The organism is Cupriavidus pauculus, from assembly GCF_002858765.1.
In the GTDB taxonomy this organism is placed as follows: domain Bacteria; phylum Pseudomonadota; class Gammaproteobacteria; order Burkholderiales; family Burkholderiaceae; genus Cupriavidus; species Cupriavidus pauculus_B.
Map to the genome: position 1 here is coordinate 1 of NZ_PJRP01000005.1, position 56,829 is coordinate 56,829.

The 56,829-nt window shown below is 65.6% G+C and carries 52 protein-coding genes and 1 tRNA gene (1 of these 53 only partly in view); 28 read left to right on the plus strand and 25 right to left on the minus strand.

The features are described 5' to 3' along the window. Window positions 1–53 precede the first annotated feature (53 nt). The 5 genes from CYJ10_RS12690 to CYJ10_RS12710 all read right to left on the minus strand — a co-directional run bounded on the left by CYJ10_RS12690 (window position 54) and on the right by CYJ10_RS12710 (window position 4,546). A tRNA-Leu gene (locus tag CYJ10_RS12690) sits at window positions 54–140 on the minus strand. Window positions 141–352: 212 nt separating this feature from the next. Beyond that, entirely contained in the window at window positions 353–1,678 is a 1,326-nt protein-coding gene (locus CYJ10_RS12695; protein WP_101681871.1) for an MFS transporter, read from the minus strand. Between the two features lie 125 nt (window positions 1,679–1,803). Then, window positions 1,804–3,126, minus strand: coding sequence for an amidase (locus CYJ10_RS12700; protein ID WP_101682122.1), 1,323 nt, complete (start codon window positions 3,124–3,126; stop codon window positions 1,804–1,806). A gap of 8 nt (window positions 3,127–3,134) precedes the next feature. Continuing rightward, window positions 3,135–3,812: a DUF2848 domain-containing protein gene (locus CYJ10_RS12705; RefSeq protein WP_101681872.1), complete on the minus strand. Its 678-nt coding sequence runs from the start codon at window positions 3,810–3,812 to the stop codon at window positions 3,135–3,137. 35 nt (window positions 3,813–3,847) lie between these two features. After that, a complete protein-coding gene (locus CYJ10_RS12710; RefSeq protein ID WP_101681873.1) occupies window positions 3,848–4,546 on the minus strand; it encodes a GntR family transcriptional regulator in 699 nt (232 codons plus the stop codon). A 219-nt stretch (window positions 4,547–4,765) separates the two neighbouring features. Between CYJ10_RS12710 and CYJ10_RS12715 the strand changes: the two genes are divergently transcribed. Continuing rightward, the gene (locus tag CYJ10_RS12715; RefSeq protein ID WP_374703262.1) at window positions 4,766–5,578 is read left to right on the plus strand and encodes an IclR family transcriptional regulator; all 813 of its coding nucleotides are present in this window, start codon (window positions 4,766–4,768) and stop codon (window positions 5,576–5,578) included. A 15-nt stretch (window positions 5,579–5,593) separates the two neighbouring features. On the opposite strand, the gene CYJ10_RS12720 is transcribed toward CYJ10_RS12715, so the two are convergent. Then, window positions 5,594–6,841, minus strand: coding sequence for a Zn-dependent hydrolase (locus CYJ10_RS12720; protein WP_101681874.1), 1,248 nt, complete (start codon window positions 6,839–6,841; stop codon window positions 5,594–5,596). A gap of 262 nt (window positions 6,842–7,103) precedes the next feature. Between CYJ10_RS12720 and CYJ10_RS12725 the strand changes: the two genes are divergently transcribed. From CYJ10_RS12725 to CYJ10_RS12755, 7 genes are all read left to right on the plus strand, one after another. Next, window positions 7,104–8,681, plus strand: a complete 1,578-nt coding sequence (locus CYJ10_RS12725) for an ABC transporter substrate-binding protein (RefSeq protein ID WP_257993320.1) — start codon at window positions 7,104–7,106, stop codon at window positions 8,679–8,681. Between the two features lie 105 nt (window positions 8,682–8,786). Next, window positions 8,787–9,737, plus strand: a complete 951-nt coding sequence (locus CYJ10_RS12730; RefSeq protein ID WP_101681875.1) for an ABC transporter permease — start codon at window positions 8,787–8,789, stop codon at window positions 9,735–9,737. Window positions 9,738–9,747: 10 nt separating this feature from the next. Continuing rightward, window positions 9,748–10,641, plus strand: a complete 894-nt coding sequence (locus CYJ10_RS12735; protein WP_101681876.1) for an ABC transporter permease — start codon at window positions 9,748–9,750, stop codon at window positions 10,639–10,641. A gap of 2 nt (window positions 10,642–10,643) precedes the next feature. Next, the gene (locus CYJ10_RS12740; protein WP_101681877.1) at window positions 10,644–11,738 is read left to right on the plus strand and encodes an ABC transporter ATP-binding protein; all 1,095 of its coding nucleotides are present in this window, start codon (window positions 10,644–10,646) and stop codon (window positions 11,736–11,738) included. A gap of 16 nt (window positions 11,739–11,754) precedes the next feature. After that, window positions 11,755–12,804 (plus strand): ABC transporter ATP-binding protein, encoded by a 1,050-nt coding sequence (locus CYJ10_RS12745; protein WP_101681878.1) that lies wholly within the window; start codon window positions 11,755–11,757, stop codon window positions 12,802–12,804. 34 nt (window positions 12,805–12,838) lie between these two features. Continuing rightward, the gene (locus CYJ10_RS12750) at window positions 12,839–14,029 is read left to right on the plus strand and encodes an amidase (protein ID WP_101681879.1); all 1,191 of its coding nucleotides are present in this window, start codon (window positions 12,839–12,841) and stop codon (window positions 14,027–14,029) included. An 82-nt stretch (window positions 14,030–14,111) separates the two neighbouring features. After that, window positions 14,112–14,525 (plus strand): DUF3830 family protein, encoded by a 414-nt coding sequence (locus tag CYJ10_RS12755; protein ID WP_101681880.1) that lies wholly within the window; start codon window positions 14,112–14,114, stop codon window positions 14,523–14,525. A gap of 56 nt (window positions 14,526–14,581) precedes the next feature. On the opposite strand, the gene CYJ10_RS12760 is transcribed toward CYJ10_RS12755, so the two are convergent. Next, on the minus strand, window positions 14,582–15,439 hold the full coding sequence (locus CYJ10_RS12760; RefSeq protein ID WP_101681881.1) for an NmrA family NAD(P)-binding protein: 858 nt from the start codon (window positions 15,437–15,439) through the stop codon (window positions 14,582–14,584). 117 nt (window positions 15,440–15,556) lie between these two features. Here CYJ10_RS12760 and CYJ10_RS12765 point away from each other — a divergent pair, with 117 nt between their 5' ends. Both CYJ10_RS12765 and CYJ10_RS12770 read left to right on the plus strand, forming a co-directional pair. Further along, the gene (locus CYJ10_RS12765) at window positions 15,557–16,474 is read left to right on the plus strand and encodes a LysR family transcriptional regulator (RefSeq protein WP_101681882.1); all 918 of its coding nucleotides are present in this window, start codon (window positions 15,557–15,559) and stop codon (window positions 16,472–16,474) included. Window positions 16,475–16,524: 50 nt separating this feature from the next. Beyond that, on the plus strand, window positions 16,525–16,761 hold the full coding sequence (locus CYJ10_RS12770) for a hypothetical protein (RefSeq protein ID WP_101681883.1): 237 nt from the start codon (window positions 16,525–16,527) through the stop codon (window positions 16,759–16,761). A 49-nt stretch (window positions 16,762–16,810) separates the two neighbouring features. Here CYJ10_RS12770 and CYJ10_RS12775 read toward each other — a convergent pair whose 3' ends face one another. Continuing rightward, a complete protein-coding gene (locus CYJ10_RS12775; protein ID WP_101681884.1) occupies window positions 16,811–19,921 on the minus strand; it encodes an efflux RND transporter permease subunit in 3,111 nt (1,036 codons plus the stop codon). A 9-nt stretch (window positions 19,922–19,930) separates the two neighbouring features. Further along, window positions 19,931–21,073, minus strand: a complete 1,143-nt coding sequence (locus CYJ10_RS12780; protein WP_257993291.1) for an efflux RND transporter periplasmic adaptor subunit — start codon at window positions 21,071–21,073, stop codon at window positions 19,931–19,933. Window positions 21,074–21,211: 138 nt separating this feature from the next. Here CYJ10_RS12780 and CYJ10_RS33745 point away from each other — a divergent pair, with 138 nt between their 5' ends. From CYJ10_RS33745 to CYJ10_RS12790, 3 genes are all read left to right on the plus strand, one after another. After that, window positions 21,212–21,478 carry a hypothetical protein gene (locus CYJ10_RS33745; protein ID WP_146002034.1) on the plus strand — a complete coding sequence of 89 codons (267 nt, stop codon included), beginning with the start codon at window positions 21,212–21,214 and terminating at the stop codon, window positions 21,476–21,478. Window positions 21,479–21,579: 101 nt separating this feature from the next. Beyond that, the gene (gene hpnD / locus CYJ10_RS12785) at window positions 21,580–22,410 is read left to right on the plus strand and encodes a presqualene diphosphate synthase HpnD (protein ID WP_101682125.1); all 831 of its coding nucleotides are present in this window, start codon (window positions 21,580–21,582) and stop codon (window positions 22,408–22,410) included. 99 nt (window positions 22,411–22,509) lie between these two features. Next, window positions 22,510–23,772, plus strand: coding sequence for a Zn-dependent hydrolase (locus CYJ10_RS12790; RefSeq protein ID WP_101681886.1), 1,263 nt, complete (start codon window positions 22,510–22,512; stop codon window positions 23,770–23,772). A 9-nt stretch (window positions 23,773–23,781) separates the two neighbouring features. Here the strand turns inward: CYJ10_RS12790 and CYJ10_RS12795 are convergent, their stop codons facing one another. Together CYJ10_RS12795 and CYJ10_RS33750 are read right to left on the minus strand one after the other, a co-directional pair. Then, the gene (locus CYJ10_RS12795; RefSeq protein WP_257993292.1) at window positions 23,782–24,078 is read right to left on the minus strand and encodes a hypothetical protein; all 297 of its coding nucleotides are present in this window, start codon (window positions 24,076–24,078) and stop codon (window positions 23,782–23,784) included. 71 nt (window positions 24,079–24,149) lie between these two features. Next, window positions 24,150–24,455, minus strand: a complete 306-nt coding sequence (locus CYJ10_RS33750) for a hypothetical protein (RefSeq protein WP_146002035.1) — start codon at window positions 24,453–24,455, stop codon at window positions 24,150–24,152. Here CYJ10_RS33750 and ompR point away from each other — a divergent pair. The 6 genes from ompR (at window position 24,438) to CYJ10_RS12825 (ending at window position 30,446) form a co-directional block, all read left to right on the plus strand. Then, on the plus strand, window positions 24,438–25,160 hold the full coding sequence (gene ompR / locus CYJ10_RS12800; RefSeq protein WP_010810107.1) for an osmolarity response regulator transcription factor OmpR: 723 nt from the start codon (window positions 24,438–24,440) through the stop codon (window positions 25,158–25,160). The genes CYJ10_RS33750 and ompR overlap by 18 nt on opposite strands. A gap of 24 nt (window positions 25,161–25,184) precedes the next feature. After that, window positions 25,185–26,534 (plus strand): ATP-binding protein, encoded by a 1,350-nt coding sequence (locus CYJ10_RS12805; protein WP_101681888.1) that lies wholly within the window; start codon window positions 25,185–25,187, stop codon window positions 26,532–26,534. Between the two features lie 283 nt (window positions 26,535–26,817). Continuing rightward, window positions 26,818–28,110 carry an MFS transporter gene (locus tag CYJ10_RS12810; protein ID WP_101681889.1) on the plus strand — a complete coding sequence of 431 codons (1,293 nt, stop codon included), beginning with the start codon at window positions 26,818–26,820 and terminating at the stop codon, window positions 28,108–28,110. 324 nt (window positions 28,111–28,434) lie between these two features. Beyond that, window positions 28,435–28,983, plus strand: coding sequence for a peroxiredoxin (locus tag CYJ10_RS12815; protein WP_101681890.1), 549 nt, complete (start codon window positions 28,435–28,437; stop codon window positions 28,981–28,983). A gap of 121 nt (window positions 28,984–29,104) precedes the next feature. Beyond that, window positions 29,105–29,626 carry a carboxymuconolactone decarboxylase family protein gene (locus tag CYJ10_RS12820; RefSeq protein WP_101681891.1) on the plus strand — a complete coding sequence of 174 codons (522 nt, stop codon included), beginning with the start codon at window positions 29,105–29,107 and terminating at the stop codon, window positions 29,624–29,626. A 238-nt stretch (window positions 29,627–29,864) separates the two neighbouring features. Next, window positions 29,865–30,446, plus strand: coding sequence for a GNAT family N-acetyltransferase (locus tag CYJ10_RS12825; protein WP_101681892.1), 582 nt, complete (start codon window positions 29,865–29,867; stop codon window positions 30,444–30,446). Window positions 30,447–30,479: 33 nt separating this feature from the next. Here CYJ10_RS12825 and ispF read toward each other — a convergent pair whose 3' ends face one another. Both ispF and ispD read right to left on the minus strand, forming a co-directional pair. Beyond that, window positions 30,480–30,986 (minus strand): 2-C-methyl-D-erythritol 2,4-cyclodiphosphate synthase, encoded by a 507-nt coding sequence (gene ispF / locus CYJ10_RS12830; protein ID WP_101681893.1) that lies wholly within the window; start codon window positions 30,984–30,986, stop codon window positions 30,480–30,482. A 22-nt stretch (window positions 30,987–31,008) separates the two neighbouring features. Further along, complete coding sequence (ispD, locus tag CYJ10_RS12835; protein WP_101681894.1) at window positions 31,009–31,743, minus strand: 2-C-methyl-D-erythritol 4-phosphate cytidylyltransferase; 735 nt, start codon at window positions 31,741–31,743, stop codon at window positions 31,009–31,011. 187 nt (window positions 31,744–31,930) lie between these two features. Between ispD and mfd the strand changes: the two genes are divergently transcribed. The 6 genes from mfd (at window position 31,931) to CYJ10_RS12865 (ending at window position 40,151) form a co-directional block, all read left to right on the plus strand. Continuing rightward, entirely contained in the window at window positions 31,931–35,383 is a 3,453-nt protein-coding gene (mfd, locus tag CYJ10_RS12840; RefSeq protein WP_101681895.1) for a transcription-repair coupling factor, read from the plus strand. Window positions 35,384–35,438: 55 nt separating this feature from the next. Then, window positions 35,439–36,650 carry an acetylornithine deacetylase gene (gene argE, locus CYJ10_RS12845; protein ID WP_101681896.1) on the plus strand — a complete coding sequence of 404 codons (1,212 nt, stop codon included), beginning with the start codon at window positions 35,439–35,441 and terminating at the stop codon, window positions 36,648–36,650. A gap of 156 nt (window positions 36,651–36,806) precedes the next feature. Further along, window positions 36,807–37,661 carry a phosphoserine phosphatase SerB gene (serB, locus tag CYJ10_RS12850; RefSeq protein WP_101681897.1) on the plus strand — a complete coding sequence of 285 codons (855 nt, stop codon included), beginning with the start codon at window positions 36,807–36,809 and terminating at the stop codon, window positions 37,659–37,661. Between the two features lie 229 nt (window positions 37,662–37,890). After that, complete coding sequence (locus CYJ10_RS12855) at window positions 37,891–38,202, plus strand: hypothetical protein (RefSeq protein ID WP_101681898.1); 312 nt, start codon at window positions 37,891–37,893, stop codon at window positions 38,200–38,202. After that, on the plus strand, window positions 38,199–38,498 hold the full coding sequence (locus CYJ10_RS12860) for a hypothetical protein (RefSeq protein WP_101681899.1): 300 nt from the start codon (window positions 38,199–38,201) through the stop codon (window positions 38,496–38,498). The genes CYJ10_RS12855 and CYJ10_RS12860 overlap by 4 nt, the downstream gene beginning before the upstream one ends. A 21-nt stretch (window positions 38,499–38,519) precedes the next feature. Next, window positions 38,520–40,151, plus strand: coding sequence for a PepSY-associated TM helix domain-containing protein (locus CYJ10_RS12865; RefSeq protein WP_101681900.1), 1,632 nt, complete (start codon window positions 38,520–38,522; stop codon window positions 40,149–40,151). Between the two features lie 85 nt (window positions 40,152–40,236). On the opposite strand, the gene CYJ10_RS12870 is transcribed toward CYJ10_RS12865, so the two are convergent. The 9 genes from CYJ10_RS12870 to phaC all read right to left on the minus strand — a co-directional run bounded on the left by CYJ10_RS12870 (window position 40,237) and on the right by phaC (window position 51,011). Continuing rightward, window positions 40,237–41,451: a cystathionine beta-lyase gene (locus CYJ10_RS12870; protein WP_101681901.1), complete on the minus strand. Its 1,215-nt coding sequence runs from the start codon at window positions 41,449–41,451 to the stop codon at window positions 40,237–40,239. Window positions 41,452–41,534: 83 nt separating this feature from the next. Further along, window positions 41,535–42,122, minus strand: a complete 588-nt coding sequence (locus CYJ10_RS12875; protein WP_101681902.1) for a hypothetical protein — start codon at window positions 42,120–42,122, stop codon at window positions 41,535–41,537. Between the two features lie 70 nt (window positions 42,123–42,192). Continuing rightward, entirely contained in the window at window positions 42,193–43,377 is a 1,185-nt protein-coding gene (gene bktB, locus CYJ10_RS12880; RefSeq protein WP_101681903.1) for a beta-ketothiolase BktB, read from the minus strand. Window positions 43,378–43,514: 137 nt separating this feature from the next. After that, on the minus strand, window positions 43,515–44,888 hold the full coding sequence (rimO, locus tag CYJ10_RS12885) for a 30S ribosomal protein S12 methylthiotransferase RimO (RefSeq protein WP_101681904.1): 1,374 nt from the start codon (window positions 44,886–44,888) through the stop codon (window positions 43,515–43,517). Between the two features lie 178 nt (window positions 44,889–45,066). Further along, window positions 45,067–45,774, minus strand: a complete 708-nt coding sequence (locus CYJ10_RS12890; RefSeq protein WP_101681905.1) for a hypothetical protein — start codon at window positions 45,772–45,774, stop codon at window positions 45,067–45,069. Between the two features lie 273 nt (window positions 45,775–46,047). Continuing rightward, window positions 46,048–46,599 (minus strand): polyhydroxyalkanoate synthesis repressor PhaR, encoded by a 552-nt coding sequence (gene phaR, locus CYJ10_RS12895; RefSeq protein WP_101681906.1) that lies wholly within the window; start codon window positions 46,597–46,599, stop codon window positions 46,048–46,050. 426 nt (window positions 46,600–47,025) lie between these two features. Then, window positions 47,026–47,766 carry a 3-ketoacyl-ACP reductase gene (locus CYJ10_RS12900; RefSeq protein ID WP_101682126.1) on the minus strand — a complete coding sequence of 247 codons (741 nt, stop codon included), beginning with the start codon at window positions 47,764–47,766 and terminating at the stop codon, window positions 47,026–47,028. 109 nt (window positions 47,767–47,875) lie between these two features. Next, complete coding sequence (locus CYJ10_RS12905) at window positions 47,876–49,054, minus strand: acetyl-CoA C-acetyltransferase (RefSeq protein ID WP_101681907.1); 1,179 nt, start codon at window positions 49,052–49,054, stop codon at window positions 47,876–47,878. A gap of 76 nt (window positions 49,055–49,130) precedes the next feature. Then, complete coding sequence (gene phaC / locus CYJ10_RS12910; RefSeq protein WP_101681908.1) at window positions 49,131–51,011, minus strand: class I poly(R)-hydroxyalkanoic acid synthase; 1,881 nt, start codon at window positions 51,009–51,011, stop codon at window positions 49,131–49,133. Window positions 51,012–51,332: 321 nt separating this feature from the next. Here phaC and CYJ10_RS12915 point away from each other — a divergent pair, with 321 nt between their 5' ends. Beyond that, the gene (locus CYJ10_RS12915; RefSeq protein WP_101681909.1) at window positions 51,333–51,575 is read left to right on the plus strand and encodes a hypothetical protein; all 243 of its coding nucleotides are present in this window, start codon (window positions 51,333–51,335) and stop codon (window positions 51,573–51,575) included. Here CYJ10_RS12915 and pgeF read toward each other — a convergent pair. After that, entirely contained in the window at window positions 51,572–52,405 is an 834-nt protein-coding gene (gene pgeF, locus CYJ10_RS12920) for a peptidoglycan editing factor PgeF (protein WP_180862923.1), read from the minus strand. The genes CYJ10_RS12915 and pgeF overlap by 4 nt on opposite strands. After that, window positions 52,395–53,621 (minus strand): RluA family pseudouridine synthase, encoded by a 1,227-nt coding sequence (locus CYJ10_RS12925; RefSeq protein ID WP_101682127.1) that lies wholly within the window; start codon window positions 53,619–53,621, stop codon window positions 52,395–52,397. Before CYJ10_RS12925 ends, pgeF begins: the two co-directional genes overlap by 11 nt. A 16-nt stretch (window positions 53,622–53,637) precedes the next feature. On the opposite strand from CYJ10_RS12925, the gene CYJ10_RS12930 reads away from it, so the two are divergent. After that, entirely contained in the window at window positions 53,638–54,468 is an 831-nt protein-coding gene (locus tag CYJ10_RS12930) for an outer membrane protein assembly factor BamD (RefSeq protein ID WP_101681911.1), read from the plus strand. A gap of 135 nt (window positions 54,469–54,603) precedes the next feature. Next, window positions 54,604–55,847, plus strand: a protein-coding gene (locus CYJ10_RS12935) for an IS3 family transposase (RefSeq protein ID WP_219621416.1) whose coding sequence is annotated in 2 segments (ribosomal slippage) — window positions 54,604–54,957 and window positions 54,960–55,847 — 1,242 coding nt in all. Because the reading frame shifts where the segments join, the coding sequence is not laid out codon by codon here. Between the two features lie 89 nt (window positions 55,848–55,936). Here CYJ10_RS12935 and CYJ10_RS12940 read toward each other — a convergent pair. After that, window positions 55,937–56,829: the final stretch of a GNVR domain-containing protein gene (locus CYJ10_RS12940; RefSeq protein WP_257993293.1), read on the minus strand. Its footprint extends 1,318 nt past the window's final position; the window shows 893 of its 2,211 coding nt (coding positions 1,319–2,211); its start codon lies beyond the right edge, outside the window — the gene reads right to left on this strand; the stop codon is at window positions 55,937–55,939.

Here is a 56,829-nt window from a genome sequence, read left to right on the forward strand (position 1 = left end):
CCACCGACTGGCTTGGAGTGTATAAGTTGCGATTACGCAACTTATAGGTAGGTTGGTGCGAGGGAGGGGACTCGAACCCCTACACCATTGCTGGCGTCAGGACCTAAACCTGGTGCGTCTACCAATTTCGCCACCCTCGCAGTCCTGGAACCGGGCATTCACAAAAGCAAAAAAGGCGGCTGGACTGCCCGCCTTTTCCTGCTTGTGGCTTGCTGTGGCGCGTTGCGCGCCGGGATCCGGTTCGTGCCGCCGGCGTAACTTCAGCCTGCGGCGCAATAAGGAAGCGGATTGTATCGCAAGGCGTCAGGGGAATCCAGTCCCCTGCCCGCCCGGCGCGCAACGCCGCGCAGAATCACTGGCGGGCGCGGATGAACGCGATCACCAGGACCGTTGCGCAGGCCTCCAGGGCGGCCACGAAGTACAGGCCGGACGCCAGCTTGCCGGTGGTCGTCTTGAACCAGCCGATCATGTACGGCGCCACAAAGCCGGCCAGGTTGCCGATCGAGTTGATCAGCGCGATGCCGCCGGCGGCGGCCGTGCCGGCCAGGAAGGCCGAGGGCAGCGACCAGAACACCGGGAATGCGGCCAGGATGCCGACGGATGCGACGGTCAGCGCGATCAGGGCCAGCACGGCGCTGTGCAGCCACATGCCCGTCAGGGTCAGGCCCACGGCGGCCAGCAGCGTAGCCAGCGCGCAGTGCATGCGGCGCTCGCCGGTGCGGTCCGAGTGGATGCCGTTGAGCACCATGGCAATGGTGCCGGCCACGAACGGGATGGCTGATACCAGGCCAATCTGCAGGTTGCCCTGTACCCCCAGCTCCTTGATGATCGACGGCGACCAGAACGCGATCGTCGCGTTGCCGCTCACCACGCAGAAGTAGATGGCCGCGCAGATCCAGACGCGTGCATTGGCAAGGGCGTCCTTCAGCGACGAATGCTTGGCCGGGTCGCCTGCCTCCTGGTCGATGTCATGGGTGACGATGGCCTGCTCCTGCTGCGACAGCCACTTGGCGTTGACGGGCTTTTCCGGCAGATACAGCAGCACGGCGATGCCGGCCAGCACCGACGGAATGCCTTCGATCACGAACAGCCATTGCCAGTTGGCCAGGCCGTCCACACCATCCATCGCGCTCATGATGAAGCCAGCCAGCGGGCCGCCGACCACGCCGGCGATGGCGAACGACGTCATGAACAGGCCGTTGATGCGCGCGCGTCGCGCGGCCGGGAACCAGTAGGTCAGATACAGCACCACGCCCGGGAAGAAGCCGGCCTCGAAGATACCCAGCATGAAGCGCAGCGTGTAGAACTGCATCGGCGTCTTCACGAAGATCATCGCCATCGAGGCCAGGCCCCACAGGATGGTGATGCGCGCCAGCGTCTTGCGTGCGCCGATCTTTTCCAGCAGCAGGTTGCTCGGCACCTCGAACAGGAAGTAGCCGATGAAGAAAATCCCCGCGCCCAGCCCGTACACGGCTTCGCTGAACTGCAGGTCCTGCAGCATCTGCAGCTTGGCAAAGCCCACGTTGACGCGGTCGATCCAGGCCAGGATGAACAGGAATACGAGGAAGGGAATCAGGCGCACGGTGATCTTGCGGTACGCCTCGTTGCGTTGCTGCGCCAGTTGTGCTGGCGGCAGGCTCTCCAGGGCGCCGGGGGCGCCGCTCATCACGGAAGACATCGGTGACTACTCCTTGGGTGTGGTTGGCGGGGCGCCGCTACGTTGGCGGCGCCCTCTCGCATTGCGCTGTGCTGGCGCTTGCTGCGGCGGCCGTGGGAATCCGGCCGGTATGACGGGAAAATGCGTCAGGCCAGGGCCTGTTCGATGGCCGCGGCCACCTGCAGCACCCGGGCATCGCTGCCGTGCAGGCCGCAGACGCCCAGACCCATGCCCTCGCCCATCGGCAGCGACGCCGCGCAGCCATCGAGGAAATTGATCACGCTCGGGTTGCGCAGCACCAGGCCGTTGATCGCGAAAAAGTCTTCATCGCGTTGCAGGGCATCCAGGCGCGGCGGGCGCACGGCCACGCTCGGCATCAGCCAGGCATCGGCATCGCGAAGCAGTTCGGTGGCGCGCTGCTGCATGGCGCGGCGTTCGGCCAGCAGGACGATGTAGTCGGTGGCCGTCAGCTTTTCGCCGCGGCGGATGCGCTGGGCCACACGCTGGTCGTACTGGTCGCCCTTCGTTTGCAGCAGTTCGCGATGCCAGGTCCACGCTTCGGCGGCGGTCAGGCCGCCGGCGGCGTTGATCTCGGGCAGGCGGCGCAATTCGGGGAAGCTGAATTCCACGATCTGCGCACCTTGGGCCGACAGCTTTGCCAGCGTGGCCTCGAATGCCTGCGCCACTTCGGCATCGAGGCCGTCGGCCACGAAATCGCGCGTCACGTAGCAGCGCAGGCCGCGCAGGTCGGCGGCGCGCGTGTCCAGCGTTTCGCCGCTGAGCACGGCATCCATCGCCACGCAGCAGGCCACCGAGCGGGCCAGCGGGCCGGCCGAGTCGAGCGACGTGGACAGCGGCACGGCGCCATCCAGCGGCACGCGGCGCGCGGTGGGCTTGAAGCCGGTGAGGCCGCAGAACGCCGACGGAATGCGGATCGAGCCGCCGGTATCGGTGCCCAGCGTGGCCACGGCCATCTGCTCGGCCACGCTCACGGCGCCACCCGATGTGGACCCGCCGCTGATGCGGTCGGGATCGAACGGCGTGCGCGGGGTGCCGTAGTGCGGGTTCAGACCAAGGCCCGAAAACGCAAACTCGCTCATATTGGTGCGACCGATCAACACCGCGCCGGCGGCGCGCAGTCGCGCCACGGCCGGGGCGTCGGCCTGGGCCGGCGCGCGGCCGTCCAGCGCCTTGGAACCGGCGCGCGTCACCTGGCCGCGCACATCGAACAGGTCCTTGATCGAGACCGGCAGCCCGGCCAGCGGCGACGCCACATAGCCGGCTGCGCGCGCCTGGTCGGCGGCATGGGCCTGCGCCAGCGCCCCTTTGGCATCGACGCTCATGAACGCCACGCCGCCGGCCTGCACATGGCGGTCGATGCGCGCCAGCGCGTCTTCGGTCAGCGCGACGCTGGTGGTCTGGCCGGCCGCCAGCGCGGCGGCCAGTTCCGCAATGGTAGGTGCAGTCATGGCATTGCTCACTCGGCGACGGCCAGCGTTTCCACGCGATAGGCGTGGCGCAGGCTGCGGTTGCGCACGGGGTCGTGCAATTCCACCTCGAACGATTCGCCGTGGCCCATCTCGCCGATCACGGCCTGGGTGCCGCAGAACATCGCGGTGCCGGCCGGCAGCTGCGATTCGCCGGTCAGGCGCTCGATCAGGTCGCGCGGGTCCAGCAGGCGCGTGACCTTGCCTTCCTGATACAGCGCGCGCTGGCCGTCGCGCACGCGCCAGCAGCGCATTTCCAGTGCGTCCCAGTGATCGGCCACCTCGTCGAAGCGCCACACGTCACGGCCCATCGGCTTGGCGCACATCTGCTTGGACACGGTCACGTCATACGCCTCGACCTTGCGGTCGGTGTGGTCCGAGCCGATGCCGATATAGAGCGCATCGGCGCCCTGCAGCAGCACGAATTCGGTCTCGCCCGACGAATCGTCGCGCGGCACTTCCAGCACGTCGTCGGTGGTCAGCAGCTGGGCTGCCAGCGGATAGAACGTGGGCACGGTGGCGGGCGGCTTCACGCCAATGGCCTTCAGTTCGTCGATATGGTGCTGAACGGCTTCCATGTCGCGGCCGGTCCAGCCGGCGATGATCAGTCGTTCGATGTCGAGGGCGAGCGCGCCCCCGCCGGCTACCTGGAGTTGCAGTGTCGGCATTGCGTACTACCTTTGTTACGAGGGGAAAGTTTGGGTCAGAGTGTCCGGATGATGTTCTTCCGGAATTCGTCAATGTGTTCGCGGATGGCCTCGCGCACGGCCGGCACGTCGCGGCGTTCCAGCGCGTCGACGATTTCCAGATGCTCCTGGTAGACGTTCTCCAGGTGCTGCGGATCGGACAGCGACAGGAACCAGAAGCGCGCCTGCTTCTCGTGCAGGCCGCGCAGAAGATCGGCCAGCACGCGGTTGCGCGAGGCGGCGGACATCGCCGTGTGGAACTTCAGATCCAGGGCCGCCAGTGACGGGATGTCGCGACGGGCGATCAGTTCGGGCGAGCGGTCGACGATGTCACGCATCGCCTTGAAATCGCTGTCGTGACCGCGCTCGCAGGCCAGCGTGGCGCACAGCACCTCGTTGGTGGCGCGCACTTCGATCATGTCCAGCACTTCGTTGAGCGACAGCGGCGTCACCAGCACGCCCTTGCGCGGCAGGATCGATACCAGCCCTTCCACTTCCAGCCGATGCAGCGCCTGGTGCACGGGCGTGCGGCCCAGGCCCAGCAGCGCAGCCACCTGGGCCTCGTTCAGCGGTTCGCCCGGCCGGAATTCGCACGCGATGATGCGGCGCTTGATTTCGGTATAGGCCTGCTCGCGCATTGCCGCACCGCTCTGGGCGGGGGTGGGCACTGCGGGCGCCGGGTCGGCGGCGCCAACCAGTCGAATGGGATTCACCACGGCAGGATCACGATCTGTGCGTTGAAGTTGTTGTGATACTAGTGTGATATTTCACTGGACACAACCCGGAATTCCCTAGGGGTAAACACCAGACATCGCCCGGCAACGCGCCATGTGACTGTGGTTGCGCCTATTATGAGCCGTTCGCATAGAATCGATAATCGATACATCAATATCTTGGTGCAATACGCAACCATCGTGGTGCAGCGGATCACGACGATGGTGCCGAATCCGGAACCACCTCTCATGGCCATCACCGACGGCGACCGCCCCGACCCGCTTTTCAACCAGTCCCTGGAAAAAGGTCTCGAAGTGCTGCGCGCGTTCAGCGCCGTGCATCGCACGCTGACTCTGGTGGAACTGGCCGCGCTGACCGGCATGACCAAAAGCTCGGCCCAGCGCACCGTCCATACGCTGGAACGGCTCGGTTACGTCGACAAGCACCCGCAGACGCGGCGCTTCCGGCTGACGCCCAAGGTGATGGAGATCGGCTACAACTATCTGGCGGCCGACGCGCTGATCCCGATTGCCAGTCCCTACCTGTCGCAACTGGCCAATACCAGCGGCGAGACGGCCAACCTGACGGAGCCCGTGGGGCTCGACATGGTCTACGTGGCGCAGCTCATGACCGCCAAGCACATGCCCGTGCTGACGCCCGTGGGCATGCGGATTCCGATGTACTGCACGAGTTCGGGCCGGGCCTACCTGAGCCGGCTACCCGACGATCAGGTGCGCGCGATGCTCGAAGCCTCCGCGCGGCAGGCGCGCACGCCGGCCACGCTGACCGATGTGGACGCGATGTTCGAGCAGGTGGTGGCGTGCCGCCGCCTGGGCTATGCGTGCAATGAAGAAGAGCTGTTCCTGGGCGACATGGGGGTGGGCGCGCCCATCGTGAACAGCCGTGGCGAGGCCGTGGGCGCGGTGCATGTGTCCCCGCCGGCCAGCCGCTGGACCATGGCCGACGCGCAGAAAAAGCTGGGGCCGCTGGTGATCGAATGTGCGTGGGCGATCTCGCGCTCGATCGCCCACTGAACCTTCAGGCGATCATTACCGCGCGTGCTCCAGCATCGCCTGCAGCAGCACGTTGGCGCCGGCCTCGATATGCTCGGGCAGCGCGTCTTCCAGCTCGTTATGGCTGATGCCGTCCTTGCACGGCACGAAGATCATGCCCGTGGGCGCGCGCTGGGCCACGTACACGGCATCGTGCCCCGCCCCGCTCACCACATCCATATGCGGCAGGCCCAGTGACGCCGCCGCGCGCCGCACGCTGTCCACGCACGCGGGCGCGAAGATGCAGGGCTCGAACTTGACCACCTGACGCACCTCCACCGTGACGGCGGCCACGTCGGCGATGCCGGCGAACGCCGCGCGCATCGCCGCGTCCATGCGGTCGAGCCCGGCCTGCGACAGGTTGCGGAAGTCCACCGAAAAATCCACGCGCCCCGGAATCACGTTGCGCGAGTTCGGCTTGACCTCGACAAAGCCCACGGTGCCACGGCCATGCGGCGCCTCGTCGCGTGCAATCCGGTTGACGGCCTCGATCATGCGCGCCGATGCCAGCAGCGCGTCGTGGCGCAGCGCCAGCGGCGTGGGGCCCGCGTGGGCGTCCTGCCCGCTCACGGTTACGTCGTACCACTGCTGGCCCAGCGCGCCGCTGACCACGCCAATCGGCAGGCCGGCGGCTTCCAGCACCGGCCCCTGCTCGATATGCGCCTCGAAATAGGCCGCATACATGCCGCCCGGCACCTGGCCGGCAGGCTGCGCGCCCAGGTAGCCGATGGCGTCGAGCGCATCGCCTACGCTGACGCCGTCGCGGTCCTGCTGCGCGCGCGCGAAGTCACCGTCGAACACCCCGGCGAACACGCCCGATCCCATCATCACAGGGGTAAAGCGCGTGCCTTCCTCGTTGGTCCAGAACGCCACCTCCAGCGGCGCGCGCGTGGCCACGCCCAGGTCATTGAGCGTGCGCATGACCTCCAGCCCGGCCAGCACCCCGAAGTTGCCGTCGAACTTGCCGCCCGATGGCTGGGTGTCGATATGGCTGCCGGTGGCCACGGCCGGCGCAGTGGGGTCGGTGCCGGCGCGGCGCGCAAAGACGTTGCCGATCTCGTCCACGCGCACGTCGAGCCCGGCCTCGCGGCACCACTGCACCACCAGGTCGCGACCCTTGCGGTCTTCGTCGGTCAGGGCGATGCGGCACACGCCGCCCAGGGGGGTGGCGCCGATCGCGCCCAGGTCCATCAGCGATTGCCACAAGCGGGCGCCATTGATGCGGGGAGTGAATTGCGAATCCATGTCTGTGTTGTCTGCGGTGGGTGAACGTCGATCGTCGATCCAGCAAGAAGCAGACCACCGGCACCGGAGATCCATCGATGGTGCATGCGCACTGGCACATCACTTGCTAGATCGAGATCGAACACAGCGTTCAACCATCCCCCAATCTGGAGCCCTGCCTGTGACCCTCTCCACGTATCCCCGCGCAAAAGGTTTCTCCGCTGTCATCCGGACGGCTTCGGCTGCCGTCGCCCTGTCGCTGCTGGCCCTGCCCGGCGCGGCCATGGCCGACAAGGTTTTGCGCATCGGCATGACCGCCGCCGATATCCCGCGCACGCTGGGCCAGCCCGACCAGGGTTTTGAAGGCAACCGCTTCACCGGCATTCCGATGTACGACGCCCTGACCGCCTGGGACCTGTCCAAGAGCAACGGCCCAAGCCTGCTGGTGCCGGGCCTGGCCACCGAGTGGAAGGTCGACGACAAGGACAAGACCAGGTGGACGTTCAAGCTGCGGCCCGGCGTGAAGTTCCACGACGGCTCGCCGTTCAACGCCGACGCCGTGGTCTGGAACGTGAACAAGGTGCTCGACAAGACCGCCAGGCAGTTCGATCCGAGCCAGGTGGGGGTCACGGCATCGCGCATGCCCACGCTGCGCAGCGCTAAGAAGATCGACGACCTGACCGTGGAACTGGTGACGTCCGAGCCCGATTCGTTCGTGCCCTACAACGTGTCGAACCTGTTCATGGCATCGCCCACGCAGTGGGAGAAGAAGCTGGCCGCCGTGCCGGCGTCGGTGACCGACCCGGCCGAGCGCAGCAAGCAGGCGTGGGTGGCGTTCGCCGCCGACGCATCGGGCACCGGCCCCTTCAAGATGACGCGCTTCGTGCCGCGCGAGCGCCTGGAACTGGCGAAGAACGCCAGCTACTGGGACCCGAAGCGCACGCCGAAGATCGACAAGGTGGTGATGGTGCCGATGCCCGAGGCCAACGCGCGCACGGCGGCGCTGCTGTCCGGCCAGGTGGACTGGATCGAGGCCCCCGCACCGGACGCCATCGCGCAGATCAAGAGCCGTGGTTTCGAGGTCTACGCCAACGCCCAGCCGCACATGTGGCCTTGGCAGCTGTCGTTCGCGCCGAACTCGCCGTGGCTGGACAAGCGCGTGCGCCAGGCCGCCAACCTCTGCGTGAACCGCGCCGGCCTGAAGACGCTGCTGGGCGGCTACATGGCCGAGGCCAAGGGCATTGTCGAAGCCGGCAACCCTTGGTGGGGCAATCCGAAGTTCGACATCAAGTATGACCCGGCCGCCGCGCGCAAGCTGATGACCGAGGCGGGCTTTTCGGCCGCCAAGCCGGTCAAGGTCAAGGTGCAGGTATCGGCGTCCGGCTCGGGCCAGATGCAGCCGCTGCCGATGAACGAGTACGTGCAGCAGAACCTCAAGGAGTGCTTCTTCGAGGTGGACTTCGATGTGGTCGAGTGGAACACGCTGTTCACGAACTGGCGCATCGGCGCCAAGGATGCGAGCGCGCACGGCACCAACGCCATCAACGTCAGCTTTGCCGCGATGGATCCGTTCTTCGCCATGGTCCGCTTCGTCAGCACCAAGACCCAGCCGCCGGTCTCGAACAACTGGGGCTACTTCGGCAATGCCGAGTTCGACAAGCTGATCGAAACCGCGCGCACGTCGTTCGGCGAGAAGGACCGCGACGCCGCGCTGGCCAAGCTGCACGCGCGCATCGTCGAGGAATCGCCGTTCGTGCTGATCGCCCACGACGTGGGCCCGCGCGCGATCTCGAAGAAGGTCAAGGGCGTGGTGCAGCCGCAAAGCTGGTTCATCGACATCGCGACGATGTCGATGGATTGAGCGTCTGTTCGCCCCCCTCTCCCGTGCAACGGGAGAGGGGGGCCCGCTTCAAACGCATCCGACGCTTCAAACGCTTCCGCAATCCCCACAAGCCGGCCACAGACCATGACTTACCTGCTCCGCCGCATCGTGTATGCGCTGCCGATCCTGCTTGGGGTCGCCCTGCTCTGCTTCTCGCTGGTTCATATCGCGCCCGGTGATCCGCTCGTGTCGGTGCTGCCGCCCGATGCATCCGAAGACCTGCGGCGCCAGCTGACCGCGCTGTACGGCTTCGACAAGCCGTTCCTGGAGCAGTTTCTCCACTGGCTCGTACGCGCGCTGCACGGCGACCTGGGAACGTCCATCGCGACCAACCGGCCCGTGATGGCCGAGGTGTCGAACGCGGTCGTCAACTCGATCCGCCTGGCGGCAGTGGCCACGCTGATCGGCTTCACGCTCGGCAGCCTGTTCGGCTTCGTGGCCGGCTACCTGCGCGATTCGGTCCCGGACCGCGTGGCGTCGTTCCTGTCGGTGCTGGGCGTCAGCATCCCGCACTACTGGCTGGGCATGGTGCTGGTCATTGCGTTTTCGGTGCTGCTGGGCTGGCTGCCGGCCACCGGCGCCGGCCCCGATGGCTCCGGTTCCTGGACGTGGAACTGGGAACACATCCAGTACATGCTGCTGCCGGCCGTCACGATGTCGGTGATCCCGATGGGCATCGTCGCCCGCACGATCCGGGCGCTGGTGGCCGAAATCCTGTCCAACGAGTTCATCGTCGGGCTGCGCGCCCGGGGGCTGTCGGAGTTCGCCGTGTTCCGGCACGTGGTCAAGAACGTGGCGCCCACCGCGCTGTCGGTCATGGGCCTGCAACTCGGCTACCTGCTGGGCGGCTCGATCCTGATCGAGACGGTCTTCTCGTGGCCCGGCACCGGCTTCCTGCTGAACTCGGCAATCTTCCAGCGCGACTTTCCGCTGCTGCAGGGCACGATCCTGGTCCTGGCCGTGTTCTTCGTGCTGCTGAACCTGCTGGTCGACGCGTTGCAGACGCTGTTCGACCCACGGATCCAACGGAACTGAGGAGCCGGCCATGGAAATGACACTGAACAAGGCCAAGGCCATCCAGCCGCTGCCGGTGGAACGCTCGCCCGGCTACTGGACCACCGTGGGCCGGCGCCTGCTGCGCAACAGGCTGGCCATGCTGGCCGCGCTGATCCTGCTGGCGCTGATCGTGATGGCCGTCTTCGCGCCGGTGCTGATGCCGGCCGACCCCTACGCATCGTCGATCCTCAAGCGGCTCAAGCCGATCGGCTTCGAGGGCTATCTGCTGGGCACCGACGAGCTGGGCCGCGACATGCTGTCGCGCCTGATGCTCGGCGCGCGGCTGTCGCTGTTCATGGGCATCACGCCCGTACTGCTGGCGTTCGTGATCGGCAGCGCCATCGGCATCGTGGCCGGCTATGCCGGTGGCTGGACCAACACGATCATCATGCGGCTGACCGACATCCTGTACGCCTTCCCGTCGGTGCTGCTGGCCATCGCGCTGTCCGGCACGCTGGGCGCCGGCGTGGGCAACGCGCTGCTGTCGCTGACCATCGTCTTCGTGCCCCAGATCGTGCGCGTGGCCGAGAGCGTGACCACCCAGGTGCGCAACCGCGAGTTTGTCGATGCGGCGCGGGCATCGGGTGCCTCGTCGCTGACCATCGTCCGGGCGCACGTGCTCAACAACGTGCTGGGGCCGATCTTCGTCTACGCCACCAGCCTGATCTCGGTGTCGATGATCCTGGCGTCCGGCCTGTCTTTCCTGGGCCTTGGCGTCAAGCCGCCCGAGCCCGAATGGGGCCTGATGCTCAACACGCTGCGCACGGCCATCTACACCCAGCCGTGGGTGGCGGCGCTGCCCGGCGCGATGATCTTCCTGACTTCGATCTCGTTCAACCTGCTGGCCGACGGCATCCGCTCGGCCATGGAAATCAAGGAGTGAGCATGGCCGAGACGCTGGCAACCCTCAATCCCGCAGCGCCCGGCGCTGCCGCCGCCGACGTGGGCGGCCCGGCCCAGCCGCTGGTGATCGCACGCGACCTGATCAAGCACTTCCCGCTGAAGTCGGCCGTCCCGTTCCGCCCCGGTGGCGTGGTGCGGGCCGTCGACGGCGTCAGCTTCGACGTGCTCAAGGGCGAAACGCTGGGCGTGGTGGGCGAATCGGGCTGCGGCAAGTCCACCACGGCGCGGCTGCTGATGCAGCTGACGCCGCACGACAGCGGCGAACTGATCTTCGACGCCCAGGGCGTGGGGTCGCCACAGTTGCCGATGATAGCTTTCCGCAGCCAGGTGCAGATGGTGTTCCAGGACAGCTATTCGTCGCTGAACCCGCGCCTGACCATCGAGGAATCGGTGGCCTTTACGCCGCGCGTGCATGGGGTGCCGGCCCGGGAAGCCACCGAGCGCGCGCGCTACCTGCTGGAACGCGTGGGCCTGGAGCCGAAGCGCTTTGCCGGCCGCTATCCGCACGAACTGTCGGGCGGCCAGCGCCAGCGCGTGAATATCGCCCGTGCCCTGGCCCTGCGGCCGCGCCTGGTGATCCTGGACGAAGCGGTGTCCGCGCTGGACAAGTCCGTCGAGGCCCAGGTGCTGAACCTGCTGCTGGAACTCAAGGCCGAGTTCGACCTGACCTACGTCTTCATCAGCCATGACCTCAACGTGATCCGCTACCTGTGCGACCGGGTGATGGTCATGTACCTGGGCAAGGTCGTGGAGATCGGCGACACCGAATCGGTCTATGCCAATCCCGCGCACCCGTACACGCGCGCGCTGCTGGCGTCGATGCCGTCGATGGACCCCGACCACCGCACGCTGGCCGCGCCGCTGGCCGGCGATCCGCCCAACCCGATCAATCCGCCGCCGGGCTGCAGCTTCCATCCGCGCTGCGCCCGCGCCGAGCCAGTCTGCGAACGCCGCGCGCCGGTACTGTCCGATGCGCTGGCCGGCCATCCGGTGTCGTGCCTGATGGCGATGCCCGACGGCGGCCACTCGCTGCCGCTGCGCCGCATGACGCCCGGCCTGCACGCCGCCACGCCCTGAATTGCGGGAGATTTCGATGTCCAAAGACGCAACCGACTTCACAACCTCCACCACCTCCACGACGCCCACGAGCCCCACCCCACCGGCCGTGTCGGTAAGCGACCTGCGCGTGACGTTCTCGGGCGGCGGCAAGACCATCCAGGCCGTGAACGGCGTGTCGCTCGACGTCGCGCCGGGCGAAGCGGTTGCCCTGATCGGCGAATCGGGCTCCGGCAAGAGCGTGACGCTGCGGGCCCTGATGCGCCTGCATCCGCCACGCCGCACGACGATGCAGGGCGACATCCGCGTCGACGGGCAGGACGTGCTCAAGCTCGACAAGCGCGCGCTGGCCCGCCTGCGCGGCGGCACCGTCGCCATGGTGTTCCAGGAGCCGCTGCTGGCGCTCGACCCGGTCTACACCGTGGGCCAGCAGATCGTCGAATGCATCCGCACCCATCGCAAGGTATCGAAGGCCGAAGCCCAGGCGCTGGCGCTCAAGGCGCTGGAATCGGTACGGATTCCCAGCCCCGAGCGCCGCCTGGCCGCCTATCCGCACGAGATGTCCGGCGGCATGCGGCAGCGCGCGATGATCGCCCTGGCGCTGTCCGCGCAGCCGAAAATCCTGCTGGCCGACGAGCCCACCACGGCGCTGGACGCCACGGTGCAGATCCAGGTGCTGATCCTGCTGCGCGAGCTGCAGCGCGAACTGGGCCTGTCGATCGTCTTTGTCACCCACGACATTGGCGCGGCGGTGGAGATTGCCGACCGCGTGGCCGTGATGTACGGCGGCCGCATCGTCGAGGAAGGCCCGATCCGCACGCTGATGCGCGAGGCGCGCCATCCCTACACCATCGCGCTGCTGCAAAGCCGCCAGCACGGCATGGACCGTGGCCAGCGCCTGCAGACGATTGGCGGCGCACCGCCCGACCTGGCCAACCTGCCGCCGGGCTGCACGTTCGCCCCGCGCTGTGCGCAGGCGCGGCCCGAGTGCCTGGCTGCGGTGCCGCCGGCGGTATCGCTGGGCAGCGGCCACCGCGTGAGCTGCGTGCTGGTATCCGAACCCGCGTCCAGCGAATGCGCGGCATGACCTCTTACCTTCTCGACCAAGGAAACCGAACCCCATGAGCCTGGCCACCCATCCCGCCCGCGCGTTCCTGCCCTACCCCGATGCCCCCGTGCCGAACGCGGCCTCCGGCCCGCTGCGTGGCCTGACCTTCGCGGTCAAGGACCTGTTCGACGTGGCCGGCTACCCCACGGGCGGCGGCAATCCGCATGTGCTGGCACGCTCGGGCATCAAGACCGCCACGGCGCCCACCGTGCAGAAGCTGCTCGACGCCGGCGCCACGTTCGTTGGCAAGGTCCACACCGACGAACTGGCGTTTTCGATGAACGGGCAGAACTACCACTACGGCGGCCCGTACAACGGCGCGGCGCCTGATCGCATCACCGGCGGGTCGTCGTCGGGTTCGGCGTCGGCCGTCTCGCACCAGCTCTGCGACTTCGCGCTGGGCACCGACACGGGCGGATCGGTGCGCGCGCCGGCCAGCCATTGCGGGCTGTTCGGCATCCGGCCGTCGCATGGCCGCATTTCGCTGCAGGACTGCCTGCCGCTCTGCGAGTCGCTCGATACCTGCGGTTTCTTCGCCCGCGATATCGCCACGTTCGCCAGGGTGGCCGACGTGCTGTTTGGCGCCGATGGCGATCCGCTGCCGGCCCGGCCCCGCCTGCTGCTGGCGGCCGACCTGTTCGAGCTGCCCACGCCGGCCGCCCGTGCCGCGCTGGCGCCCACCGTGGCGCGCATCGAAGCCATCCTTGGCAAGGCCACCCCGGTGGACGTGGCCGACCGCCCGCTGTCGGACCTGTACTGGGCATTCCGCTATGTGCAGGGCTGGGAAGCCTGGCAGGCCGACGGCGCGCTGATCGAGCACTACGGGCTGCAACTGGGGCCCGATGTGGCCGGCCGCTTTGCCTTCAGCAAGGGCGTGACGCAGGCCCAGTTCGAGCAGTCGAGCGCCGTGCGCCGCGAATTCACCGCGTACCTGGGCCGCCTGCTGGGCCATGACGGCATCCTGGTGCTGCCGACCATGCCGGACATCGCCCCGCTGCGCGCCACGCCGATGGAAGCGCTGGAGGACTACCGCACGGCGGCGGCCCATACGCTGTGCTTGACGCCGCTGTCGGGCTTTCCGCAGTTGAGCCTGCCGCTGTCGGGCCGCGACGGCGCGCCGCTGGGCATCTCGCTGCTGGGCCCGAAGGGCAGCGACCGCAGCCTGATCGCCGTGGCCGAGACGCTGATGACGGCACTGGTCTGACGGGCCGGTATAGGCTAGGCTCAACTGGGCCCCGCCGCCGCGTGCCGGCGGGGACAGACACGCAACAGGACAGGACAATTTCATGACCCGACTCCGCATCACCGCCGCCGGCCACACGTTCATCGCCGAGACAAACCCGGCCGCCCCCGACACCGTGGCCGCCTTCATGAAGCTGCTGCCGTACCGGCAGAAGCTGATCCACGTGCGCTGGAGCGGCGAAGGCTGCTGGATTCCGCTGGGCGAATTCAAGCTCGGCGTGGGCTTCGAGAACCACACGAGCCATCCGTCCGTGGGCGACATCCTGTTCTATCCGGGCGGCTACAGCGAGACCGAAATCATCCTGGCCTACGGCAGTTGCTGCTTTGCCAGCAAGATGGGCCAACTGGCCGGCAACCACTTCCTGACCATCGTCGAAGGCAAGGAAAACCTGCGCGCGCTGGGCACCAAGGTGCTGTGGGACGGCGCGCAGGACGTGGTGTTCGAGCTGGCCGAGTAACGCGGGTAGCGCGAATAACGCGGGTAACGCGAATCAGGCGAAAACGGCCCGCGGCCTCAGCCACCGCGGCCGGTCAGGCCTTCCAGCACCGCCCGCAGGGGCAGGCTGCCCTTGCGCGCCTGCCCTTCAAAGCGGATCCAGCCCGCATTGAACCCGTCCAGCATCTGCGCACGCGGTGCCGGATTGCGCATGCCCTGGGCCCGGAACAGGTCTTCCCAGCGCTGGCGCGGCACCTCGCGCGCCCGCACCGGCTTGCCCAGCAAGGCCGACAGCGCCGCTGCGATATCCAGCGGGCTGACGCGCACGGGGCCTTCCAGTTCCACCACCCGGATGCCCTGCCAGTCCTCCTGCAGCAACGCGGCGGCGGTACGGCCGACATCGGCTGTGGCCACCATCGGCACGGGCTTGTCCAGCGGCTGCAGATAGCTGTCGATCATCCCGGTGACCTGCGCCGGCTCGATATCCCAGAGCGTGTTTTCCATGAACCAGCCCGCGCGCAGGAAGGCCACCGGCATCGGCAGCGAGCCCAGTTCGGCCTCCAGCATCGACAGCTGGCGCAGCAGGTTGGGCTGCTCGGCCTGCGCGCCGATCGTCGACAGGCACACCACCCGGCGCGGCCGGGCCGCCAGCAGCGCCTGCCGGATCGCGGCGATCATTGCGCGCGACTCGGGAAACCCTTCCGAAGGGTCGAAGTTCGGCGGCAGCAGGACAAAGACGCCTTCCGTGTCCGAAAACGCGCGCGTCAATGCCTGGGCGTCATGCATCTCGGCCAGCGCCACGTCGCACCCCTGGCCCGCCCAGGTTTGCGCCTTCTGTTCGCTGCGCACCACCGCACGCACGTCAAGGCCGGCCGCCAGCAGGGCCAAAGCCACCACACCACCCACCTGCCCAGTAATTCCGGTTACCGCGTACATTGCATTCTCCTGTGTGTTGCGGCACGACCGGTGCCGCGGTGACCGAATTCTGGTCAATGGATGGCATTTCCGCGATAACATGCCAGTCACTTGATTGATGACTGCGAGGCATCAACGATGCAATTCGACGCGCGGCTGCTGGACGGAATCGGGGTGGTGATGGCGATCGTGGACAACGGCAGCTTCGTGCGGGCCGCCGAAACGCTGGACATGACGCAATCGGGCGTCAGCCGCGCCGTGGCCCGGCTGGAGGCGCGCCTTGGCGTGCGCCTGTTCGACCGCACCACGCGTTCCGTGACGCTGACCGACGAAGGCCGGCGCTTCTGCGAGGAAGTCACGCCGCTGCTGGCGCAACTGGAGGAAGTCACCAGCGCGGCGTCGCGCGGGGTCAGCGCCGTGCGCGGCAGGCTGCGCGTCAATATCGACCCCTACTTCTCGCGGCTGGTGCTGGGGCCGCGCCTGGGCCAGTTCGTGGAGGATCACCCCAACCTGACGCTCGACCTGGTCACCCGCGACACGCTGGGCGACATGGTGGCCGACGGCTTCGACGTGGCCTTCCGCTTCGGTCATCCGCGCAATTCCACACTGGTCGCCCGCAAGCTGATGGATGTGCGCGTGGTCACGCTGGCCGCGCCGTCCTATCTGAAGCGCCACGGCCGGCCGCGCGTGCCGGCGGACCTGGAATCGCCCGACCACACCTGCATCCATTTCCGCGATCCGGAGACCGGCCGGCCGTTTCCGTGGGAATTCTGGCGAAACGACGAGCACCTGACCGTCCAGGCCCACGGCCGGCTGGTGGTCAATGAAGGCGGCACCATGCACAGCGTGTGCATGGCCGGGCACGGGATATGCCAGACGTTTGAATATGGCGCCGAGACGCTGATCGCCGAGGGCCGGCTTGTCAACATCCTGACCGACTGGGGCGACGAGACGTTTCCACTCTACGCGCTCTACCCGTCGCGCCAGCACCTGCCGGCCAAGGTGCGCGCCTTCGTCGATTTCGTGGTCGGCATCTGCGACGGCCGCCCCAACTGAACGCAAGAAAGCATGGACGCACGGAAGCACGACCGCACGGGAGACATCACATGTACATGATCTACTGGACCGAGGCCACTACCGAAGGCATGGCCCCGCACGCCCAATCGTTCCCGGGCGACGCGCTCCGGGACGCGCTGCAGTTTGCGGAATCGCTGCGCCGGCGGCAGTTCGCGGGCGAGCCGGTGAGCTTTGTCACGCTCTGCTCGGAAAACCCGAACTCGGTGGGCAAGCCCGGGGCGGCAGACCCGCCGCCGGACTACGAATGGAAGAAGCGCCGGCCCTGAGACCGGCGCCGTGAACCAGGTTCGCCCGGTCAGGTTCACCCCGCCAGGTTCAGCCCGCCATCACGCCGCGCTCGTCCTCGGGCGGCTTCACGCGGAACCACGTGGCGTAGAGCGCCGGCAGGAACAGCAGCGTCAGCACCGTGGCCACCACCAGCCCGCCCATGATGGCCACGGCCATCGGCCCCCAGAACGTGGAGCGGGACAGCGGGATCATGGCCAGTACCGCCGCCGCCGCGGTCAGGATGATGGGTCGGAAACGGCGCACAGCCGATTCCACGATGGCGTTCCACGGCGGCAGCCCGGACTGGATGTCCTGCTCGATCTGGTCCACCAGGATCACCGAGTTGCGGATGATCATGCCCAGCAGCGCCGTGATACCCAGCTGCGCGACAAACCCCATTGGCGAATGCAGCAGCAGCAGCGTCGCGGCGGCGCCGATCAGGCCCAGCGGGCCCGTCAGGAACACCATCACCGCGCGCGAGAAGCTGTGCAACTGCAGCATCAGCAGCGTGAAGATCAGGAAGATGCACAGCGGCAGCTGGGCCGCAATCGACGCCCCGGCCTTGCCGCTTTCCTCCTGGGCACCGGCAATCGTGATCCGGTAGCCCGCCGGCAGCGACGCCCGGATCGGGTCGAGCTTCGGGTTGATCTGCGCGGTGACGGTGGGCCCCTGGATGCCATCGACGATATCGGACTGCACGGTGATGCCGAAATCGCGGTTCTCGCGCCAGATCACGCCGGGCTCCGACTTCAGCGTGACGCGGGCGATCTGCGTCAGCGGCACGGCCCGGCCGGTGCTGGTGGGCACCAGCACGTTGTTCAGGTCCGACATCGTGTCGCGCTCGCTGCGCGGCGTGCGCATGATGATGTCGATCAGCTTGTCGGCGTCGCGGTACTGCCCCACCGGCACGCCCGTCAGCACGGCCTGTGTGGCCCGCGCGATGGCGTTGGTCGTCACGCCCAGCGCCCGTGCCTTGTCCTGGTCCAGTTCCAGGCGCAGCATCTTGACGTTCTCGTTCCAGTTGTCATTGACGCCCACCGTATTGGGGTTGGCCGTCATGATCGCGCGCACCTGGTCGGCCACCTTGCGCACGCCGCCGGCATCGGGCCCGATCACGCGGAACTGCACGGGATACTGCACCGGCGGCCCGTTCGGCAGCAGCTTCACGCGGCCACGCAACTGCGGAAACTCCGTCGCCAGCACGCGCTCGATGCGCTTGCGCAGGGCATCGCGCGTTTCCACTGTCACCGGCATCACGATGGCCTGGGCCACGTTCGACTGCGGAAAGATCTGGTCCAGCGGCAGGTAGAAGCGCGGCGCGCCGGTGCCGACGAACGAGGTCACGCTTTCCACGCCCTTGTCGCGGCGCATGGCGGCCTCGAAGCGCTTGGTCATCGCCTCGGTCTCGGCGATGGCGGTGCCTTCCGGCATCCAGAGTTCCACCATCAGCTCCGGGCGGCTCGAATCGGGGAAGAACTGCTTTTCGACGTACTTGAATGCCAGCAAACCCAGCGCGAACGCCACCAGCGTGATCACGATCACCGTCTTGCGCCACGTGACGCACCAGTTCACCAACTGCCGGAAGCGCGCGTAGAACGGCGTGTCGAAGACCTCGTGATGCCCGCCGTCATGCGCGCGGGTCTTGAGAATCAGGTAGCCCAGGTACGGCGTGAAATAGACGGCCGCCAGCCATGACAGCACCAGCGCCAGCGACGTCACCGCAAAGATCGCGAACGTGTATTCACCCACCGTGGAGCGCGCCAGACCCACCGGCAGGAAGCCCGCCGCCGTGATCAGGGTGCCGGTCAGCATCGGCATGGCGGTGGACGTGTAGGCGAAGGTGGCCGCCTCCATCTTCGAGAAGCCTTCCTCCAGCTTGCGGACCATCATCTCCACGGCAATGATGGCGTCATCCACCAGCAGCCCGAGCGCGATGATCAGCGCACCCAGCGATATCTTGTGCAGCCCGATGCCGAAGATGTTCATGAACAGGAACGTCACCGCCAGCACCAGCGGAATGGTCAGCGCCACCACCAGCCCGGGCCGCACGTCCAGGCGCAGCGGCCGGGTATGCAGGCCCAGCGCCACGAAGCTCACGCCCAGCACGATCACCACGGCCTCGATCAGCACGTGCACGAACTCGCCCACGCTGCGCTTGACGGCCTGCGGCTGGTCCTGCACCTGATCCATCTCGATGCCCACCGGCAGTTGCCCCCGCAGGCCATCGGTCACGCGGCGCAGTTCCTGGCCCAGCGCAATGATGTCGCCGCCCTTTTCCATCGAGATGCCCAGCCCGATCACGTCCTTGCCGTTGAAGCGCATCTTGCTGACGGGCGGGTCGACATAGGCGCGGTACACGTGCGCGATGTCGCCCAGGCGGATATTGGCGATGCCGTTGGGCCCGCGCAGCACCAGGTTCTGCAGGTCTTCCACGTCGCCCAGCTGGCCGGTGACCCGCACCTGCAGGTTGTCGGTGGGCGTGACCAGCACACCGCTGCCGGTGGGGTTGTTCTGCTCCGAGATCTGGTTGGCGATGGCATTGATGTCCAGCCCCAGCTGGGCAAAGCGCGCCTGGTTGAACTCGATGAAGATTTTCTCGTCCTGCAGCCCCAGCAGCGTGACCTTGGCCACGGCCGGAATGCGCAGCAGTTCCTGCCGCACCAGGTCGGCGTATTCGCGCAGTTCCTTGTAGTTGAAGCCGTCGGCGGACAACGCGTAGATGGAGCCGTAGACGTCGCCAAACTCGTCATTGAAGAACGGCCCGCGCACGCCTTGCGGCAGCGTCTGCTGGATATCGCCGATCTTCTTGCGCACCGTGTACCAGATCTGCGCGGTGTCCTTGGCCGGCGAATTGTCGGCCAGCTGGAAGATCACCGTGGTTTCGCCGGGCTTGGAGAAACTACGAATCTTGTCGGCATACGGCACTTCCTGCAGCTGCCGTTCGATCTTGTCGGTCACCTGCACGGCAATCTGCTCGGCCGTGGCGCCGGGCCAGAAAGCCTGCACCACCATCACGCGGAAGGTGAACGGCGGGTCTTCGTCCTGGCCAAGCTGGAAGAACGCCAGCAGGCCGCCCAGCAGCAGCACGACCAGCAGGTAACGCGTGAGCGGCTGGTGTTCCAGCGCCCAGCGCGACAGGTTGAAGCGGGAATGTTCCATGCGCCGCCCTCAGCCCAGGCGGCGGTCAAGGGCGCTCAGCTGCGCGCCAGGATTCGACGCCGGCTGGGCCGGCGCCACGCTCTGCATCGGCTTGACCTTCTGCCCCGGCTTGAGCAGATGCACGCCAGCCGTGACGATGGTCTGGCCAGGCGTCAGCCCCTGGCGCACCTCGATCAGGTTGCCCTGGGCCTCGCCCAGCGTCACCGGCACCGGTTTGACCGTGCCGCTGCCGCCGCCCTGGCCCGGCTGGTAGATCCACACCTGGTTGGCGCCCTTGTCCTGCAGAAGCGCGGTCAGCGGCACGCGGATGGTGGCGGCGTCGCCGGTCCGTGTGAACGACACCACGGCCGTCATGCCGATACGCAGGTCCGCCGGCGGGTTGGGAATGCTGACGCGCGTGGGATAGGTTCGCGTGACCGGATCGGCTGCCGCCGAAATCTCGCGCACCCGGCCCGGCAACGTGCGGTCGGGGTCCGACCACGTATGGATCGACACATCGGTGATGCCGCGCAGCATGTCGACCTGATCCTCGGGCAGGCCGATGGCCACTTCCTTTTCGGCGGTCTGCGCCACGCGGATCACCGGCTGGCCCGGCGTGACCACCTGGCCCACTTCGGTATCGATGGCGGTCACGACGCCGTCTGCATCGGCCGTCAGTACCGCGTAGCCGGTCTGGTTCGACTGGTTGCGCAGGCTGGCCTGCGCCTGGTCCAGCCGCGAGGCCGCCGAATCGAAGGTGGCCTGGCGGCGGTTCAGTTCGGCTGCGCTGATGAAGTTCTTGGCGGCCAGTTCCTTGTAGCGTTTCAGGTCGGCGGCGGCCAGGTCGCGGTCGGTCTTCGCTGCATCGTACTGGGCCCGCGCGCCGGACTCGGCCAGCGCCAGATCGGTGGGATCGAGCCGTGCCAGCGGCTGTCCCTTGCGCACGCTGGCCCCGACATCGACGAGACGGGCCGAAATCTTGCCGCCGACCCGGAATCCCAGACGCGACTCGATGCGCGGGCGCACTTCGCCCGAAAACTCGTACTCGGTCTTGCCGGCTGCCGGGCTCAGTTGCATCACACGCACGGGCCGCACGTCTTCCACGGGCTCGGCCTGCTTGCCGCATCCGCCCAGTGCCAGCAGCCCCGCCACGGCCAGCAGCCCGGCGGCCATGCGGGCCGTCCGCGCACGACGCCGCGCCGCGCGCCCGGTCTGACGCGACGTGGAAAGGTCATCAACTTCAGCGGCCGCAACTTCCGGCCTGGCAAAGGGCACTGGCATGGACAAGCGTCTTTGAGTCGGTGGACAAGAATGAAGCAGGTGAAGCTGAAACCGGGGCTGAAACCCGGCGGCGGTACTGCGTGGCACGGTGGCCGGATGGTGTCTCGCTGGCGCCTCGGTTCGGGCGCCTTGCTGCCGCTCTGGCCGATCCTCGGAAATTTCGGAAATCGGCCACGGGGCGTTAATAACTTTGCGGTCAGTAATATAGCGACCGCCCATGAGTGCGTCAAACGCCGGATGACGAACGGCTGTATTTCGCGACAAAACGTCGCGTTGCCGGCGCGGCGGGCGTATTGAGTCTTATAGATCACATGATTGCAAGGGCCTTGCCCCGGTGGCCGATGTTACAATTCGCCGCTTTGGCGCCGCCCCCGCCGCCCCACCAGAAAGAGATTGGCGTGACGCCCGATCAGTATTGCCAGGACAAGGCCGCCAAGAGCGGCTCCAGCTTCTATTACAGCAGCCTGCTCCTTTCCCCCGAACGCCGCCGCGCGCTGACTGCCCTGCAGGCCTGGCGCCTGGAGCTCGATGCCATCGTTCACGAGAACCATGACGCCGGCGTGGCCCTGCAACGGCTGGACTGGTGGCGCGCCGAACTGCGCCGCCTGTATGAAGGCAGCCCGAATCACCCCGTCAGCCATGCGCTGCTGCCGTTTCTGGCCAGCCTGCCCCAGGCAGAGATGACCCAGGTGCTTGATGGCACCGAAATGGATCTGGCCCAGTCGCGCTATTTCGACGAGGGTGCGCTTGGCCGGTATTGCCGGCTGGTGGGCGGCACGCTCGGCAAGCTGTCGGCGCGGCTGCTGGGTGCCACCGATGAACGTACGCTGGAATCGGCCGAAAAGCTCGGCCTGTCGCAGATGCGCATCCGCATCGTGCGCGAGGTGGGCCACGACGCCCGCCAGGGCCGCGTCTATATTCCCGTGGATACCCTGCAGCGCTTCGAGGTGCCGGTGGCCGACGTCATGCAGTCGCGCCATTCGCCGCAGTTTGTCACGATGATGCGCGACCAGGCTGCGCTGGCCCGCACGCTGCGCCAGGAAGCGCTGGCGCTGCTGCCCCGCGCCGACCGCCGCGCCCAGCGCGCCGCGCTGGCGCTGGCGGCCATCCACCATGCCTTGCTCGACGAGATCGAAACCAGCGATTTCCAGGTGCTGACCCAGCGCATTGCGCTGACGCCAATGCGCAAGCTGTGGCTGGCCTGGAAGACCTGGCTCAGGAATGGCTGAAAGCGGGCGCCTTGCCGGATCGGTCCGCCGGTCCGCTACCGCCCTTCCCCGTTAGTTGTTAGTGTTGCGAGTCGTTCGTTGTTCCGACGTGTGAATGCCATGACCACTGCCACGCCCTCTCTTGGCCAATTGATCCTCGATCGCGCCGACGCCCTTGCCCGGCATTCCGACATGGAAGGCGGCCTGACCTGCGCCTTCCTGACGCCCGCCCACACCCAGGCGCAGGCACTGCTGGCGCGCTGGATGGAAGACGCCGGCATGACCGTGCGCATCGACGCCATCGGCAACGTGATCGGCCGCTATGCCGCCGATCCGGCCGAGCCGAACCCCAAGGTGCTGATGACCGGGTCGCACTTCGACACGGTGCGCAACGGCGGCCGCTACGACGGACGGCTGGGCATCCTGCTGCCCGTCGCCGTGGTGGGCGCGCTGCGCGATGCGGGCATCCGCCTGCCCTATCACTTCGAGGTCGTGGCTTTCGCCGAAGAGGAAGGCCTGCGCTTCAAGACCAGCTTCCTGGCCAGCAGCGTGCTGGCGGACCGCTTCGATCCGGCTTTGCTGGACCGCACGGACACCGACGGGGTGTCGATGCGCGACGCGCTGGCGCAGTCCGCCTTCCCCGGCGCGGGCAGTCTGGACGCGCTGCGGGCTGCGGCGGTGGATCCGGCTACCCTGGCCGGCTTTGTCGAGGTCCATATCGAACAGGGGCCCGTGCTGCTGAACCGCGGCCTGCCGCTGGGCATCGTGACCCAGATCGCCGGCAGCAGCCGCTTCCAGGTGCGCGTGGAGGGTCTGGCCAGCCATGCCGGCACCACGCCGATGGATATGCGTCGTGATGCGGCGACCGGCGCCGCGGAGATGATTTTGCTGGTGGAACAGCGCTGCGGCCAGGTGCCGGCGCTGGTCGGCACGGTGGGCCAGTTGCAGGTGCCCAACGGATCTAGCAACGTGATTCCGGCCGCATGCGTGTTCTCGATGGACATCCGCGCGGGCGAGGACGGCATCCGCGAAGCGGCCATCGCGGACATCGTCGCGGGCATCGAGGCCATTGCGGCCCGTCGCGCGCTTCAGGTCACCGTGGAACGGGTCACGCCGGTCAACAACGCGCCGTGCGCGCGCTGGCTGATGGACCAGTTCGCGGCGGTATTGAGAAAGCGGGGGCTGGAGGCGTTCGAGTTGCCCTCAGGCGCAGGGCATGACGCGATGATGATGCAGCGCATCACCGATGTGGCGATGCTGTTCGTGCGCTGCGGCAATGGCGGCATCAGCCACAACCCGGCAGAGACGATCACGGTGGAAGATGCCCAGCAGGCCGCCGAGGTGTTCGTGGACTTCCTGCGGCACTTCCGGACAGCGGGCTGATCGGGCCGATCAGCCGCCCTGGTACATTTCCTTGCCGATGTCGTAAAGATTCTTGCGCAGGGTCTTGCGCTCGTCGGGCGACAGGCGCTGGCTGCCGCCCCGCTGGCCCTGACGCGCCGCGCGCTCGGCCATGTCGCGCTCGGTCTCGGCACGATCATTGCGGCGAGGTTGCTGACGGTTGCGTTCGGGCGCTGACGGGCTGCTGCCCGGTCCGCCGGGCGGCTGGCCCTTGGGGTGAAGCAAATGCGCCATGCCCGCCGACTGGGCGAGTGCCGGGGCGGGTGCCGCGGCCATCAGCAGGGTCATGCCGGCCAGCCAGACCACTCGCGCGCAAATTGTGCGACGCAGGGTTTGCCCGTGCCGGTTATGCTTCACTTTCATTGGATAATGGCGGTTTCGACTGTGGCCTCCGGATCGATTTCAGGATTTCCGAAGGCAACGCACCGGCATCGCCCCGACGACAGCAAGGCGAATGCCAGTGTCGCGGCCGGGAACAGTACGATGCCCGTGGTGACCGTTAATTTCCCCCGGCCAAAAACGGCCTTGGGAAAACGGTTTGCGGAGTGTAAATGCACAAAAGGTGCATGCCGCCATACCACGGGGTAAAGTATGTAACGTTTTGTTAAGCCATTTTGAGCGAAAGCGATAGTCGCTAAGATACCGCCATGGAAAATACCAGCCACAAGATTCTCGTCGTGGATGACGACCCTCGCTTGCGCGACCTGCTGCGCCGCTACCTTGGCGAGCAGGGCTTCACGGTTCTCGTCGCGGAAAACGCCACGGCCATGAACAAGCTCTGGCTGCGCGAGCGTTTCGATCTGCTGGTGCTGGACCTGATGATGCCCGGCGAAGACGGGCTTTCCATCTGCCGTCGCCTGCGCGGCGCCAACGACCAGACCCCGATCATCATGCTCACCGCCAAGGGCGAGGACGTGGATCGTATCGTCGGCCTGGAAATGGGTGCCGACGATTATCTGCCCAAGCCTTTCAATCCGCGCGAACTGATTGCGCGGATTCACGCCGTGCTGCGCCGCAAGGGGCCCGCCGAAGTACCGGGCGCCCCGTCCGAAACGCCTGAAACGTTTGCGTTCGGCGATTTCGTTCTGAACCTGGCCACGCGTACGCTGACCAAGAACGACGAGGAAATCACGCTGACCACGGGCGAATTCTCGGTGCTCAAGGTTTTCGCGCGCCATCCGCGCCAGCCGCTGTCGCGCGAAAAGCTCATGGAAATGGCGCGGGGCCGCGAATACGAAGTCTTCGACCGCAGCCTGGACGTGCAGATCTCGCGCCTGCGCAAGCTCATCGAGCCTGACCCGAGCAACCCGCGCTTCATCCAGACAGTCTGGGGCCTGGGTTACGTCTTCATCCCCGATGGCGTGAAGTAAATCCGGTCGACCGCAGCCAGTATCGTGGCGACTGCCCTCGGCCGTACCGCAACGCGGTTCTTCGGTTCGCTTTTCTGGCGAACCTTCATGCTGATCGCCCTTTTGCTGGCGATCTCGCTGGGTATCTGGTTCCAGAGCTATCGGCTCTTTGAACGCGCGCCGCGCGCCCAGCAGATCGCCATGCAGGTGGTCAGCGTGGTCAAGCTCACCCGCGCAGCCCTGCTCTATTCGGACCCGGCCCGGCGCCGGTTCCTGCTGCTCGACCTCGTCCAGAACGAGGGCATCAAGGTCTATCCGCGCGAAAAGGACGACGACTTTGCCGCGCCCAAGGCCAACCCGTTCCTGACCCAGCTCGTGCAGCAGGAAATCCGCGGCCGCCTGGGCGAAGACACGGTGCTGGCCACCACGGTCAACGATATCCCGGGCGTGTGGGTCAGTTTCGAGATCGAAGGCGATGACTACTGGGTGGCCATCAGCCCCGAACGCTTCGAGCGCGTGCCCGGCATTCAGTGGCTCTGGTGGAGTATTGCCGCGCTGCTGCTGTCGATCATTGGCGCGGCCTTCATCACGGCGCGCGTCAACTACCCGCTCAAGCGGCTGGCCAATGCCGCGCGGCTGATCGGCACCGGGGGCGAGGCCCCGCCGCTGCGCGAACAGGGCGCCAGCGAAGTGGCCCAGGCCAACCGCAGCTTCAACCAGATGGTGCGCGATCTGCGCCAGCTCGACGACGATCGCGTAGTCATGCTGGCCGGCATCTCGCACGACCTGCGCACCCCGCTCACCCGGCTGCGGCTGGAAACCGAGATGTCGCCCGTGGACACCACCACGCGCGACGCCATGATTGCCGACATCGAACAGATGGATGCCATCATCGGCCAGTTCCTGAACTACGCCCGCCCCGGCCAGGAGGTGGTGGAGCCGGTGGACCTGTCCACGCTGGTGCAGGAATCGGTTGGCGTCTATGCCGCGCACGACGACGTGCGCGTGCACGTGCGCTCGAATGGCCCGGTCATGGCCGTGGCCAACCGCATGGAAATCCAGCGCATTCTGGACAACCTCGTCGAGAACGCGCGCCGCTATGCCAAGGACGAGGAATCCGGCATGGCCGACGTGGAGATTTCCACGCGCGTGGAAGACAAGGAAGCCGTGCTGGTGGTGGCCGACAACGGCCCCGGCGTGCCGAACGAACAGCTGTCGCTGCTGACCCGGCCGTTCTACCGGCTCGACAGTGCGCGCAGCGAGGCCAAGGGCGCGGGCCTGGGCATGTCGATCGTCAACCGTATCCTGCAGCGCAACGGCGGCCGCCTGATTCTGGCCAACCGCCCCGCCCCCAAGACGGGCCTCGTGGTCAGCGCGCGTTTCAGGCGCGCCTGATCGATCGCGGGCCTCGCGGAGCCTCGCCTGGCACCGCCGCAGTGCCCGCATGTCCCGCATGCGGCGCATTGACAGGTTTTCTTCAGCATTTGATATGGATTTGAAAGGTCGCTGACAGGCGAATGACAGCGTCATTGCGCACACTTCACGCCATCGACAGGCCGATGCATACAACGGCATCCGCAGTCATGGCGCCGCCTGCCGCAGTACTCCTTTTCCGCCATGGCTGACAACGATCGACAACATGCCGCACGACCCCACGTGCGGCGACCGAGAGACAGCCATGTCAAGCTCCAGCGCCACACCTCAGCACGGTTTTCGTACCGTGTTCCGCGTCGTCAGCGGAAACTTCCTCGAAATGTACGATTTCATGGTGTACGGCTTCTATGCCGCCGCCATCGCACATACGTTCTTTCCCTCCGGCGATGAGTTCGCGTCGCTGATGCTGTCGCTGGCCACGTTCGGCGCGGGCTTCCTGATGCGCCCGCTCGGTGCGATCGTGCTGGGTGCCTACATCGACCACCATGGCCGCCGCAAGGGCCTGATCGTCACGCTGGTGCTGATGGCGCTGGGCACGCTGCTGATCGCCGTGGTGCCCGGCTACGCATCGATCGGCATAGCCGCCCCGCTGCTGGTGCTGTTCGGGCGCCTGCTGCAGGGCTTCTCGGCCGGCGTGGAACTGGGCGGGGTGTCGGTGTACCTGTCCGAGATCGCCAAGCCCGGCCAGAAGGGCTTCTATGTGGCGTGGCAATCGGCCAGCCAGCAGGTGGCCGTGATCTTCGCGGGCCTGCTCGGCGTGATCCTGCACGCCACGCTGGCGCCCGCGCAGATGGATAGCTGGGGCTGGCGCGTGCCGTTCCTGATCGGCTGCCTGATCGTGCCGTTCCTGTTCCTGATCCGCCGCTCGCTGGAGGAAACGGAAGAATTCCGCACGCGCAAGCATCGCCCGTCGATCAACGAGATCTACCGTTCGATGCTCGAAAACTGGCGCATCATCATCGCCGGCTGCCTGCTGGTGGTGATGACCACGGTGTCGTTCTACATGATCACCGCGTACACGCCGACGTTTGGCAAGACCGTGCTCAAGCTCGACGACGTGGACAACCTGATCGTCACGATGTGCGTGGGTCTGTCGAACTTCATCTGGCTGCCGCTGATGGGCGCCGTATCCGACCGTGTCGGCCGCAAGCCGCTGCTGGTGTTCTTCACGATCGCCACGCTGGTCACGGCCTATCCCGCCGTGTCGTGGCTGGTAGCGGCGCCGTCGTTCGAGCGCCTGCTGATGGTGGAACTGTGGCTGTCGTTCCTGTATGGCAGCTATAACGGTGCCATGGTCGTCACCTTGACCGAAGTCATGCCTCCCGCCGTGCGTACCGCTGGCTTCTCGCTGGCCTACAGCCTGGCCACGGCCTTGTTCGGCGGCTTCACTCCGGCCATCTCCACGTACCTGATCCACAGCACCGGCAACAAGGCTGCTCCGGGTCTCTGGCTGATGTTTGCCGCGGCCTGCGGCCTGGCGGCCACCCTGATGATCTTCCGCGCCCGACGCGAGCAGACGACGCTAAGCGCCGCCTGATCCTTCCTGGCCTGCACGCCACGCGCGTGCGGCGTCGCGCCGCCTTCATGTGCCTGACACGTTCGCGTGGCAAGTATGTGATGGCGGCGCGATTGCTTTTCGGACAGCCGTCACAATCTGGTGCACATGGCATACTTGCGGCTCGTTTTTTGTATCGTGCGAGACGCTGCCTATCGGGCCGGTTAAGAAAACCAATTGGCCTTGGTGCGCGCAAATACGCATACTCACAGTTTTCGTGCAAATACGATTGACATCCCCGGCTGCCGAGGGAACCGAATTGTAGATTGCAAGCCTCAATCTGTTCAACCGTATCAGGAGAAGTCAATGAAGACCGTTGGTGACAAGCTCGAAGCCTTCAGCATCGTTGGTGTCAAGCCGGGTTTCAACAACCACGAAGAGAATGGCCAGTCGGCTTTCGAAGACATCACTGAAAAGTCGTTCCAAGGCAAGTGGAAGATCATTTACTTCTACCCGAAGGACTTCACGTTCGTGTGCCCGACCGAAATCGTGGCATTCGCCAAGCTGAACGACGACTTCGCCGACCGCGACGCGATCGTGCTGGGCGGCTCGACCGACAACGAATTCGTGAAGCTGGCATGGCGCCGCGAACACAAGGACCTGAACAAGCTGAACCAGTGGCAATTCGCCGACGTGACCGGCTCGCTGGTCGACCAGCTGGGCGTGCGTGACCAGGCCGCTGGCGTGGCCCTGCGCGCGACGTTCATCGTCGATCCGGACAATGTGATCCAGCACGTTTCGGTGAACAACCTGAACGTCGGCCGCAACCCGGAAGAAGTCCTGCGTATTCTGGACGGTCTGCAAACGGACGAACTGTGCCCGTGCAACCGCGCTGTCGGCGGCGCCACGCTGTAATTGGCCCTGCCTGCCAGGCACCTTGCGTGACCCGGCACATCACATGGAAGGGCCCGGTGCCCTTTCATGTCGAAACCCGCTACGTGCGGGTTTTTTGAGCCCTCGTCGATAGGAGAAATAAATGGAATTCCTTAGTGCGATTAAAAGCGCAATCCCCGACTACGCCAAGGACATCCGTCTGAACGTGGATGGCACCATCGCCCGATCGTCGCTGGAAGGCAACGACGCCGTCGGCGTGGCGCTGGCTGCGTCCTTCGCGGCCAAGAGCAAGCTCATTGTCGATGCGATTCGCAACGCGAACGTGCTGTCGCCCGAGGAAGTCAACGCCGCGCAAACGGCCGCCGCGCTGATGGGCATGAACAACATCTGGTATCCGTACGTCGAGATGGCGGAAGATCCGGACCTGGCCAGCCAGCCGGCAGGCCTGCGCATGAACGCGTACGCTACCCATGGTGGTGTGGACAAGCGCCGCTTCGAGATGTACGCACTGGCCGCCTCGATCATCGGCAAGTGCCACTTCTGCGTGAAGTCGCACTACCAGTTGCTGAAGAACGAACAGGGCATGAGCGCCCAGCAGTTGCGTGACGTCGGCCGCATCGCGGCCGTGATCGGCGCCGCCGCGAACGTGATCGTGGCGGAATAAGCCTCGAAATCACGGCCAAAGCACGCCAATCAGGCGTGGATCGCGGGCAAAACGGCCCTCGACGCATCGCCAGGCATCCACACGGGCGAACACTGAAGCGTGTTCGCCCGTGTGCATTTTTGCCCTTTTGCCATCGGTCAATCGGTATTGTCCGACATTGGGTACAGCCAATCGACCCGATGCATTTGTGCATGGCGCGGCCTACAATCGACGAAAGGTCACGAACTTCGCCGTTGCCATGAGCACCTTGCCTTCACCCAATTCGCCGCGATTCAGGTTCCGCCTGGCCGCCGTACACGACTGGGGCGATATCGCCGCCGTCACGCAGCAGGCCTACGGGCAATATGAGCTGGAAATCATGGAAGATTGCCGCGCATCGTTCCAGCGCGGCATGAAGTCCGTGATGGCCGCCAAGGACAATCCCGACATGGAATGGTGGGTCGCGGAAACCGATCACGGCATCAGCGGTGCCGTGCTGTTCTGCCATCCGGGCGCCACCCTGCCGGCGCTGGACGACTCCACGATCACGCTGACGCTGCCCGAAGCGCGGCTGCTTTCGGTCAGCCCGCAGGCGCGCGGGCTTGGGCTGGGCAAGCGGCTGATGCAGATCTGCATCCAGCGCGCCCGCGACATTGGCGCCAGCGCGCTGATCTGCCGCACCATGCCCGAGATGGACTCGGCCATCAAACTCTGCGAGCAGATGGGCTTCCAGAAGCGTACGGAAGCTGGATCGCGCCACGGTGCCATGGCACGGCTGATCGACTACGTCTACCCGATCACGGCCGAAAACGCGGCGGCGACGCCGGCGCCGCCTGCCTGAGCCGTCGGCGTCGGGTTCCCGCTTCGGCCCGTCTCAGTCCTGCACGTCAGCCGTGCGGCGGTAGATCAGCACCGCCGCCTGCGCGACGATGCCCTCTTCCTTCCCTTCAAACCCGAGCTTCTCGTTGGTCTTGGCCTTCACGTTGCAGTGCGTGACGGCCAGACCCAGGTCTTCGGCCAGGTTGGCCACCATGCCCGCGATATGCGGTGCCAGCTTCGGCTTCTGCGCGATCACCGTGGCGTCGACGTTGCCGATCTCGAATCCGGCGGCACGCACGCGGCGCGCCGCTTCGCGCAGCAGCACGCGGCTGTCGGCGCCCTTGAAGTCGGGATCGGTGTCCGGAAAGTGGCGGCCGATGTCGCCCAGCGCAGCCGCGCCGAACAGCGCGTCGGTCACGGCATGCAGCAGCGCATCGGCATCCGAGTGGCCCAGCAGGCCGCGGTCGTGCGGGATATCGACGCCACCGAGAATCAGCTTGCGGCCCGGCACCAGGGCGTGCACGTCATAGCCCTGTCCTACGCGAAAATCGAACGGATTCAAAACGACTCCTTGCAAAAATGGTTCACGACGCCGATTGGCCCGTGCGCAGCAGCACATCGGCCAGCGCAAAGTCCTCGGGGTAGGTCACCTTGAAGTTGCGCAGCGAGCCGTTGACCAGCCGCGGATGCAGACCCAGCCGCTCGATGGCGCTGGCCTCGTCGGTGACCACGGCACCGGCGGCCATGGCGTCTTCCAGTGCATGGCGCAGTACGCCGATGCGGAACATTTGTGGTGTTTGCGCCTGCCACAGGCCCTCGCGCGGCACGGTACCGCCGATGCGCGCTCCGGCGTCGGCACGCTTGAGGGTGTCAGGCACCGGCACGGCCAGGATGCCGCCAATCGGTTCGCTGGCCGCATCATCGGACTCCACCGCCCGCACCAGCGTGTCGATCATCGCGGCGGTCAGACCCGGCCGCGCGGCATCATGAACCAGTACCCAGTCGGTATCCACCGCCCCCAGCGTGGCCAGGTGGTGCAGACCGGCCAGCACCGAGGCATGGCGCGAATCGCCGCCCACGAACGCGGTATCGAAGCGCAGGCCCGCAAAGGCCTGGGCGCCGAACCGTGACTCCAGCGGCATGTCGTCGGGCGCCAGCACCAGCGCGGTGGCGCTGATGGCTTCGCTGGCGGAAAAGGCCGCCAGCGCGTACCAGAGCATCGGCCGGCCGGCCACGGTCTGGTATTGCTTCTGCACGGCGCCGCCGGCACGGCTGCCGGTACCGGCACAGGGAATCAGGGCGAATCGACGATCGGACACAGGTTTCTGAGGGCCTTTGAATATTTGGCGCGGCCAGCGGGCCGGCCGGTGCGCATTCTATAATACGGCCCTCGCCCGCCGCCATGAGTCTTGGCATGGCACGGCTGGCATGACAGATACCCCTGCCCGTGGCATGCCTTTCGCATGTGCCGGCGGGGTGTTGCCGTTTTTGCGCTCACTGCTGCCAATGCCTGACATCGCTACTGCATTTCCTTTCGCCACCCTGCCGCTGGTCAAGGCTGGTATGCGCCATACCGTGACCGGCCTGACCGGCTCCGCCGACGCCCTGGCGGTTGCCGCCTACGCACGCCAGCATCGCGCCAGCGTGCCGATGGTGGCCGTAGTCTGCGCCAATGCCATGGACGCGCAACGGCTGGCAGAGGAAATCCCGTGGTTCGCACCCGAACTGCGCGTACGGCTGCTGCCGGACTGGGAAACACTGCCGTACGACAGCTTTTCACCGCACCAGGACCTGGTATCGGAGCGCCTGGCCACGCTGCACGACATCCAGGGCGGCCAGTGCGACGTGATGATCGTGCCCGCGTCGACGGCGCTCTACCGCCTGGCGCCCCCCTCCTTCCTGGCCGCCTACACGTTCTTCTTCAAGCAGGGCGAAAAGCTGGACGAAGCCGCGCTCAAGGCCCAGTTCACGCTGGCCGGCTACGAGCACGTGAGCGCGGTCATGCGGCCGGGCGAATACAGCGTGCGCGGCGGCCTGATCGATTTGTATCCAATGGGCTCGGCGCTGCCGTACCGGATCGACCTGTTCGGCGACGAAATCGAGACCATCCGTGCGTTCGACCCAGATTCGCAGCGCAGCCTCTATCCGGTCAAGGAAGTGCGCCTGCTGCCGGGCCGCGAGTTTCCGCTGGACGAAGCCGCCCGCACCGCCTTCCGCGGCCGCTGGCGCGAAGTCTTCGAGGGTGACCCGACCAAGTCCCCGATCTACAAGGACATCGGCAACGGCGTGCCGTCCGCGGGCATCGAGTACTACCTGCCGCTGTTCTTCGAGCAGAGCGCCACGCTGTTCGACTACCTGCCCGCCGGCACGCAACTGGCATTCGCAGGCCAGGTCGATGAAGCCATCCGCCGCTTCTGGGCCGACACCACGCAGCGCTACACGTTCATGCGCCACGACCGCGAACGCCCTCTGCTGCCGCCCGCAGACCTGTTCCTGTCCGAGGAGCAGTTCTTCATCGGCGCCAAGCCGCTGGCCCGGCTGGTGCTGCAGCGTGAAGGGGCCGCGGGCGAGCTGCCGGCTTTCGCGGCCAGCCTGCCCGATGTATCGGTCAACCGCCGCGCCGAAGACCCGCTGGTCAATCTGGAAGCACTGCTGCTGAACAAGGCCACCCGCGTGCTGATGTGCGCCGACTCGGCGGGCCGCCGCGAAACGCTGATGCAGCTGTTCGCGGAAAGCGGCCTGCGTCCGATGGTGGTCGACGACTTTGCAGCCTTCCTGGCCGGCGAATCGCATTTCTCGATCGTGGTGGCGCCGCTGCAGAGCGGCTTTGCGCTGCCCACCGCGCAGTTCGCCTTCGTCACCGAGAACGAGCTGTACGCCGGCACCACGCGCCGCGCGGGCCGCCGCAAGCAGGAGCAGGCCAGCACCGTCGACGCGATGGTGCGGGATCTGGCCGAACTCAAGATCGGCGACCCTGTGGTGCACAGCGAGCACGGCATCGGCCGCTATCAGGGGCTGGTCACGCTGGACATGGGCCAGGGCGACGAGGAATTCCTGCATCTGGACTACGACAAGGCCAGCAAGCTGTACGTGCCCGTGCATCAGCTGCATGTGATCTCGCGCTATTCGGGCGCCGATCCGGACACCGCGCCGCTGCATTCGCTGGGCACCGGCCAGTGGGACAAGGCCAAGCGCCGCGCCGCGCAGCAGATCCGCGATACGGCTGCCGAACTGCTGAACCTGTACGCGCGCCGCGCGCTGCGCCAGGGCTTTGCCTTCCCGCTGCAGCCGAAGGACTACGAGACCTTCGCCGAGAGCTTCGGCTTCGAGGAAACGCCGGACCAGGCCGCCGCCATTTCGGCCGTGATCGCCGACATGACGTCGGGCAAGCCGATGGACCGGCTGGTCTGCGGCGACGTGGGCTTCGGCAAGACCGAGGTCGCGCTGCGGGCGGCATTCGTGGCCGTGCTGGGCGGCAAGCAGGTGGCGATGCTGGCGCCCACCACGCTGCTGGCCGAGCAGCATTTCCAGACGCTGTCCGACCGCTTCGCAGAGTGGCCGGTGCGCATCGTGGAACTGTCGCGCTTCAAGACCAAGAAGGAAATAGACGTCGCGATCAAGCAGATCAACGAAGGCACGGTAGACATCGTCATCGGCACCCACAAGCTGCTGTCCGACGAGGTGAAGTTCCAGCGCCTGGGCCTGGTCATCATCGACGAGGAACACCGCTTTGGCGTACGCCAGAAGGAAGCGCTGAAGACGCTGCGCGCCGAGGTGGACGTGCTGACGCTGACCGCCACGCCGATCCCGCGTACGCTGGGCATGGCACTGGAAGGCCTGCGCGACTTCTCGGTCATCGCCACCGCGCCGCAAAAGCGGCTGGCCATCAAGACCTTCGTGCGGCGCGAAGAAGACGGCGTGATCCGCGAGGCCATCCTGCGCGAGCTCAAGCGCGGCGGCCAGGTCTACTTCCTGCACAACGAAGTCGAGACCATCGAGAACAAGCGCGCCAAGCTGGTCGAACTGGTGCCGGAGGCGCGCATCGCCGTGGCGCACGGGCAGATGCACGAGCGCGAGCTGGAACGCGTGATGCGCGACTTCGTGGCCCGCCGCGACAACATCCTGCTCTGCACGACGATTATCGAAACCGGCATCGACGTGCCCACGGCCAACACGATCCTGATCCATCGCGCCGACCGCTTCGGCCTGGCCCAGCTGCACCAGCTGCGCGGCCGCGTGGGCCGCAGCCACCACCAGGCCTACGCCTACCTGCTGGTGCATGATGTGGACGGCCTGACCAAGCAGGCGCAGCGCCGGCTCGAGGCCATCCAGCAGATGGAGGAACTGGGCGCGGGCTTTTACCTGGCCATGCACGACCTGGAAATCCGCGGTGCCGGCGAGGTACTGGGCGACAAGCAGTCGGGCGAAATCCACGAAATCGGCTTCCAGTTGTACACGGACATGCTCAACGCGGCGGTGAAGTCGCTCAAGGCGGGCAAGGAGCCGGACCTGATGGCGCCGCTGGCGGCCACTACCGAAATCAACCTCGGCACGCCGGCGCTGCTGCCGAACGACTACTGCGCCGACGTGCACGAGCGCCTGTCGCTCTACAAGCGGCTGGCCAACTGCGAAACCGGCGAGCGCGTGGACGACATCCAGGAAGAGCTGATCGACCGCTTCGGCCGGCTGCCCGCCCAGGCGCAGGCGCTGATCGAAACGCACCGGCTGCGGATTGCCGCCGCACCGCTGGGCGTGCGCAAGATCGACGCCGGCGAGGCCATCGTAAGCATGCAGTTCGTGCCGAATCCGCCGATCGACGCCATCCGGATCATCGACCTCGTGCAGAAGAACAAGCACATCAAGCTGGCCGGGCAGGACAAGCTGCGCATCGAGGCCAAGATGCCCGACGTGGGCGCGCGTGCCCAGACCATCAAGCACACGCTGCGCCAACTGGCCTGACCGCACCGACAGGTGTACGATCACATCCTTGACGAATCAACTGTTTCACCTTCCCATGCAAGCTGCCGCCGACACCCGAAACGCCAACACCGAAACCCCGCAACGCGGCAGCGCCCTGGACTGGACCCAGCGCCTGGTGTCGTTCGACACCACGTCGCGTCACTCGAACCTGGGGCTGATCGAATCCGTGCGCGACCACTTTCTGGCCAAGGGTCTGCGCCCGCATCTGAGCTACAACCCACAGGGCGACAAGGCCAACCTGTTCGTGACGATTCCGGCCGCGAACGGCGCCACCGACGGCGGCATCGTGCTGTCCGGCCACACCGACGTGGTGCCCGTGGACGGCCAGAACTGGACCACCGACCCGTTCAAGCCCGTGATTCGCGACGGCAAGCTCTACGGCCGCGGCACCTGCGACATGAAGGGCTTCATCGGCACCAGCCTGGCACTGCTGCCCACCATCCTGGACGCGAAGCTGCGCGAGCCGGTGCACTACGCGCTGTCGTTCGACGAGGAGATCGGCTGCATGGGCGCGCCCTACCTGCTGGCCGAACTGCGTGACCGGGGCGTGAGGCCGGCGGGCTGCATCGTGGGCGAACCGACCAGCATGCGCGTGATCGTGGCGCACAAGGGCATCAACGCCTATCGCTGCTGCGTGAAGGGCCAGGCGGCCCATTCGTCGCTGACGCCGAAGGGGGTCAACGCCATCGAGTACGCGGCGCGCCTGATCTGCTACATCCGCGACATCGCCGACGAGTTCAAGGCCAACGGCCCGTACGACCAGGCCTTCGACGTGCCGTTTTCGACGGCATCCACCGGCACGATCCACGGCGGCATCGCGCTGAACACGATCCCGGCCGAATGCGAGTTCGTGTTCGAGTTCCGCAACCTGCCCGGCGTGGACCCTGAAGCGATCCTGGCCCGCATCCAGCAGTACGTGGCCGATGTGCTGGTGCCAAAAATGCGTGCCGAGAACGTGGACGCCGGCATGGCGATCAGCAAGATTGCCGCAGCCCCGTCGCTGGACGCCGCCGAATCGGATGCCATCACCCAGCTCGTGCGCGCGCTGACCGCCGACCGCGACACGAACAAGGTGGCCTACGGCACCGAGGCCGGCCTGTTCCAGCGCGCCGGCATTCCGGCCGTGGTGTGCGGCCCCGGCGATATCCAGCAGGCCCACAAGCCCGACGAATTCGTCGCGCTGGACCAACTGGCCGCATGCGAGGCGTTTCTGCACAAGGTGGTGGATAGCCTGCGCGTGGCCTGATCGCCCGCGACCAGGCGCAGCCAGGGGGCAAGGGCACAGTACAATACGGCCCTTGCCCTATCGCGTCTGCGGCGCCCTTCCGTACGCGTTGGCACGCCTACGCACGCTTTCGCACTTTTTCGCACCGTTCCCCGCATCGCCCGGATTCCTGCTGTCATGCCCCTGATTCTCCAAAGCCTGTCCCCGCTGTCCGCCGCCGACCTCGACGCCGTACGCACGGTGGCCAATGCCTCTGATTTGGCGCTGCGCGCCGACAACGTGGCGGCCGCCGAACACTGCAACCCGCTGACCCCGGCGCTGCGCGATGCCCTGGATGACGTGTGCGGTGAACGTGGCATCGACTGGGCCGTGGTGCCGGCGGGCCGCAAGCTGTCGGACTTCCGACTGGTGGCGATGGACATGGATTCCACGTTGATCACGATCGAGTGCATCGACGAAATCGCCGACTTCTGCGGGCTCAAGGCCGAGGTTTCGGCCATTACCGAAGCCGCCATGCGAGGCGAGATCACCGATTTCAATGAAAGCCTGCGCCGCCGCGTGGCCCTGCTGAAGGGGCTGGACGCCAGCGTGCTCGATCGCGTCTATGCCGAGCGCCTGAAGCTGTCGCCGGGCGCGGAACGCATGCTGCAGACGGTCCAGGCGCTGGGCATGAAGACGTTGCTGGTATCGGGCGGCTTCGTGCACTTCACCGACCAGCTCAAGCCGCGCCTGAAGCTTGATTTCACGCGCGCCAATACGCTGGAAATCGTCGACGGCAAGCTGACCGGCAACGTGGTGGGCGAAATCGTCAATGCCGACGTCAAGGCACGCACGGTGCGGGAAGTCTGCGAGCAGATTGGCGCAGATCCGTCGCAGGCCATCGTCATGGGCGACGGGTCCAACGACCTCAAGATGATGGCCGTGGCGGGCCTGTCGTTGGCTTTCCGGGCCAAACCCGTGGTACGGGCGCAAGCCAGCGTCGCGTTCAACCACGTGGGACTGGACGGCCTGCTGAACCTGTTCCCGCACTGATCGGCTCCCCGCCGGGCACCCGTTCGCGGTGCCCGCTATTGCCCCCGGCGCTGCCGGGAGGTCTTTCGCGCACATTTCACCGCGACTGTCACATTACATTTCCGTCATTCGCATTTCGGTCACAGCTGTACCGAATAGTCCGTTAACGCCTTGATTTCCTTGTGAAATCAAATGCGAATCATTATTATTATTCCTTTCCCGTAACATCGTCCCCTCGGTCGCCCGACGCATGCAAGCGTTAGCCGTTTTTCTATCCCTGGCCGCCGCCGCGTGCCTTTACCTGTCCGCGCCCAACCAGGTGCTGTGCGTGGATGCCGACAACAACGGCCGCGCACCGCTGCCGCCCCGGCTGCTGTTCTGGCTGGGCGTCGTCCTCGCCATCGGTGGCACGTGGGTCATGAGCATCCCCGAAGGCTGGCCCGTGGCGATCGCCGCAACGCTGGTCACCCTGACCTGCTGCCTGTCCGCCTGGCCGTTCTTCGGCACCTGGATCCACCACAAGCGCTACGACGACATGCCGGGCGAAGGGAGCCCATCATGATCGGTACCAAGTGGCTCGCCGGCGCCTTGCTGGGCCTGCCGCTGGCTGTCGCGCTGTGCACGCTCGGCGTGTTGTGGCTGCCGGCCGGCTGGGAAAGCGGCATCCTGCTGGCCGTCGTCCTGAGCTTCGTGCTGTGGGTGACCATCATCAGCCTGAGCCTGCTGTTCCAGACCAGCCGCGCCGCCTGGCTGTGGCTGATCGGGGGCAACCTGGTTTGCTACGGCATCCTGTGGGCGGTCCGCCTGATGCACGCGATGCCGCCGGCATCGACGCTGTCGACCCTGTCTGGGCACTGATCCGGCCACCGAGGCATTCGCATGAAACCCAATACCCTGCGCGTTTTCAATACGCTCCATACCTGGGTCGGCCTGATGGCCGGCTGGGCGCTGTTCATCGCCTTCTTCGCAGGCGCGATCACCGTCTTCCACCATGAACTGCACGTCTGGCAGAACCCGGCACGCCTGGAGGGCCATCACGGCACCGAAGTCCAGGTGGACGGCCCTGCCATCGACGCCTTCGTGCAAAAGCTGGTCGCGGTGCATCCGGACGCAGCCAACAGCGTCTACGTTGGCCTGCCCAGCAAGGAAGAGCCGGATTTCAACGCCTACTGGCAGGACAAGGCCGGTGCATGGCACACGATGAACGGCGAGCGCCTGAGCGGCGACAAGGCGGCGCAGAACAACACGTCGCTCGACCACGTGACTGGCGAGCTGTCGGCGTTCCTGAACGCGCTGCACTACTCGCTCGGCCTTGGCATCAATGGCATGTACTTCATGGGGATCATCTCCGTGCTGTACGGCCTCGCCCTCGTATCGGGCGTGATCCTGCACCTGCCCCGTCTGAAGAAAGACCTGTTCGCGGTGCGGCCGGGCCGTAACCTGAAGCGCTTCTGGATGGACACGCACAATGTGCTGGGCCTGTTCAGCCTGCCCTTCCACCTGATCTTTGCCATCACCGGGGCCTTCTTCTGCCTGTCGCTGGTCATGGTCATGGTGTTCAACATGCTGACCTTCGACGGCAAGCTGTTCGAGGCGGTGCCGCGCGTCACGGGCGCCGCACCCGAAGTCACGGCCTCGGGCCGCGCATCGCCGACGATGTCGTCGGCCCAGTTGCTGGCCATTGCACGGGAACACGGCGGCGAGCGATTCACCCCCAGCGCCATCCGGTTTCAGCGCTATGGCGATGCCAACGCCGTGGCCGAAGTACGAGGCGATAGCACCCGCGCGCTGGGCAACGGCGGCGCGGTGGGTATCCACGCGGCGGCCAATGAGCCCAATGCAGGCCAGTTGATCGCCAACCAGACGGCCGGCGCGCGCGACACCAATCACATGATCTACAGCGCCATGTTCGCGCTGCACTATGGCACCTATGGCGACCTGGCTGTGCGGTTCGTCTATCTTGTTGCCGGGCTGGCCGGTGCGTTCCTGTTCTACTCCGGCAACCTGCTGTGGATCGAGACGCGCCGCAAGTCTCGCCAGGCCGAACAGCCGCGCGTGCACAAGCTGCTTGCCCAGGCCACGGTAGGCGTTTGCATCGGCACCTGCATTGGTGTGGCACTGTGCTTTCCGGCCGCCCTGCTGTGGCCGGACCGCGCCGTCAGCTATGTCTTCTGGCCGGTGTTCGCACTCGCCGCGGCGTGGGCGCTGGCCCGGCCGCCGATTCGTGCCGCCGTGGAGCTGCTTTACGTGGCCGCACTCGCAACATTGGCCGTGCCGCTTTCCAATTGGGTTCTGACGGGCGACCATCTCTTTGCCGCCGCGCTTCATGGCCGCTGGGTCATCGCCGGCTTCGATATTGGCGCTATTGCCATGGCAGTCGGCTACGTCGCGCTGGCCCGTGTCACCCAGCGCCGTGCGCAGAATGGCCCGGCGGAATCGGTTTGGGCAACGCGTGGCACCACGGCACAGGCTGCGCCGCAGGCGACAATGCGTAAGGCCGACGCAGCCTGATTGGCTTGCAAGGGCGGTTCCAACGCCTGGCCCACAAATAAAAAGCCCCGCCATAGCGGGGCTTTTTGCTGCACGGCGCCGGCGGCTAGCGCAGGCAGGCTTCCATCGCCTGCTTCAGATCGCCGATCAAGTCGCGCGTGTCTTCCAGGCCAATGTACAGCCGCACCAGTTCCCCGGCGTTCGTCCAGCCTTCCGGCGGCCAGGTGTCCGCCGGCCGCATCGTGTCAATGTGATACGGCAGCGCCAAGCTATGCGCGCCGCCCCAGGACCAGCCAATCGCATAAAGCCTCAGGGCCTCGATGAACGCATCCACCTGCTCGCGCGAATAACGGTCATGCAGAATGATCGAGAACAGCCCGCTGGCGCCGGAAAAATCGCGCAGCCACTCCGCGTGGCCCGGGCAATCGGGCAAGGCCGGGTGCAATACGCGGGTCACCTCCGGACGCTGCTTGAGCCACTCGGCAACTTCGCGCGCCGCGCGGTCGTGCGCGGCCAGGCGCACCGGCATGCTGGCCAGTCCGCGCAGCACCAGGAAGCAATCGTCCGCCGACACGCCCCAGCCCATGATCATGCGGGTGCGCTTGAGGCGGTCATGCACCTTGTCGTCCTGCGTGATGACGGCGCCCATCAGGACGTCGCTGCCCCCGGACTGGTACTTCGTCAGTGCCTGCACCGAGATATCGATACCTTTCTCGAATGGCTTGAAATACACCCCGGCAGACCACGTATTGTCGATGGCGGTCAGCACGCCACGCGCCCGTGCGGCAGAGACGATGGCCTCGCTGTCAGGCACTTCCATCGTCACGGAGCCCGGCGCTTCCATCCAGATCAGTCGCGTATTGGGCTGGATCAGTGAAGCGATACCGGCACCTATCGACGGATGGTAGTAGCGCACCGTGACGCCGAATTCGCGCGCCAGCCATTCGCCGTGGTCGCGGTTCGGGCCATAAACATTGTCCGGGACAAGCACATCGTCGCCAGTCCGCAGCAAGGCGAAGTACACCAGCGAGATTGCGCCCATGCCCGATGGCAGCAGCAACGTGTGTCGGCCACCTTCGATCTGCGCCAGTTGCTGGCACAGCGCCTCGCTGGTAGGCGTGGCGTGCAGGCCGTAGCGCCAGTACGTCTTGCTGCGATCACCATAAGCGCGCAGTTCAGCAAGATTCCGGAAGACGATTGTCGAGCCGCGATACGTGGGCGTGGAAAAAGAGTCGAAACCCGGCGCGATATCCAGTTCGGGCTGGACCGCGGTGGTCTGGATATAGCGAGGGGGGTTGCGGGACGAGTCGGAAGCAGACACGGCGTATTCCCTGAAAAATTCGGATCAGGCGTCCGAGCTTACCAGTAAATGCCGCGCGCGCCACGCGATGTGGCGCAGTCGTGCTAGCGGGTCTTGTCCGTCGAGATAGAAGACTTCGGCGGCGGCGGCGCGTAGGTAATGCCGCTGCCGGGGGTCATATCGAACGGGGGAATCACCAGATGTCCGCCAAACGGGCGAATGAAAAAAGGCAGGACGATCGCCGGATTGTAAGCATCGGTCCACGTGCCGCGCACCGCACCGTTCCGGTCGATCTGCCCTTCCCAGTTGCCGGACACACGCGTGCCATCGTCCGACTCTTCCATCAGGAAGGTACCGCTATCCCACTCCCCGGACAGCAAGCGAACACCCTTGGCGTCGCCGATCTGATACTCGCCCTGCAGGCTGTCCCGCGTATCGGTCTTTGGTGCGATACGCATCCGCACCTGCTTGTCGCCCACGGTGCCAACGTAGGTCGGATAGTGCGCGTATTCCTGTCGCGGAGGGAGCATGCGCACCGGCCCCGTCGACAGCGACGCCCCGCGCTTGGCTTCGCCCGCGCGGATGGCGTCGTTGATGCCGAAACTGCCGCCGCCCTGCCCGTCCCCTGTCGACAAATCGTCTCCGGCAGCCATGGCAGCTGCCGGAAGCGCCAGCGTTGTGGCAACGATCATCGAATGCAACAGGTGGGACAGGACAAAACGAGGCAAGACAGCTTCCTGGGCAATGGCGCGCAATGTGACGTTAAACGCGCTCGAAAATCGCGGCGATCCCCTGACCGCCGCCGATGCACATCGTCACCAGTGCGTATCGACCCTGAACGCGCTGCAGTTCGTGCAGTGCCTTCACGGTGATCAGCGCGCCCGTGGCGCCAATCGGATGGCCCAGCGAAATGCCCGAACCGTTCGGATTCACCTTGGCCGGATCCAGGCCCAGGGCCTTGGTCACGGCACAGGCCTGCGCGGCGAACGCTTCATTGGCCTCGATCACGTCCAGATCCTTGACCGACAGGCCGGCACGCTCCAGCGCGATCTTGGTGGCGGGTACGGGACCGATCCCCATCGTCTTCGGATCCACGCCGGCATGACCGTAGGACACCAGACGCGCCAGCGGCTTCAATCCGCGGCGCTCCGCTTCTGCCCGCTCCATCAGCACCACCGCTGCTGCGGCGTCGTTGAGGCCCGAGGCATTGCCAGCCGTGACCGTGCCGTTTTCCTTGACGAAGACGGGCTTCAGCTTTGTCATGTCGTCCATGGTTGCTTCATGGCGCACATGCTCGTCGGTATCAAAAACGACATCGCCCTTGCGCGACTTCAGCGTGACCGGAACGATCTGGTCCTTGAAATGGCCAGCCTTGATGGCGGCCGACGCCCGGCGGTGCGATTCCAGCGCGGTTTCGTCCTGCTGCTGGCGGGAAATATCGTATTCCTTCGCGACATTCTCGGCCGTCACACCCATGTGGATCGAGTGGAACGGATCGTGCAGCGCGCCCAGCATCATGTCGACCAGCTTGGCGTCGCCCATGCGCGCGCCCCAGCGGGCCATCGGCGCCAGATACGGCGCGCGGCTCATGCTTTCGGCCCCGCCGCCAATCGCGACATCGGCATCGCCCAGCAGGATTGACTGTGCGGCGCTGACGATCGCCTGCAGGCCCGAGCCGCACAGGCGGTTCACGGTCAGCGCCGGCGCATTGATCGAAACACCGCCGTTCACGGCCGCCACGCGGCCCAGATACATGTCCTTCGGCTCAGTCTGGATCACGTTGCCGAACACGACGTGACCGACGTCGTCGCCGGAAACGTTGGCGCGAGCCAATGCCTCGCGCACCACCAGCGCACCCAGTTCGGTCGGGGCCAGGTCCTTCAGGCTGCCGCCAAAGGTACCAATTGCGGTGCGCACACCGCTGACAACCACCACTTCACGCGTCATGTCTCGTCTCCATGCGTTATGTTGCGGCGCACAGTATAGTCGTCGCCAAGCAAAAGCGAACGACCGTACTTTTACCTAATTGTCTGGACAGGCACACTTGCAGCCCGCCCGTCCGGCCCCGACGCCGATTCAGTCGGTCAGGCGATTTCACCCCACAGATCGTGGCCGTCGGCGCCCGTAATCTTCACATTAACGAAGTCACCGGTCTTGAAGCGCTGCGACGGCTTGGCGGCCGGGTCGATATAGACCAGTCCATCGATCTCCGGAGCGTCAGCGGACGAACGGCCAATGCCGCCGTCCTGATTCACCTCGTCGACGAGCACCCGCAGCGTCTGCCCCACCTTACGCTGGAGCCTGCGCGCCGAAACGGCCTCGGCCACCTCCATGAACCGCGCACGGCGCTCTTCGCGCACCTCGTCGGGCAGCGCGCCGGCCAGGTCGTTGGCGGTTGCGCCTTCCACCGGCGAATAGGCGAAACAACCCACGCGATCGAGCTCGGCTTCAGCGATGAAATCGAGCAGCGTCTGGAATTCGGCTTCCGTTTCGCCCGGAAAACCGGCGATAAACGTGCTACGGATAGTCAGTTCGGGGCAGATTTCGCGCCACGCACGGATGCGATCCAGGGTCTTTTCGGCGTTGGCCGGACGCTTCATACGCTTGAGCACATCGGGATGCGCGTGCTGGAGCGGCACATCCAGATACGGCAGCACATTGCCCTGATTCATCAGCGGAATGATCTCGTCGACGTGCGGATACGGGTAGACATAGTGCAGCCGTACCCAGCCGCCATACTGGCTGGCCAGTTCGCCAAGAGCCGCCACTAGTTCGGTCATGCGGGTCTTCAGCGGCCGGCCGTCCCAGAAGCCCGTGCGGTATTTGACATCCACGCCGTAGGCGCTGGTGTCCTGCGAAATCACGAGCAGTTCCTTGACGCCGGCCTTGAACAGGTTCTCGGCTTCCAGCATCACTTCGGCCACCGGGCGCGACACCAGGTCGCCTCGCATGGACGGGATGATGCAGAACGAGCAGCGATGATTGCAGCCTTCCGAAATCTTCAGATAGGCGTAGTGCTTGGGAGTGAGCTTGATGCCTGCAGCCGGCACCAGATCGGTAAAGGGATCGTGCGGCTTCGGCAAGTGCGCGTGTACGGCCTGCATCACTTCGCCCAACGCATGCGGGCCCGTGACCGCCAGTACCTTCGGATGCACCGACGACACGATATCCTGTCCCGCCGCATCCTTCTTGGCGCCCAGGCAGCCGGTCACGATGACCTTGCCGTTCTCGGTGAGCGCCTCGCCAATGGCATCCAGGCTTTCCTGCACCGCCTCGTCAATGAAGCCGCAGGTGTTCACGACCACCAGGTCGGCACCGTCGTAGGTGCCGCTGATGGCATAGCCTTCAGCACGCAGCTGCGTGATGATCTGCTCGGAATCGACCAGGGCCTTGGGGCAGCCAAGTGAAACAAAGCCGACTTTCGGCGCAGGATTGGAGAGATTGGTTTCAGACGACATGGGGCACCGCGAATGTGGGATCTGGGCGCGCCCTACCGTCCCCGGTGGTGCGCCGCGCTGGTCTAGTGGCAGGCGGCGAGCCTGCCGGGCGCCGTCATATGCCATGAAAGGCGGAGATTTTACCCCGATCGGCAGGTGTTGGCGCATGGCCTGACCAAATGGCATGCAAACCACGCCCTCACAGGCCAGCCAGGCCGCCCATCCGCTCGATGATCGGCTTCCAGCCCACTGCCAGACCGAGGACGATGCCCCCACCTGACGCCACCCAGAACACCTTGTTGAGCCGGTCTTTCAAGGCTGAAATCCTGTCGTTGGTGGACTGGATGCGTTCGCCAAGGTTTTCTTCCAGCCTGGCCACCCGCGCATAAGATTTATCGAACCGGTCGTCGACCTTGTCGAACCGGTCGTCCATCTTGTCCATTCTGGCGTCCATCTGGTCGAATCTGGCGTCGATGGCATCGAATTTGGCGTCCACGATCTCGAATTTCGCGTCGATCGTGTCGAATCGGGCTTCCATCCGGCTGAAACGCGCCTCGGAACGGGCATCAATCTCCTGTAGCACCCTGGCGATCATCGATTCGCCTCTGGCCTCCGACGTCTCCAGTGCCCGAGTCATGCGGGATTCCGACTCGCGGATCCGGTCGCCCAGTCTTGCTTCGGTGTCGAGGATCTGCGCGCCCAAACGGGTTTCGGCTGCGCCGACCAGCACCTGAGTGGCATCGATCCGCTCCCCGATACCCGGCTGGGCCGCCGACAGCGCACCGACTTCGCGCTGGATATGAGCCATCTGGCCGTAAAGACCGAGTGCGAACTCCAGGACATTGGTGATTTGCGGCGATTCGCCATGGTCGGGCGCTAGGCCCCACGTAGCGGCTTGGCTTGACATGGATGTGCCTCCAGTTCGGCCCGACGGCAGCCCGCACAGCGCTTGCGCATGCGTTTGTGGTGCCATCGTGCAGCGAAAAATAAGGATCAGCGAGTACCCCGTGCTAAGGGCTTGGCCGATTGGACCACACAAGCCTTGCAGAGGTTATCGCCATTCAGGGAGTGCATCACCAATGTGGCAATTTGCCAGACATCCACAACATCTCGTCGCTGTCGCACAACGAAAAAGGCCCTGCATCTTGCAGGGCCTGTCGTCGAAGCGCGATCAGATCGCTTACTTCTTGTCCGGCTGGTTGAACGGGAACGTGCCGAACATGCTCTTGGCCTGGTTCTGCATCTGTTCCTGCATCTGTACGAACAGGTTCTTGCTCTGTTCGATGTAGTTGCTCATCATCCCCTGCATCATCGGGCCTTGCAGGTTCATGAACTGCGACCACATGTCAGGGCTGAACGCCTCGCCCGAATACAGACCCTTCGAGTTCTCGGCGAGCTTGCCCTGGATGTCAATGAAGGCCTGGATGTTCTTTTCCAGGTAGGTGCCCATCATGCCCTGCATGGCATGGCCATAGAAACGGATGATCTGCGACAGCATGGCGCTCGAAAACATCGGCACGCCGCCCGTTTCTTCTTCCAGAATGATCTGCAGCAGAATGCTGCGGGTGAGTTCCTCGCCCGACTTTGCGTCGACGACCTTGAAGTCCTCGGTATCCATGACCAGCTGCTTGACGTCCGCGAGCGTGATATAGGTGCTGGTCTGCGTATCGTAGAGCCGGCGATTGGGATACTTCTTGATCAGTCGCTCTGCGCCTTTTTTGGTCGTGGCCATCGGTGCTCTATCCTTTTGTCGTCGCTGATGCCGGCGGTTGGCATCCGCTGCTGCGCCTGGTCGCAACGCTGCTGCACCGCATGCGGTGCAGTGCGCAATGGACGCGTCGTCCCGGCGGGATCGACGCCGCAGGCGCGCAAGATACAACCGGACCAGACCCGTGAAGAGCGCTCTTCTTTGGTGCCGGTTGCGCCATTGCCCTGATTCTATGCTCAAGAAAGCACTATGGAAAGACGGCAGGTTTAAGGAAAACCCGCAGCAAACCGCCCTCGCACACCGAAAAGGCCTGAAAAAAAGGCCGCCCGCGCGCCAAGTGGCATGCGGGCGGCCTTTTCCTGGCGCCGATCAATCGGCCCGGAATATCCGCTTGTGCACTGCGCTGGATGCGCCGCATCAACGCGGCACCCCAGCGCAGCGCCGCCGGCGTCAGCCCATGTGCAGACCGCCATTCAGCGAGAAGTCGGCGCCGGTCGAAAAGCCCGATTCCTCCGATGACAGCCAGGCGCAGATCGACGCGATTTCAGCCGGCTCGCCCAGGCGCTTGACCGGGATCGTGCCGATGATCTTGTCCAGCACGTCCTGGCGGATGGACTTGACCATGTCCGTGGCGATATAGCCGGGCGACACGGTGTTCACGGTCACGCCCTTGGTGGCCATTTCCTGCGCCAGCGCCATCGTGAAGCCGTGCAGACCAGCCTTGGCCGTCGAATAGTTCGTCTGGCCGAACTGGCCCTTCTGGCCGTTCACCGACGAAATATTGACGATCCGGCCCCAGCCACGGTCGGCCATGCCGTCGATCACCTGCTTGGTCACGTTGAACAGCGACGTCAGGTTGGTATCGATCACGGCGTCCCAGTCGGACCGCGTCATCTTGCGGAAGACCACGTCGCGCGTGATGCCGGCGTTGTTGATCAGCACGTCCACCTCGCCGACTTCGGCCTTGACCTTGTCGAAAGCGGTCTTGGTCGAATCCCAGTCGGCCACGTTGCCCTCGGACGCCACGAACTCGTAACCGAGTGCGCGCTGTTGTTCGAGCCATTTCTCCCGGCGCGGCGAGTTCGGGCCGCAACCCGCCACCACCTTGAATCCGTCCTTGGCCAGGCGCTGGCAAATCGCGGTTCCGATGCCACCCATGCCGCCGGTCACATATGCAATGCGCTGAGTCATATCCACTCCTAGTTGGCTCGCTCGATCGTTGTTATCGATGCTCAGGTCTGTGTCGATACCGGCGGCCAGACGTTCCTCGGCACGCGCCGCCGGCATACCCCTCCTGCAATCAGCGCTCGACTGCCAGCGCCACGCCCATGCCGCCGCCGATACACAGCGAGGCCAGGCCCTTCTTCGCGTCACGACGCTTCATTTCGTGCAGCAGGGTCACCAGAATGCGGCAGCCCGACGCACCGATCGGATGGCCGATGGCGATGGCGCCACCGTTCACGTTGATCTTCGACTGGTCCCAGCCCATTTCCTTGTGCACGGCCAGCGCCTGGGCGGCGAAGGCCTCGTTGATTTCCATGAGATCCAGGTCCTTCACGCCCCAGCCGGCGCGCGACAGGCAGCGCTTGCTGGCCGGCACAGGGCCCATGCCCATCACGGCCGGATCCACGCCGGCGTTGGCGTACGCCTTGATCGTGGCCAGCGGCGTCAGGCCCAGTTCCTTGGCCTTGGCGGCCGACATCACCACCACGGCGGCAGCGCCGTCGTTCAGGCCCGAGGCATTCGCGGCCGTCACCGTGCCGGCCTTGTCGAAAGCAGGCTTCAGGCCAGCCAAGCTGTCCAGCGTAGCGCCCTGGCGCACGAACTCGTCGGTCTTGAAGGCCACCGGGTCGCCCTTGCGCTGCGGAATCAGCACCGGGACGATTTCCTCGTCGAACTTGCCCGCCTTCTGGGCGGCCTCGGCCTTGTTCTGCGACGCCACCGCGAACTCATCCTGGGCTTCGCGCGTGATGCCGTACTCCTTGGCCACGTTTTCGGCCGTGATACCCATGTGGTACTGGTTGTAGACGTCCCACAGGCCGTCGACGATCATCGAGTCCACCAGCTTGGTGTCGCCCATGCGGAAACCGTCGCGCGAACCCGGCAGCACATGCGGGGCGGCGCTCATGTTCTCCATGCCGCCGGCCACCACGATTTCGGCTTCGCCGGCGATGATGGCGTTGGCAGCCAGCATCACGGCCTTCAGGCCCGAGCCGCACACCTTGTTGATGGTCATGGCGGGCACCATGTCCGGCAGGCCGGCCTTGCGCGATGCCTGGCGCGCCGGATTCTGGCCCGAAGCCGCCGTCAGCACCTGGCCCATGATCACTTCACTGACCTGGTCCGGCTTCACACCAGCGCGCTCGAGCGCGGCCTTGATCACGAGGGCGCCCAGTTCCGGCGCCGGAATCTTTGCCAGGGAGCCACCGAACTTGCCAACTGCGGTACGAGCTGCGGAAACAATGACGATATCGGTCATTTGAGGTCCTTTCGAGAAAGCGAATCGCGGATCGGTTCAAAACCGGGCCGGCCGCCACGGCCAGCCCGCATGGAAATCAGGCGCGCTGCTGGACGTAGCGGCCAGGTGCCGGCTCTACCGGCTGGTAATGGGCGTTGCCCAGCGTGTTGGACGCCGCGCGCTTCGGGCCTGCCTGCTTGCCCAGCCAGGCCATCCAGTCGGGCCACCAGCTGCCCGGTTGCTCCTGCGCGCCGGCCAGCCACTCGCGGGCCGATTCCGGCAACGCGTCGTTGGTCCAGTGACTGCGTTTCTTCTTGGCCGGCGGATTGATCACGCCGGCGATATGGCCAGAGGCACCCAGCACGAAGCGGAGCTTGTTCTTCAGCAGCGCGGTGGATGCATAGGCAGCCGTCCACGGCACGATATGGTCTTCGCGCGACCCATAGATGTAGGTCGGCACGTCGATCGATGCCAGGTCCACCGGGGCATTGCAGACGGTCAGCTTGCCCGGCACCTTGAGTTCGTCCTGCAGATAGGTGTGACGCAGATACCAGCAGTACCAGGGCCCCGGCAGGTTGGTGGCGTCGCCGTTCCAGAACAGCAAATCGAACGGCACCGGCGAATTGCCCTTCAGGTAGTTGTCCACCACGTAGTTCCAGACCAGGTCGTTCGGCCGCAGGAACGAGAACGTGTTGGCCAGTTCGACACCGCGCAGCAGCCCGCACGGCGCACCGGCCGCGCCGCCCAGCGTGGCCTCGCGCAGCTGCACATGCGCCTCGTCGACGAATACATCGAGGATGCCGGTATCGGCGAAATCGAGCAGCGTGGTCAGCAGTGTCAGGCTGGCGGCCGGTCGTTCACCGCGCGCGGCCAGCACGGACAGCGCCGTCGAGATGATGGTGCCGCCCACGCAGAAGCCCAGCACGTTGATCTGGTCCTGGCCGCTGATATCGCGCGCCACCTCGATCGCACGAATGGCCGCATGCTCGATGTAGTCATCCCAGGTGCGCTCGGCCATCGAGGCATCGGGATTGCGCCACGACACCAGGAAGACCGTATGGCCGTTTTCCACGGCGTGTCGCACCAGCGAGCTTTCGGGCTGCAGGTCAAGGATGTAGTACTTGTTGATGCACGGCGGCACCAGCAGCAGCGCGCGCGCGTAGACCTTGTCGGTCAACGGCTTGTACTGCAGCAGCTGGAAGTATTCGTTCTCGTAGACCACGGCGCCTTCGGTGACGGCCACGTTGCGGCCCACTTCAAAGGCCTTGTCATCGGTCTGCGAAATCTTGCCGCGCCCCAGGTCTTCCAGCATGTTGCGCACGCCGTTGCGCAGCGATTCGCCGCCCGACTCGATCAGGCGTTGCTGGGCATCGGGATTGGTGGCCAGGAAGTTGGCCGGCGACATGGCGTCGACCCATTGCGAGACCGCGAAGCGGATGCGCTGGCGCATCTTCGGGTCGGCTTCCACGGCATCGGCCAGTTCGATCATGGCGCGCGCCGTCAGCAGGTAGAACGCGGCGGTATAGCGGTACGGCGCGTTGTTGCGCCAGGCAGGACTGGCGAAACGGCGATCCGACAGGCGTTCGCTGGCGCCGGCATTGCCGTTGCCGGCCGGATCGCCGTTGGCGGTCATGGCGCCCTCGCCCATTTCGCGCCAAAGCTCGGCAAAGTCCTTCAGATAGCGCTGCTGGATGCCGGCAAGCTGGTCCGGCGCGATCTTCACGGGCGCGCCGTTCGCTCCGCCAGTCGGAAATGCCTGCTGGAACGCCTTGGCGAAAGCATCGCCGCCAGGAAAGCCGCCGGGGAATGCGCCGGCCAGGCCCGCCGGGAAACCGGCCGGCATCTCGCCGTTGCTTTCAGGTGTCCACTGACGGGACCATTCCAGCCATGCAGCTGGATCGAATGGCCCCGGCGCAAATTGAAACGGTTGGGACTTGTCTTCCTTGCCGGAAGCTGCCGCACCTTTGCCGGTCGCCATGATGTCGTCGTCTCTCTGCCTGTCGTAGTGGATGACGGGCTCGGGGTAACTGTCTCCCGACCCGCCCCGTATCCGGGTTGCGTCCGCAAGCTGCACAGGGCTGCTTGGCTCTTACGCTATGCTTGCCGGCGAAACCCTGGAATCGTTCCTCGGTTTCGATACATTTCGAGGCATTGTTGCCTTGCAATGGAGAGACTGTCAATGCGGAAATCGGCATTGCCGTGCAGGGGCCAAAGAAGTGAAGTCCGACCTACCGGACGGTAATGCTGGCGCGGGTTGCCGGGCCGGTCCACCCCTCTATTCGAGAAAGATGAAAGCCTGATGTATATCGTGGCAATTGGCTGGCTCTACGTCGCCCTGATGATGGCCATCACCGAGACCAGCGTCCTCGCGGGCGTGGCCACGTTCCTGCTGTACGGATTGGCTCCGGTGTCGATCGTGATGTACATCATGGGAACGCCGGGCCGGCGACGCCGGCGCAAGGCGGAGGAGGCCCGCGAAACCTCGGAAGCCGCGACAGCACAGCCGGCGCGGCTTCCGGACGACGGCGGCGTCGGGTCCTAGTCGGCCAGCCAGACCAGCGTGGCCATGCGGCCCGTGGTGCGGTCGCGGCGGTAGGAGTAGAAACGGTCGGCATCGCTGACTGTGCAGGCATTGCCGCCGAATACGTGGGTGCAGCCGGCGCGCGCCAAACGAATGCGTGCCAGTGCATACAGATCGGCCAGGAATTTGCCTGGCGCCCCCGCGACGAATGCCGCCGCCACCGACGCGTGCTCATCGGGCAACGCCTGCTGCAGAAACGCGTCGCGTACCTCGGCACCCACCTCGAAGGCATCGGGCCCGATCGCCGGCCCGAGCCAGGCCAGCCACTGCGCCGGGGCGCCGGCACGGGCGGCCATGCGCGCCAACGTGGCCTCGATCACGCCATCGCACAGCCCACGCCAGCCGGCGTGCGCGGCCCCGACCACTGTCCCCGCCGTGTTGCAAAGCAGCACGGGCAGGCAGTCGGCCGTCATGATGGCGCAAACGTGTCCGGGTGCGGTACTCACGCTGGCATCGGCGCGCGGCACATCGTCGCCCTCGCCAGCGTCGTCGGCGGTGACCACACCGCATCCGTGCACCTGTTCGAGCCAGCGCGGCATGGCTGGCAAGTGGGTGGCCAGCCGGGCGCGATTGGCGGCCACGGCGGACGGATCGTCGCCAACGTGGGTGCCCAGGTTGAGCCCCCCGGCACTGCCATCCGCCAGGCCATACGGCCCTGCGCTCACGCCGCCAGGCCGCGTGGTGGACAGCGCGCGCACCCGGGTGGGTGCCGGCCAATCGGGGACGATCCAGGCCGACATATCGGCGTCGGCATCGGCTTTCGGGCCAGCAGTTATCGGGTCAATCGTCATCGTCGTCTGCCTCCCCTTCGTACCACTCGGGCTCGCCCTCGTCCTCGTCGTCTTCCTGGGCATACTGATCGAAGTCGAGCGCATCGATCAGCGCCTGCAGGTCTTCGGGAGGTTCTGCCTCCCACGACTTCTTGCGACCCGTGACCGGATGCAGCAGCCCCAGCCGGTATGCGTGCAGCGCCTGGCGCGTGAACGGTACGGGCAGCTGTACGCGGACGGCCGGGCGCTGACCGCGCTGCGTCGCCTTGTGGTAGACCGGATCCCCCACCAGCGGGTGGCCAATCGACTCGAAATGCACGCGGATCTGGTGCGTGCGCCCGGTTTCGAGCTGGCACATCACCATCGATACCTTCGAGCGGCCAAGCGGCACCGTGCCGAGCGTTTCAAAGTGGGTACGCGACGGCTTGCCGCTGGCGGTATGCACGATGGCCATGCGCGTGCGCTCGCGCGGATCGCGGCCGATCGGCGCGTCGATCGTGCCTTCGTCGGGGGTTTCTCCCCAGACCAGGGCAAGGTACGTGCGCTTGACCGTGCGGGCCTGCAACTGCCGCACCAGGTCGGTCTGCGCGGTCAGCGTGCGCGCCACCACCATCAGGCCGGACGTTTCCTTGTCGAGCCGATGCACGATGCCCGCACGCGGCAGGCGCGCAGCGGGCGCGTCGCGATGCAGCAATCCATTGAGGACGGTGCCGCTCCAGTTGCCGGCAGCCGGATGCACCACCAGGCCGGCCGGCTTGTTGATGACCAGCAGCGCGTCGTCCTCGTACACCACGTCCAGCGGCACGTCCTCCGCAGTGAATGCCATCGATTCCGGCGCGGCCTGGGGGTGAATCTCGATCTGCTGCCCCATCTGCACCGACGCCTTGGCGCGGCTGGGCTCGCCGTCTACGCGTACGGCGCCGTCCTCGATCCACTGCTGGATACGGCTGCGCGAAAACTCGTTGAAGTGCCGCGCGAGCAATTTGTCGAGGCGCTCGCCATGGGCGGCACTATCGACTTCCAGATACAGTGGCACCAGATCAGGCGCCGCAGGCGCCGTAGCAGGCACCTCGTCATTGAATTCGCTACTGGCCTCTGCGTCGTCGTCGCCATCGTCAAAATGGTCGTCGAAGACTTCGGATTCCTCGTCCGTCACGTCGGCTTTTTCGGTGTGGCGTTCCAGACCGGCTTCGGTCTTGGGGCTTCGGCTATAATGCTTGGCGCTATTTTTTTTCATCCGGAACAGGTTGCCCATGCAATTGCAGAGCATCAAACGCGCGAACTGGCGCGCGAAAATTGGAGCGGTTTTGCTCGCAGGCGGATGCGTCATGCTATCGGCATGCGGCCTGCTGGGAGACCAGCCTGACGAAACGGCTGGCTGGTCGGCCAACAAATTATATTCGGAAGCCAAGGATGCCCTCGATGGCGGCGACTATACGCGCGCCGTCAAGCTGTACGAAAAGCTCGAGGGCCGCTATCCGTTTGGCCGCTATGCCCAGCAGGCGCAGATCGATACCGCCTACGCCAGCTACAAGGATGGCGAGACCGCCGCCGCACTGGCTGCGGTGGATCGCTTCATCCAGCTCCACCCGAGCCATCCGAACATCGATTACGCCTACTACCTGAAGGGCCTGATCAATTTCAACGACAACCTTGGGTGGCTGGGCCGATTCTCGGGCCAGGATCTCAGCGAACGCGACCCGAAGGCAGCCCGTGCGGCCTACGATGCGTTCCAGACCCTGGTCACGCGCTATCCGGAGAGCAAGTACACGCCTGACGCCACGCTGCGCATGCAGTACATCGTCAATGCGCTGGCCCAGCACGAAGTCCACGCCGCGCGCTATTACTACCGCCGCGGCGCCTACCTGGCCGCCGTCAACCGCGCGCAGCAGGCACTGAAGGACTACGATGGCGCGCCGGCCAACGAGGAGGCGCTGTATATCATGGTGCGGTCGTACGATGCGCTGGGCATGAAGGATCTGCGTGACGACGCGGCCCGCGTGATGGAACGCAACTACCCGAACAGCGATTTCATCAAGTACGGAGAGCGCCGCAAGGACAAGTCCTGGTGGGAAGTGTTCTGAGGTTGCCCAACCGGTCCGCGCCGGACATCCGGCGCCATCCGCAAAAAAGCCGCACGAATTGTGCGGCTTTTTTTGTTGGCCGTGACTCGTCCTGAATAAGGTTGACACTTTTCTTGCAGTGATGAGGAGAGTGCCTTGGAGGCGGATCGGAAGCGAACCCAACGTGACTACACGCTGGCTTTTAAGCTGGCGGTGGTGGAGGCAGTAGAAAAAGGCGAACTGACGTACAAGCAGGCGCAACACAAGTACGGAATCCAGGGGCGGTCCACAGTGCTGGTATGGTTGCGCAAGTACGGATTGCAGGACTGGAGCGGCTCGTTGCCACAGGGCGCCCGGTACGCCACGATGAAAAATCAAGACAAGACCAAGCCGGGCACGCCGGAGCAGCGTATCAAGGAACTGGAGGTCCAGTTGCGCGAGGCGCAGGAGAAAGCGCGGTTGTTCGAAGCGGTGATCGACGTGATCCAGAAGGAGCACGGGGTTCGCATGGTAAAAAAGCCTTCGGGCAAGTCCTCGCGCAAGAGCTCGTCCAAGGGCTAAGCGTTAGCAGGGCTTGCCGTTACATTGGCATCAGCCGGCAGGCGTACTACAAGCGTCGCCACAGCGAACTCAAGCAGACCGCTCGGGATGCCAGTATTTGCGCCTTGGTCACCGAGGTGCGGCTGCGCCAGCCACGCATGGGCACTCGCAAGCTGCAGCAGGTCTTGCGAACTCCGCTGGAGAAGGCGGATATCCGGGTGGGCCGTGACGGGCTGTTCGACGTTCTGCGTGCGGCCAGGCTGCTGGTGAAGCCGCTTCGGGCCTATCACAAGACCACACACAGCCATCACCGCTTCCGGCGCCACCCGAACCTGCTCAAGGATGGGCCGCAGAAGGTAGTGCCCAATGCGGCCGAACAAGTCTGGGTTGCCGACATTACGTACCTTCCCACCGCCCGGCAGACGGTCTATCTGAGCCTGGTCACGGACGCCTACTCGCGAAAGATCGTGGGCTACCACGTCCATGACAGCCTGCAGACCGAGCAGGTGAGCCAAGCGCTGAAGATGGCACTGCGCTCGCGCCAGACGCGGCAACCACTGATACACCATTCGGACCGTGGAATTCAATACTGCTCCACTTACTACCAGGCCATCCACGAGCGGCATGGCCTGACCTGCTCGATGACCGACGGCTACGACTGCTACCAGAACGCTTTGGCCGAACGCATCAACGGCATTCTCAAGGGCGAATTCCTGCTGAACCGACCAAATGACCTGCAGCAAGCGACCCGCATGGTGAGGGAGTCTGTCCGGATCTATAACCGGGAACGGCCGCATCAGGCCCTGAAATACAAAACGCCCGATGAGATCCATCGGGCGTCGGTTGCCTTGGCCCAATAGGGGCCGGCCGCAGCCAAAAAAGCTGTCAACCTATGTCAGGACTTGACACCGGGCTCCAGCCTCTGCGTCCGTGCAAATCAGCGGGCGCTTCAGCTCCCCCTCTCGGCGCGATAGCCGCCATATGTGCAATAGGTCGCGCCGTAGCGACCCAGCCGCTGCACCACGCCGTTCAGGATGACGGCCGTCGGCGCCAGCCCGCAGACTCTCAGCCGCTTGCAGGATTCGCGCAGGTCGCCCAGGCGCGACTGTCCGGCACGGGCAACCAGCCACAGCACATTCGCATGCCGAGTCAGCATCGTTGTGTCGGCCACCGCCAGAATCGGAGGCGTATCGACGATGATCCAGGCATAGTCCGCCCGGCATGCATCGAGCACGGGCGCAAGCCCGGCACCGATGAAATAGTCGTCCGCCTGCGCCCGCATGGTGCCGCCCGTGATCAAATCCACGCCTGGCGCCGGCCCGGCATGGACGATGTCATCGAGCTTGACCTCGCCAGCCAGAAAATCCGAAAGCCCCGGCGACTGCGGCACCCCGAAGCTCTCATGGAGATACCCGCGATGCACATCGGCGTCTACCAGCAGCACACGCTGCCCGCTCGCACCCAGTACAGCCGCGAGATTGGCCGCCAGAAAGGACTTCCCCGCACTGGGTTCCGCTGCGGTGATCATCAGAACATTCTTGTCCCGGCTGGCGTTCGAGAGCATCAGTGCGGTACGCAGGCTGCGCAGGCTTTCGATAGCCGGATCGGATGGCGCTGCCAGTGCCAGCAATCGCTGCTGCCCCTTTTCGGCTGTCGCGACCAGCCGGCTTTGCTGCGCTGACTGCGGCATCGTGCCCAGCACGCCGATGCCCAGGGCACCCTCGATGTCGTCGGCCTCGGAGACCGCGCCCAGCAGCCAGCTCATGACATAGGCAAAGCCCGTTCCGCAGATCAGACCGCCCAGCAACGCGACGACCATCATGACCACCCGGTTGCGCCGCA

Excerpts from the sequence above, each read along its gene's own strand:
- serB (WP_101681897.1), top strand. The coding sequence starts at position 36,807 with ATGCCCCTGATTCTCCAAAGCCTGTCCCCGCTGTCCGCCGCCGACCTC.
- CYJ10_RS12900 (WP_101682126.1), bottom strand. The coding sequence starts at position 47,766 with ATGACTCAGCGCATTGCATATGTGACCGGCGGCATGGGTGGCATCGGA.
- CYJ10_RS12825 (WP_101681892.1), top strand. The coding sequence starts at position 29,865 with ATGAGCACCTTGCCTTCACCCAATTCGCCGCGATTCAGGTTCCGCCTG.
- CYJ10_RS12745 (WP_101681878.1), top strand. The coding sequence starts at position 11,755 with ATGTCCAAAGACGCAACCGACTTCACAACCTCCACCACCTCCACGACG.
- argE (WP_101681896.1), top strand. The coding sequence starts at position 35,439 with ATGCAAGCTGCCGCCGACACCCGAAACGCCAACACCGAAACCCCGCAA.
- rimO (WP_101681904.1), bottom strand. The coding sequence starts at position 44,888 with ATGTCGTCTGAAACCAATCTCTCCAATCCTGCGCCGAAAGTCGGCTTT.
- CYJ10_RS12820 (WP_101681891.1), top strand. The coding sequence starts at position 29,105 with ATGGAATTCCTTAGTGCGATTAAAAGCGCAATCCCCGACTACGCCAAG.
- CYJ10_RS12790 (WP_101681886.1), top strand. The coding sequence starts at position 22,510 with ATGACCACTGCCACGCCCTCTCTTGGCCAATTGATCCTCGATCGCGCC.
- phaC (WP_101681908.1), bottom strand. The coding sequence starts at position 51,011 with ATGGCGACCGGCAAAGGTGCGGCAGCTTCCGGCAAGGAAGACAAGTCC.
- CYJ10_RS12730 (WP_101681875.1), top strand. The coding sequence starts at position 8,787 with ATGACTTACCTGCTCCGCCGCATCGTGTATGCGCTGCCGATCCTGCTT.
- CYJ10_RS12930 (WP_101681911.1), top strand. The coding sequence starts at position 53,638 with ATGCAATTGCAGAGCATCAAACGCGCGAACTGGCGCGCGAAAATTGGA.
- bktB (WP_101681903.1), bottom strand. The coding sequence starts at position 43,377 with ATGACGCGTGAAGTGGTGGTTGTCAGCGGTGTGCGCACCGCAATTGGT.
- CYJ10_RS12780 (WP_257993291.1), bottom strand. The coding sequence starts at position 21,073 with ATGGCCGCCGGGCTGCTGGCCGTGGCGGGGCTGCTGGCACTGGGCGGA.
- CYJ10_RS12760 (WP_101681881.1), bottom strand. The coding sequence starts at position 15,439 with ATGTACGCGGTAACCGGAATTACTGGGCAGGTGGGTGGTGTGGTGGCT.
- CYJ10_RS12810 (WP_101681889.1), top strand. The coding sequence starts at position 26,818 with ATGTCAAGCTCCAGCGCCACACCTCAGCACGGTTTTCGTACCGTGTTC.
- CYJ10_RS33745 (WP_146002034.1), top strand. The coding sequence starts at position 21,212 with ATGAAGCAGGTGAAGCTGAAACCGGGGCTGAAACCCGGCGGCGGTACT.
- CYJ10_RS12705 (WP_101681872.1), bottom strand. The coding sequence starts at position 3,812 with ATGCCGACACTGCAACTCCAGGTAGCCGGCGGGGGCGCGCTCGCCCTC.
- CYJ10_RS12860 (WP_101681899.1), top strand. The coding sequence starts at position 38,199 with ATGATCGGTACCAAGTGGCTCGCCGGCGCCTTGCTGGGCCTGCCGCTG.
- pgeF (WP_180862923.1), bottom strand. The coding sequence starts at position 52,405 with ATGACGATTGACCCGATAACTGCTGGCCCGAAAGCCGATGCCGACGCC.
- CYJ10_RS12875 (WP_101681902.1), bottom strand. The coding sequence starts at position 42,122 with ATGATCGTTGCCACAACGCTGGCGCTTCCGGCAGCTGCCATGGCTGCC.
- CYJ10_RS12715 (WP_374703262.1), top strand. The coding sequence starts at position 4,766 with ATGGTGCCGAATCCGGAACCACCTCTCATGGCCATCACCGACGGCGAC.
- CYJ10_RS12855 (WP_101681898.1), top strand. The coding sequence starts at position 37,891 with ATGCAAGCGTTAGCCGTTTTTCTATCCCTGGCCGCCGCCGCGTGCCTT.
- CYJ10_RS12775 (WP_101681884.1), bottom strand. The coding sequence starts at position 19,921 with ATGGAACATTCCCGCTTCAACCTGTCGCGCTGGGCGCTGGAACACCAG.
- CYJ10_RS12770 (WP_101681883.1), top strand. The coding sequence starts at position 16,525 with ATGTACATGATCTACTGGACCGAGGCCACTACCGAAGGCATGGCCCCG.
- phaR (WP_101681906.1), bottom strand. The coding sequence starts at position 46,599 with ATGGCCACGACCAAAAAAGGCGCAGAGCGACTGATCAAGAAGTATCCC.
- CYJ10_RS12725 (WP_257993320.1), top strand. The coding sequence starts at position 7,104 with ATGGCCGACAAGGTTTTGCGCATCGGCATGACCGCCGCCGATATCCCG.
- CYJ10_RS12905 (WP_101681907.1), bottom strand. The coding sequence starts at position 49,054 with ATGACCGATATCGTCATTGTTTCCGCAGCTCGTACCGCAGTTGGCAAG.
- CYJ10_RS12755 (WP_101681880.1), top strand. The coding sequence starts at position 14,112 with ATGACCCGACTCCGCATCACCGCCGCCGGCCACACGTTCATCGCCGAG.
- CYJ10_RS12765 (WP_101681882.1), top strand. The coding sequence starts at position 15,557 with ATGCAATTCGACGCGCGGCTGCTGGACGGAATCGGGGTGGTGATGGCG.
- CYJ10_RS12695 (WP_101681871.1), bottom strand. The coding sequence starts at position 1,678 with ATGTCTTCCGTGATGAGCGGCGCCCCCGGCGCCCTGGAGAGCCTGCCG.
- CYJ10_RS12915 (WP_101681909.1), top strand. The coding sequence starts at position 51,333 with ATGTATATCGTGGCAATTGGCTGGCTCTACGTCGCCCTGATGATGGCC.
- CYJ10_RS12735 (WP_101681876.1), top strand. The coding sequence starts at position 9,748 with ATGGAAATGACACTGAACAAGGCCAAGGCCATCCAGCCGCTGCCGGTG.
- CYJ10_RS12890 (WP_101681905.1), bottom strand. The coding sequence starts at position 45,774 with ATGTCAAGCCAAGCCGCTACGTGGGGCCTAGCGCCCGACCATGGCGAA.
- CYJ10_RS12795 (WP_257993292.1), bottom strand. The coding sequence starts at position 24,078 with ATGACCCTGCTGATGGCCGCGGCACCCGCCCCGGCACTCGCCCAGTCG.
- CYJ10_RS12740 (WP_101681877.1), top strand. The coding sequence starts at position 10,644 with ATGGCCGAGACGCTGGCAACCCTCAATCCCGCAGCGCCCGGCGCTGCC.
- CYJ10_RS12925 (WP_101682127.1), bottom strand. The coding sequence starts at position 53,621 with ATGAAAAAAAATAGCGCCAAGCATTATAGCCGAAGCCCCAAGACCGAA.
- CYJ10_RS12750 (WP_101681879.1), top strand. The coding sequence starts at position 12,839 with ATGAGCCTGGCCACCCATCCCGCCCGCGCGTTCCTGCCCTACCCCGAT.
- mfd (WP_101681895.1), top strand. The coding sequence starts at position 31,931 with ATGCCTGACATCGCTACTGCATTTCCTTTCGCCACCCTGCCGCTGGTC.
- CYJ10_RS12720 (WP_101681874.1), bottom strand. The coding sequence starts at position 6,841 with ATGGATTCGCAATTCACTCCCCGCATCAATGGCGCCCGCTTGTGGCAA.
- ompR (WP_010810107.1), top strand. The coding sequence starts at position 24,438 with ATGGAAAATACCAGCCACAAGATTCTCGTCGTGGATGACGACCCTCGC.
- CYJ10_RS12815 (WP_101681890.1), top strand. The coding sequence starts at position 28,435 with ATGAAGACCGTTGGTGACAAGCTCGAAGCCTTCAGCATCGTTGGTGTC.
- CYJ10_RS12865 (WP_101681900.1), top strand. The coding sequence starts at position 38,520 with ATGAAACCCAATACCCTGCGCGTTTTCAATACGCTCCATACCTGGGTC.
- CYJ10_RS12700 (WP_101682122.1), bottom strand. The coding sequence starts at position 3,126 with ATGACTGCACCTACCATTGCGGAACTGGCCGCCGCGCTGGCGGCCGGC.